Source organism: Amphibiibacter pelophylacis (assembly GCF_037688875.1).
Taxonomy (GTDB): Bacteria; Pseudomonadota; Gammaproteobacteria; order Burkholderiales; family Burkholderiaceae_C; genus Amphibiibacter; species Amphibiibacter pelophylacis.
This window is the reverse complement of record NZ_JAWDIE010000020.1, coordinates 1-56,229: the sequence shown is the minus strand read 5'-3', so window position 1 is coordinate 56,229 and position 56,229 is coordinate 1. Positions and strand designations below refer to the sequence as shown.

The following is a 56,229-nucleotide window of genomic DNA, read 5'->3' as shown; positions in this document are numbered from 1 at the left end:
GCTGGACGCGGGCGTGCATCAGCGCCATGGCGCACATGGGGCAGGGCTCCAGCGTGACATAAAGCGTGCTGCCCGGCAGGCGGTAATTGGCGGCGGCACGGGCAGCGGCGCGCAGGGCCTGCATTTCGGCGTGGGCGCTGGGGTCGTGCAGACCGATGGGGTGGTTGTGCCCCAGCCCCAGCATCTGCCCGTCCCGCACCAGCACCGCGCCCACGGGAACTTCGCCGGCCTGTGCGGCCACGCGGGCCTGATCCAGCGCCAGACGCATCCAGACGGCATCTTGAGCATCGGGGGCGGCCCCCCGGGCCTTGGGATCAGGAAGAGTCTGGGCGGTCATAGCGGCAAATTGGGCGGGGCTGCGGCGGCTTATCGCGCCATCGCGGTCGGCGGACCTGGCGCACCATCGCAGCACTTCGTGGAGGTTTGCTCATGATACGTTCGCTCTGGATCGCCAAGACCGGCATGGAAGCCCAGCAGATGCAGCTGGATGCCGTGTCACACAACCTGGCCAACTCGTCGACCACGGGCTTCAAGCGCTCGCATGTCGAGTTTGAAGACCTGATTTACCAGAACCTGCGCCAGGTCGGATCGCCCAATGGTGACGAGGGCCAGCTGCCCACGGGGCTGCAGCTGGGCCTGGGCGTGCGCCCGGTGGCCACGGCGCGCAATTTCGAGCAGGGCGGCCTGCAGCAGACCACCAACGAGCTGGACATGGCCATCAACGGCCGGGGCTTTTTCCAGATCGAGCTGCCCGACGGCACCACCGCCTACACGCGCAACGGCCACTTCAAGCTGGATTCGCAAGGCCAGATCGTGGACAACAACGGCCTGCGCCTGCAGCCCGGCTTCACGGTGCCGGCCGATACGATCAAGGTGAGCATTTCATCGCGCGGCGAGGTCTCGGCGACCTTGCCCGGCCAGGCGACGCCGCAGGTGCTGGGTCAGATCCAGCTGGCCAACTTTGTCAACGCCGCCGGTCTGGAGCCCAAGGGCGACAACCTCTTCACCCAGACCGCCGCCTCGGGCGAGCCCGTGGTGGCCGAGCCCGGTACCCAGAACATGGGCCTGGTCAACCAGGGCTATGTCGAGAACAGCAACGTCAACGTGGTGGAAGAGCTGGTGACCATGATCCAGACCCAGCGTGCTTACGAGCTCAATGCCAAAGCCATCACCACCTCGGACCAGATGCTGGCCAAGCTGGCGCAGCTGTGAGGATGACGGCGATGTCTGCATGGCGACGCTCCGGGGCGCTGGCCTTGCTGGGTCTTCTGGGCCTTGGCGGCTGCACGACCGTGCTGCCGCCGCAGGCCGCCGTGCAGTTTCCGCAGCCGACCAACCTGATCCGCCCGGCCACCTCGCCCGAGGCGCCCGGCGCTCCGCCGTCGATGCTGGCCCGCGCCGGGCAGTATGCGGACGCCGCCGGACGCATGGTCACCGGCCTGCCGCCCCCGGCGCCCGATGCCGTCAACCCGGCGCTGACGGGTGCGCCCGCGTCCACGCTGCCCCTGCCGCAGCAGGCCATGCCCACGCGCGGTGCCATTTTCAATGCGGCCACCAACCGGCCGTTTTTCGAGGATTTCCGCGCCCGCCAAGTGGGCGATATCCTCACTGTGCGCATCGTGGAGAAAGTCAGCGCCACGCAGTCGTCAGACATGAAATCCAACCGCAGCGGCGAAGGCCAGGTGCAGATCGGCACGGGCAGCGGCGCGCTGCCCAGCCTGTTCAGCCGCATCCTGGGCCGCCTGAGCGGCGGGGTGTCGGGCAGCAATTCGGCAACCGGAGCGGGTTCGACCCAGACCGCGCAGGCGTTTGACGGTTCGATCACCGCGCAGGTGACCTCGGTGCTGCCCAACGGCCTGCTGGAAATTTCCGGCGAGAAGCAGATCGGCGTCAACCGCAACGTGGAAGTGCTGCGCTTTTTCGGCCAGGTCGATCCGCGCACCATCGAGCCCGGCAACGTGGTGCCCAGCACCCGCGTGGCCAATGTGCGACTGGAGCAGGTCGGCCAGGGGCCGGTCGGCGACGCCCAGGTGCGCGGCTGGATGTCGCGGATTTTCTCCAGCATTTCGCCCTTCTGAGGGTTCTTCATGGATTCAGGATTTTTTCGCCCTCACACCGCCAGAGCTTCTGCAGCGCTGCTGTCGCTGGCGATGACTCTGGCGGCGCTGGCCCCGGCCACTGCGCTGGCCCAGGCGCAGGTGCGCGTCAAGGACGTTGCGCAGGTGCAGGGCGTGCGCATGAACCAGCTGGTGGGTTACGGCCTGGTCGTCGGGCTGGACGGCACGGGCGACCAGACGCAGCAGGCGCCGTTCACCGCGCAGGGCATGAGCAGCATGCTGCAGCAGCTGGGCGTGTCGCTGCCGCCGGGCATCACGCTGCAGGTGAAAAACGTCGCGGCTGTGCTGGTCACGGCGCAGCTGCCGCCCTTTGCCCAGCCCGGCCAGCCGCTGGATGTGACGGTGTCCTCGATCGGCAACGCCAAAAGCCTGCGCGGCGGCACGCTGATCGCCACGCCGCTCAAGGGTCTGGACGGTCAGGTTTATGCCATGGCCCAGGGCCAGCTCATTGTAGGCGGCGCGGGGGCGTCGGCGGCGGGCTCCAAGGTGCAGATCAACCACCTGTCGGGCGGACGGATCCCCGCTGGCGCGACGGTCGAGCGCGCGGTCAGCAGCGATTTTGCGGCCAACGGCCAGATCCAGCTGGATATTTCGTCGAGTGATTTCGCCACCGCGCGCGCGGTCGAGTCGGCCATCAACCAGGCCAAGGGCGGCGGTGTGGCGCAGGCCATCGACGGGCGTGTTGTGCAGGTGCGTGTGCCCCTGGAGCCCGGGCGGCGCATTGCCTTCCTGGCCGACATCGAAAACCTGCCGCTGCGCCTGGCGGCCCCGGCGGCCAAGGTGGTCATCAATGCGCGCACGGGTTCGGTGGTGCTCAACCAGAGCGTCACCCTGGGCCCGGCCGCCGTGGCGCACGGCAACCTGTCGGTGACCATCGATTCCACGCCGCAGGTCAGCCAGCCCAATGCGCTGGCAGGGGGCCAGACCACAGTGACCGAAAAAGCCAATATTGCCGTGACCCAGGGCGGCGGTTCGCTGATCTCCGTCCCGGCCGGGGCCAAACTCAGCGAAGTCATCAAGGCGCTCAACAGCCTGGGCGCCACGCCCATGGACCTCATGGCCATCCTGCAGGGCCTGAAAGAGGCGGGCTCGCTCAATGCCGAAATCGAGGTGATCTGATGGATGCCGCCGCCGCACTCAACCAGGCTGTCCTGACGGATGGCCGCTCGCTGGACGCGCTCAAAACCCAGAGCAGCAAAGACCCCAAGGCCGCCATCCGCGTGGCCGCGAAGCAGTTCGAGGCCCTCTTCATGCAGGAGGTGCTCAAGAGCATGCGCCAGGCCACGCTGTCATCCGGGATGATGGAAAACAGCGCCACGCAGATGGGCCGCGACATGCTGGACACCCAGTACGCGGCGACGCTGTCGGGCCGCCCCGGGGGCCTGGGCGATCTGATCGCGCAGCAGCTGGAGCGTCAGCTAGACACGGCCAAGCCGGGCGGGCACACGCTCACGCCCATCAGCCAGTCGCCGCAGTCGCGCTACACCGGGCCCAGCACCGCGCAGTTTGTCGCGCAGATGGGCCAGATCGCCATCAACCCGCTGCTGGCCGCCGCGCAGGGCCGCAGCAGCCCACCCGCCGCCCCCGGCGCGGTCGAGGGCGATGCCGCGCTGCGCGAGGCCCAGGGCGGGCGCAGCAGCACCGCGCAGGAGTTCGTGCGCGAGCACCGCGCCGCCGCCGAAGCTGCCGCCGCGCAGACCGGCATTCCCGCCAGCTTCCTGATCGGCCAGGCCGCGCACGAATCGGGCTGGGGCCGCCGCCAGATCCTCAATGCCGATGGCACGTCGTCCAACAACCTCTTTGGCATCAAGGCCGGACGCGGCTGGACGGGCCCGACCACCGACATCGTCACCACCGAATATGAGAACGGCGTGCCACGCAAGCTGGTGCAGCGCTTCCGCGCCTACGCCAGCACCGCCGAATCCTTCGCCGACTACGCCCGCCTGATGCTGGGCAACCCGCGCTACGCCGGGGTGGTCGCGGGCTCGGAAACGCCGGGCGAGTTTGCGCGCGGCCTGCAGGCCGCCGGTTACGCCACCGACCCGGCCTACGCCAGCAAGCTGGAGCGCGTGATCCGTACCGCGCAGCGTCTGCAGGATTCCTGACGCCGCTCAAGTTCGCCGTGCGGCGGCCGAAATAACACGGGACGTGCGCCTGTCGCACCCCTTTTGCGGAGATCGAAACCCATGGCTGTGTCCACCCTGATCAGCACCGGCCTGTCCGGCCTGCAGACCAACCGGCTTGCGCTGGACGTGGTTGGCCACAACGTCGCCAACGAACTCACGCCCGGTTATTCCTGGCAGGACGCCACGCGCGTCACCTCCATGTACCAGAACCTCGGCTCGGGCTATGTCGGCACCGGCGTTCAGGTGCAGACCGTCGTGCGCGCTTTTGATGGTTTCCTGAACCAGCAGTCGCTGCGTTCGGCGGCCATCGCCAAGCGCGAGGACGCCCGCAGCACGCAGATGCAGCGCCTGGAAACCTCCTTCCCGCTGGGCGCCAGCAACCTGGGCGCCGCCGCCGAAGGTTTCCTCAACAGCATGACGGACGTGGCGAACAGCCCGGCCGACCCGTCGGCGCGCCAGGTCGCCATGAGCAGCCTGCAGGAGTTCGGCAACCGCCTGGCGTCGGTCAACGACCAGTTCACCGCGCTGCAGGACGGCATCACCGAACAGGTGAAGAACTCGCTCACGCAGGTCAACACGCTGGCCTCGCAGCTGGCGCGGGTCAACCAGACCATCATGGCCGCGCCCAACCCCAGCCAGACGCCCAACGACCTGCTGGACCAGCGCGACCAGCTGGTGCGCCAGATCAACGACATGGTCAAGGTCAGCACCGTGTACGACACGCGCGGCGCGGTCAGCCTGTTTGTCGGATCGGGCCAAAGCCTGGTCACGCCCGATTCCTCGCGCGAGATGACGCTGGGCCGCGACCCTTACGACCCGTCGCGCGTTCAGGTCGGCATCATCAACGGCGGCGTGCGCCAGACGATTCCGTCCGACTACCTGGGCGGCGGCAGCCTGGCCGGTCTGCTGTCCTTCCAGGACAAGGATTTGATGACCGCGCGTGCGCAGGTGGGCCAGGTGGCCGCCGTGTTCGCCAAGGCCGTCAACACCCAGCAGGCGCTGGGCGTGGACGCCAACGGCCAGCCCGGCAAGGATCTGGTGCTGGGCGTGGACAACGCGCCTGTGGCGCTGCCCAGCCGCTTCAACACGGCAGCAGGCACCACGGTGGCCGTGAAAATCACCGATGCTTACCAGCTTCAGCCCACCGATTACCGCGTCGCCACCTCGACCACGGCGGGGCAGTACGAGGTGACGCGCCTGTCCGACGGCAGCCGCCAGACCCTGACGGCTGCGGCCGGCAAGCTGACTTTCGAAGGGCTGGAAGTCACCGTGGGCGGCACAGCGCCCAATGCGGGCGACAGCTTCCTGGTCCAGGCCGCCAGCCGCATCCCGGGCCAGGTGCGCACGCCCAGCCTGAACGGCAGCCTGCTGGCCGCCGCCGCGCCCATCACCGTGGCCACCGACAACGCCAACCTGGGCACGCTGGCGCTGACCGGCGTGCAGTCCAGTGGCACTGCGGCGGCGGCGGTGTGGACGTTTTCCACCACCGGCGCGACCACGCCGGGTGCGCAGGGGCGGTTCACGTCCAGCACCGGCGGCAGCGCCGACTGGGTGCCTGGCCAGCCCGTCAAGGTGGGCAATGTCATCGTCCAGTTCGATGGCGTGCCTGAGAACAACGACAAAATCAATCTGGCACCGACGGCCGCAGGCCAGGTCAACAATGCCAACGCGCAGGCCTTTGTCGATCTGCGCACCGCGAACGTGCTGGGCCGCGACGCCACCGGCCAGGGCGGCGTCAGCATCAGCGATGGTTACGCGCGGGCACTGTCCCGCGTGGGCTCGCAGGCGGCGCAGGCCAAGACCAGCGCCCAGGTGTCGGCCAGCACCGCCCGAAGCGCCGAAACCGCGCGCACCAATTTTTCCGGGGTCAACATGGATGAGGAAGCCGCCAAGCTGCTGACTTTCCAGCAGAGCTACCAGGCTTCGGCCAAGGTGCTGCAGGTGGCGCAGAACGTGATGGACACGCTGCTGTCGCTGACCAGCCCCTGAGCCTTGAACTGACACAAAGGAGAGCGCCATGCGCATCGCTACATCCAACCGCATCGCCATGGGCCTGGACACCATCCAGCAGCGCGCCGCCGAGAAAGACGAGGCCTTCCAGCGCATGACCACCTTCAAGAAGGTGACCCGGGGCAGCGACGACCCGACCCTGGCGGCGGTGTCCGAGCGCGCCCGCGTGGCCTACACCCGGGTCGATACCGACCAGCGCTCGCTGCGGACCTCGCAGGGCCGGGTGGAAATGGCCGAAGGCGTCATGGGCAACGCCAGCGAGGTGCTGCAGACGGTGCGCGAAAAAATCGTGGCGGCGGGCAACGGCAGCCTGCCCAAAGAGGCCCGCGCTGCGCTGGCCACCGAGATCGGCGCCATGCGCGGCCAGCTGCTCTCGCTGGCCAACACACGCACGGCCAACGGCGAGTATCTGTTCGCGGGCCAGAGCAGCACTGGCGAGCCCTTTGCCGACGGCACCACTGGCGCGGTTTTCAACGGCGTGGCCGGGCAGATGGTGGGCCAGGCGGGCGATGTCAGCGTTCCGCTGAGTTACGACGGCAGCCAGGTCTGGCAGGGGGCGGCCGGGGCGGGCAGCGGCACCGACGTGTTCAAGGCGCTGCAGGACACCGTGGACCTGCTGACCGCCGATCCGGCGCCCGCCGATTACAGCCAGCAGATCGGCAACCGGCTCAAGGCGGTGGACGACAGCATGACCAATATGGCGCGCTGGCGCACGCAGATGGGCGCCGACCTGAACCGCATGGACGACGTCAACCAGCGCATGGAAGACCAGAAACTGCGCGCCAAAACCGACCAGTCCAAGGCCGAAGACATCGACGAAGCCACGGCAATTTCGGATTTCACGCAAAAACAGGCCGGGTATGATGCAGCCATCAAAGCCTACGGCACCGTGCAGCAGATGTCCCTGTTTGATTACGTCAAGTCCTGATTCGAGGGGGTTGATTTCGGGCAGGGCGGCTGAACTGGCCCCGGTTTTCACTTTTGCCTGAATCGACCCCATGAGCTCTTTCAAGCCCAAATCCCCTGATTTCCGCCAGGACCTGCTGGGCCGCGTGGCGCTGGCCCTGGCGCCGCAGTTTGATCTGGATCGCCGCACCACCGCTGTGCGTCTGGCCGTTATGCCCTGGTCCGACGGTGACCCGGCCAGTGCCGCGCAGGACATGCGCGAACTGCTGGAGATTGTCCAGGGCGTCTGGGGCGGATCGGGTCTGCCGGTGTCGCTGGAAGTGCGCCACCCCGCCTGGCTGGACGCGCTGCTGGACGGTCCGGGCCAGAGCGGCGTCATCACCGAAGTGCCCGCTTTTCTGCTGGCCGACGAAGCCGTCGCGCGGCGTGTCCAGGCCCATCACGCGCGCGGGGGCCAGATCGCCCTGCAGGGCCGTCCTCAGACCGAGAGCCTGCCCGCCGACCTGCTGCCCTGTCTGTCCTGGTCGGTGATCGGCCTGGAGGACGATCGCCGCACCGGCGAGTGGCTGCAGCCCGCGCGCGCGGGCGATGGCGCGTCGATGCGCTCGCTGCCCACCGTGCAGGCCCAGGTCGGGCTGGAGAGTGACGTCGAAGCCGCCTTCCGCCGGGGCGTGCTGGCCGTGACCGGCTGGCCGTTTGGCGATGACATCCAGTATCTGGACGACAGCCGCGTGCAGAACTCCGCCCGCGTGGTGATGGATCTGATCGGCCGCATGGACCGGGGCGAAGACCCGCCCCAGCTCGAAGCCGCGCTGCGCAGCGACGCGCCGCTGGCTTTCCGGCTGCTGCGCTTTCTCAATTCACCCGCCTTCGGGCTGCGCTCCACGGTCGAATCGCTGCAGCAGGCCATCCAGCTGCTGGGCTATCACCGTCTGCGCCGCTGGCTCAGCCTGATGCTGGCCTCCTGCGGGAACGAACCGGCGGCGCGCGTGGCGCTGTTTGCGGCCATGCGCCGCGGGCTGTTCATGGAAAACCTGGCGCTGTCGGCGGGACAGGACGAAGCGGCGTCCGAGCTGTTCATGGCCGGGCAGTTCTCGCTGCTGGACCGCGTGCTGCACCAGCCGCTGGCCAGCCTGCTGGCTCTTCTGCCGCTGCGCGCGGCGGTGCGCGACATGCTTTTGAGCGGCAGCGGCCCGCTGTCGTCCTTCCGCGATCTGGCGCTGGCCGTCGAGCAGCCGGCGCGCTCGGCCATCGTGTCGGCGGCGGATGCGCTGATGCTTTCGCCGCAGCAGCTCAACGCCGCCTTTCTGCACGCGCAGCGCGAGGCGACGCGCCTGAACGTGATGCCGGACTGAGCCATGCCGACGACGGGGCCTGACAAGGCGGCGGCTGCGCCGGCAGCGGATATTCCGGGCGACATGGCGCAGACCCGCGCCATTCTGGATTCGGTGTTTGTCGGCATCGTCACCGTCAACAGCGGCGGCATCGAGTGGATGAACGGCTCGGCGCAGCGCATGTTTGGCGGTGATCTGTCGCGCTTTGCCGGTCAGCCCATCAGCGTGGTCGCCACGCCCGACCCTTTTCACCCGCTGCGCCGCGAGCCGCAGTGGTTCGAGCTGGGACCGGGCCAGAACGAAACCTTTGAATGCCGCCTGAAGGCACTCGATGGCCGCGAGTTCTGGGTTGTTGCCAACATCGTGGCCACGCGCGAGGGCGATGTGCGCAAGCTGACCGTGGCCTTCCTGGACATCGACAGCCGCCGTCTGGCCGAGCAGAGCATCGCGCAGGCGCGCAGCTCGCTGCAGCGCATGGTCGAAACCGCGCCCATGGCCATCGCCCTGTTTGACGCGCGCCGCTTCGGCCTGCTGCAGCACAACCGCATGGCGGCGCTGCTGCTGGGCCGCATGCTGCCCGGCAGCGGGCTGACCTTCCGCGAAGACGATGCCGTGGTACTCGACGGTCGCCAGCCCGGCGCCGAGCTGGGCCCCGACATCCTGCGCTGTCTGCAGCAGGCGCAGAACGGCTCGGACGGCGTCTGGGCCGAACTGCAGCGCGGCCAGCCCCCGCGCCACCGCGTCTGGGACGCGCGCTTCGTGCTCATCCCGAAGGCCGATGGCCTGCACGACCAGATCCTGCTGGTGGCCAGCGATGTCACCCAGCAGCGCATCGCCGAACAGGCCCGGCTGGACGCCGCGATTGGCCAGCGCGAGATGCTGGTCAAAGAGGTCCACCACCGCATCAAGAACAACCTGCAGGGCGTGGCCGGGCTGCTGCAGCAGAGCGCGCAGGCCAACCCCGCCGCAGCCGCTGCGCTGTCCGAGGCCGCGGGCCAGGTCCACGCCATCGCCCAGGTCCACGGCCTGCAGGTGGGCGGCGAGGGGCCGCTGCGGCTGTGGGACGTGATCCAGTCCATCGCCGGATCGGTTCAGCGCATGTTCGGCCGCGACATCGTCTGCACGCTGCTGGAGCCTTCCGCCAGCGATTTCATGCTGCCTGAGAACGAATCCATCCCGGTGGCGCTGGTGCTCAACGAGCTGTTCACCAACGCGATCAAGCACAGCCCCGCCAGTCAGCCGGTTCACTGCCACCTGGACGCCTGGCCGCCGACGGGCCAGGCCGAAACCGGCGCCGGTCTGCGCCTGGCCATCGTCAACACCGGCCAGCTGCGCACCGGGTTTGATCTGCACAGCGTCCGCACCGGGGTGTCGGGGCTGTCGCTGGTCCGCGCCCTGCTGCCCGGGCGCGGCGCCGAGCTGTCCCTCACGGATGCCGATGCAGCCCACGTCAGCGCGACGCTGCTGCTGTCGGCGCCGTGCGTGTATCGCGTGAGTGGGGCAGAAAGCCCGAGATCGAGGCCATGATGCCCGAAGCGGTTTTGAGGGGGCTTGCAAAATCCGCTTCGCGCCCGGGGATCACGACCAAGCCGGCGGTTTTCGACAATTATTTCTCGGCCGCACCCTGCGGCTTCAGCCCCTGGGCAGCCAGCCAGGCCAGGGTGCGGCTCCAGCCGTCGCGGGCGGCGCCTTCGCGGTAGCTGGGGCGGTAGTCGGCGTGGAAGGCGTGCGGCGCGTCGGGATAGATCACGAACTGCGAGGCGCGGGCGGCGGCGCTGCCCTGGCCCAGCGCGGCGATCATGCGCTCGACGGTGTCCTGCGGGATGCCGGTGTCGGCGCCGCCATAAAGGCCCAGCACCGGGCCGCTGATCTTGTCCACCACATCAATCGGGTGCCTGGGCTGCAGCGCGCTGGTCGGCCCGACCAGGCGGCCGTACCAGGCGATGCCCGCGCGCACGGCCGGGTTGTGCGCGGCATAGAGCCAGGTCTGGCGCCCGCCCCAGCAAAAGCCGGTCACGGCAAGCTGTTTCGCGTCGCCGCCGTTGGCCGCCGCCCAGCGCGCTGCCGCGTCCAGATCGGACATGACCTGCGCATCGGGCACCTGGTTGATGATGTCCGCTAGCAGCTTCCCGATGTCGGCGATGGCCATTGGATCGCCCTGGCGCACGAAGGGGTCGATGGCGACGGCCATATAGCCCGCGCGAGCGAAGCGGCGGCACACGTCCTGGATGTACTCGTGCAGGCCGAAAATCTCCGGCAGGACGAGCACGGTGGCGAAGGCGCTGCCGCTGGCGGGCGCGGCGCGGTAGCCGGGAATGCTGCGGTCTGCGGCAGGAATCTCGACCTTGCCGGCGACCAGGCCGGTGGCAGGCGTGGTCTGCAGGGTTTGCGCCATCAGCGGCAGGGCGGCCAGGGCGTATCCGGCCCCAACGGCGCCCATGGCCATTTTCAGGGTCTGGCGGCGCGCGCTGTCATGGGTCTGGTCGAGGCTGTCGGCCTGGGGCGGGGTGGGGATCATGCGGGTCTCCTTGGGGCTTGAATGGACGGGGTGGAAGGGTCAAAGAAATCGAGGGGCGCTGGCGTCAGACCGATCCGGCGTAGCCGCACTGGCGCCAGGCGTCGAACACAGTGACGGCGACGGCGTTGCTCAGGTTCAGGCTGCGCTGCCCGGCACGCAAGGGCAGACGCACGCGCTGCGCGGGCGGGAACTGATCGCGCACGGCATCGGGCAGCCCGGCGGTTTCGCAGCCGAACACCAGCCAGTCGCCCGGCTGGAAACTGCACTGGCCCAGCGGCTGCGCGCCGCGCGTGGTCAGGGCAAAACAGCGCGCCGGGTCAGGCTGGCCGGTGACCAGAAAAGCCTCCCACGAGGCGTGGCGCTGCACGGCGGCGGTCTCGTGGTAATCGAGCCCGGCCCGGCGCAGCAGCTTATCGTCCATGTCAAAACCCAGCGGCTCGATCAGGTGCAGCGTGCAGCCGGTGTTGGCCGCCAGGCGGATGACGTTGCCGGTGTTGGGCGGGATTTCCGGGTGGACAAGGACGATGTGGAACATGCGGTGGGCAGGAGGGTGCGGACACTGGCGCACAGTCAGGGAACGTTGTAACGCCAAAGGTATCATGACTGTTCAGGCGGCCCGAGCGCCGTTCCCCCATAGACCCCAGCTCTGCAGGAGTAATCGAATGAACCCCTTGCGCATGCCCGCCCTGAGATCCCGACACCGCGCCCCGGCCATCGCGCTGTCTTTGGCCCTGGGGCTTTTGTCTGCCGCCGCTCCGGCGCTGGCCCATGGCGACGCGGCCGCGCCCGCACTGGGCGTGGTCAACCTGAACAGCAGCGCCACGCGCCAGGTGGATAATGATCTGCTGACCATCAATCTGCAGGCGCGCAGCCAGGGCGTGGACGCCCGTCAGGTGCAGGACCAGCTGCGCAGCGCGCTGGACGCCGCGCTGAAAACCGCCCGGCCCAAGGCGAAGGCGGGCGAGCTGGACGTGCAAAGCGGCGGGTTTTCGCTCTCGCCGCGCTACAGCAACCAGGGCGTGATCAGCGGCTGGCAGGGCCAGGCGACGCTGCAGATCAGCGGCACCGACCAGGCCGGCATCGCCCGTCTGGCGGGCGAAATCAGCACCATGACGGTCGCAGGCGTGCAGCAGGCCGTGTCGCGAGCCACACGCGAGCGGCTGGAGGCCGAAGTCACCACCGAGGCGCTGCGCCGCTTCCAGGCCCGCGCCCGCCAGGTCAGCAAGGACATGGGCTACGGCGGCTACGAGGTGCGCGAGCTGAACGTCTCCAGCGCCGAAGGCGGCGAGCGCCCGCCCATGGCGCCCATGATGATGCGCGCCGCCGCCATGGAAAAATCCGCCGATGTGCCGGTGGAAATGGGCCGCAGCGACGTCAGCATCAACGTGTCGGGCTCGGTGCAGATGACCCGCTAAATCAGATCAAACCAGGGATACACCATGAGCCAGATTCCAGTGAGCGCTGACGTCCAGTGCCTGAGCCCCGCCGGGCTGCACCGCATGCGCTATGTGTCCTGGGGGCCGCAGGATGCGCCCGACGTGCTGCTGTGCGTCCATGGCCTGACGCGCCAGGGCCGCGATTTCGACACCCTGGCGCAGCACATGGTGGCGTCTGCCGCGGCGGCGGGGCGGCCGCTGCGCGTGGTCTGCCCGGATGTGGTCGGGCGCGGCCTGTCCGACTGGCTGCCCGCCGCGCTGCAGGGCGCGGCCTATCAGGTGCCGCAGTACGCCGCCGACATGATCACCCTGATCGCCCGCCTGCGCGGCGAGGGCCTGCAGCGTCTGCACTGGGTGGGCACGTCGATGGGCGGGCTGATCGGTATGGGGGTGGCCGGGCTGCCGGACAGTCCGGTGGCGTCGCTGCTGCTCAACGATGTGGGGCCGGTGCTGGAAGTGGCCGCGCTGCGCCGCATCGGTACCTATGTGGGCACGCCGGTGCAGTGGCCGACCTTTGAGGCCGCCAGTGACGGCCTGTGGGCTGTTTCGGCCGGATTTGGTCCGCACACGCGCGAGCAGCAGCTCACCCTGAGCCGTCCGCAGCTGCGCCAGACCCACGACGCGCCCGATGCGCCCTGGGTGTCGCGCTACGACCCGGCCATCGCGGCGGCGTTCAGAAACATGGGCGACGAGCAGGTGGCGGCGGGCGAAGCCGCGCTGTGGCGCAGCTACGACGCCATCCGCTGCCCCACGCTGGTGCTGCGCGGGGCCGAATCGGATCTGCTCTCCGCCGAAACCCTGCAGGCCATGACCCAGCGCGGCCCGCGCGCCCAGACCGCGACGGTGGACGGCGTGGGCCACGCCCCCACCCTGGTCCAGCCCGAGCAGATGGCGGTGGTGGAACGGTTTGTGCTTGGGCAGATGGGAATAGAACAGGGCTGATAAACCAGCGGGTCAAAATTTAGCCAACACTCTGGCGAATCTCCGGGAGCCCTGATGCCGACGATCAGTATGTTTTACGGTATTTTCATCCGCATGTATTTTGCGCCGGGTGAACATCCACCCGCCCATTTTCATGTGTACTACGCTGAGTACAAGGCCACTGTGAATATTCACACCTGCGAAATCATGGATGGCGAATTACCCCGCAAACAGTCAAGGCTTGTTCTTGCTTGGGCGGAACTACATCAGGATGAGCTTCTTCGGAACTGGCGCCTGGTCATGGCGGGGCAAGAGCCGTTCATGGTGCAGCCGCTGGCCTGAGCCCTGGAAAGGATTTTTTATGTTGCCTCCCAGACTGATTCACGTTCAGGCACTTGATCACCACCGTCTGGCTGTCCGGTTTGCCAATGGCGATGCTGGCGAGCTGGATCTGCAGCCTTACCTCGATTTTGGTGTTTTTAGCCGCCTGCGTGATCCAGCGGTTTTTGCCCAAGCCAAAATAGGGTTTGATACCGTCGAGTGGCCTTGCGGGGTCGATCTTGATCCACTCTTTGTTTACGAGAAGGCCAGAATGACCGTGATGGCCAAATCCGGGTGATCGTCGCGTCTTTTTCTGAATGTCCATGAACGCTTCCGATTCGAGCCAGCACGCGGGTGAGGCCCCTGCCGCCTCTGCCGGCGTCCTCAACCTGCCCGAAACGCGCTTTGCCCTGACCGCGGGCGATACGCCCGAGGCGGCGCTGGAGCGGGCGCGACAGCTCGCCGGGCCGCTGCTGGCGGGGCAGGTGCTGGATACGGGCGAGGACAGCTGGCAGCACGCCTGCGGGGTCTCCGACATCCTGCACAGCATGGGCGCCAGCGATGCCATGCGCGCCGCCGCCTATCTGGTCTACGTGGCGCCGCTGTGGCAGCAGCCGCAGGAGCTCATCACCCGCCACTTTGGCGCCTCCTGGTCCGACATGGTGATGTCCACGATCCGCCTGATCCAGATCCAGCGCCAGGCGCGCGTGCTGGGCACCGAGGGCGATCTGGACGCCAGCCGCAGCGGGCAGGGCGGCCCGGCCGGGCAGATCGAGCGCGTGCGCAAGATGCTGCTGGCCTTCTCGCAGGATCTGCGCGTGGTGCTGCTGCGCCTGGCATCGCGGCTGCAGACGCTGCGCTATTTCGCCAGCCAGAAAATCCCCTGCCCGCAGGCGCTGGCGCGCGAATCGCAGGAGGTGTTCGCGCCGCTGGCCAACCGCCTGGGCATCTGGCAGATCAAGTGGGAGCTGGAGGATCTGTCCTTCCGCTTCCTGAACCCGCAGGATTACCACGCCATTGCCCGCCAGCTGGATGAGAAACGGGTCCAGCGCGAGGCCGATGTGGTGCAGATGGTGCAGCGCCTGCAGGACGTGCTGGGCCAGGCCGGGGTGGTGGCGCAGGTGGCCGGGCGGCCCAAACACATCTACAGCATCTGGAAGAAGATGCAGGGCAAGCGCCTGGATTTCGGCCAGGTTTACGACGTGCGCGCCTTTCGCGTCATCGTGGCCGACGTGCCCGCCTGCTACGCGGCGCTGGCCGCGCTGCAGTCGGCGTTTGAATCGCTGCCCGCGCAGTTCAAGGACTACATCGCCCGGCCCAAGCCCAACGGCTACCAGTCGCTGCACCTGGTGCTGCGCTGCGGTCAGGGCCGCCCCATGGAAGTGCAGGTGCGCACCGTGGGCATGCACGATCACGCCGAGTTCGGCGTCGCCGCGCACTGGGCCTACAAGGAGGCGGGCACCAAAGGTTACGCGGGCGTGGTGGCGGCCGGCGAGTTCGAGGACCGCGTGGCGCAGGCGCGCAAATCGGTGCTGGGCCAGCTGCTGGCCTGGGAGCGCGATCTGGCCAGCGCGCCGGGCGCGGCTGCCGCTGACGCCGGGGCGGAATCGTCCGAGGGGGGGCGCGTCTATGTCTTCACGCCCGATGCGCGCCTGGTCGAGCTGTCACGCGGCTCGACCCCCGTCGATTTTGCTTACGCCGTGCACACCGAGCTGGGCCACCGCTGCCGGGGTGCGCGCGTGGATGGCGTCATGGTCGCGCTGACCACGCCGCTGCGCCAGGGCCAGACGGTGGAGATCGTCGCCGCGAAAGAGGGCGGACCTTCGCGCGACTGGCTCAACCCCGAGGCGGCCTACCTGGGCAGCGCCCGGGCGCGGGCCAAGGTGCGCGCCTGGTTTAACCTGCAAAACCAGCAGCAGACGCAGGCGCGCGGCCGCGAGGTGCTTGAAAAGCTGCTGCAGCGCGAAGGCCGCACGGCCATCAACCTGGAGCAGCTCGCGGCTGGGCTGGGTTTCCGATCGGCGGAGAAGCTCTTCGAGGTCATCGGCAAGGACGAGCTGTCCATCCAGCAGGTGGCGCAGTTCCTGCGCCCCAGCCCCGTGCCGCCCCCGGCCTCGCAGGAACTGCCGCCCGAAGGCGCGGTGCAGGACTGGGCGCCGCGCCGCGCCGCCGCGCCAAGGCGCCGCAGCGGGGCGCGGGGCGACGTGCTGGTGGTGGGCATCGACTCGATGCTGACCACGCTGGCGGGCTGCTGCCACCCGGCGCCGCCCGACGCCATCAGCGGCTTCGTGACGCGCGGCCAGGGTGTCGCCGTGCACCGCAGCAGCTGCCGCAACCTGCAGCAGATGGTGCAGCGCTCGTCCGAGCGCGTCATCGAGGTGCAGTGGGACGAGCGCGCGCTGGCCGCGCCAGAACCCGGATCGACAGCCACGTCCGGCCGCGCCTTCGCCGTCCAGCTCTGCGTACTGGCCCGCGAACGGGCCCAGCTGATGCGCGATGTGGTCGATTTCCTGACCCGCCAGCGCGTCCACGTCACCCAGATCACCAGCCGCCGCGAGCGCCAGAACCCGCAGGACGTGCGCCTGCACCTGATGGTCGAAACCCGCGACACCCGCGCGCTGCAGGCCACGCTCAAAGCGCTGGCGCAGATCGACGGGGTGCGGCACGCCAGCCGCTTGTGAAGGTCTGATTGGATCGTCTGATCGTGGGTGAAGCTCTGATATGGTCTGGGCTTGCATTCAAAATCAGGAGACTTCGATGGCAGCACCGCAATTCACCCGCCGGGCTTTGTTCTGTTCTGTTCAGGCGGCCGCTCTGGCTGCTGCGCTGGTGGCGGCTTTTGCGGCCAGCCCGGCCCGTGCGGCGGGTTTTGATCCGGCCAAGGTCCAGCCCGAGGCGCCGGGTGTGGCCGCGCGCCTGCCTGATCCCCCCGTGCGCTATGACACGCCGGGCTTCGAGCCGGGCCAGACCGGCTTCACCAGCTACGCGCGGCTGACGCGCTTTGTCGAGGATCTGGCCGCGCAGTCGCCCAATGTGCAGCTGGAATCGGCCGGGGTGTCGCAGGAGGGCCGCAACCTGCACCTGCTGACGCTGGCGCAGGGCAGGCGCATCAACCCCGCGCTGCCCACGGTGCTGATGGTGGCCACCCAGCATGGCAACGAGCCCGCGCCAGCCGAGGCGGCGCTGGTGCTGGCGCAGCAGCTGGCCGCGAACCCGGACGGCATCCTGTCGCGCATCAACGTGCTGCTGGTGCCGCTGGCCAACCCCGATGGCTACGAGCGCTTCCAGCGCGCCACCGCCAGCGGTCTGGACATGAACCGCGACCACCTGCTGCTGCGCACCCCGGAAGCCGCCGCGCTGGCCGGGATCGCCCGGCGCTACGCGCCGCAGGTGGTGCTGGACCTGCACGAGTTCACCGTGGGCGGCCGCTGGGTGGACAAGTTTGGCGTGGTCCAGAAAAACGATGCGCTGCTGCAGAGCGCCAGCGTGGGCAACCTGGATCCGGCCCTGCGCGCTTTCGCCGAAAACCAGGTGCTGGCGCCCGCCCTGGCCGCGCTGGATCGGGCCGGGCTGACGGCCGCGCCGTATCACACGGCCAGCGATGATGCGCAGGACAAGGTCGTGTCCATGGGCGGCGTCCAGCCCGACACCGGCCGCAACGTCTACGGCTTGCGCAACAGCGTCAGCATCCTGCTGGAGACGCGCGGTGTGGGCATCGGCCGCGCGCACTTCCTGCGCCGCGTTTACACGCAGGTGACGCTGGCGCGCAGCGTGCTGGATTCGGCGGCGCGCCAGAGCAGCGCGCTGCTGGCCGCCGTGGCTGCTGCCGGACGCAGCGCAACGGCCAGCGCCTGCACGGGCGATCTGGTCGTCAGCGCCACGCACACGCCCCAGCCGCGCGATCTGGTCTATCTGGACGCCACCACCGGCGCCGACCGCACACTCAGCCTGGACTGGCGCGCCGCCGATCCGCTCAAGGTGCTGGCCACACGCCCGCGTCCCTGCGGCTATGTGCTGTCGGCCGACCAGACCCTGGCCGCGCAGACGCTGCAGCGCCTGGGCGTCACGGTGCAGCGCGTGCTGCAGCCCGCCGAAGTGGCGGGCGAGCGTTATCGCATTACGGCGGAGGACGAGGGTCAGCGCCAGGACGCGCGCGGTGCGATTGCGGCCAGCCAGGCCATCCGCAAGCTCAAGGTGGCGCTGGAGCCTGGCACGCAGTCCGTGCCTGCGGGCAGCTATTACGTTCCCCTGGCCCAGCCGATGTCTGGCCTGGTCAGCGCTGCGCTGGAGCCCGACAGCCAGAACAGCTACGTCGCCAACCGTCTGATTCCGCTCGACACCACCGCCCCGGACAGCCTGCGCCGCCTGACCCGTCCGCTCACGTCCGGGTTGCGCTGACGCGAGGCAGTCGCGTTCTGCGCGCCCTGGCGCATTTCTTCGCCCACAGGTGTAGCCAGAGGCTGGGGCGCTTGCACCAATCCGGTGCAGCGCCCGCTTCTGGTGCGTCGCCGCCAGGCCGGGCAGGGCGTCCTGCGGGCAAGAGACCACGCTGGATGCTGGCACAGCTCTTGCTTGAAAGGGAGATATCCCCCAACAGGAGCTCCCATGAAGCGCGTCACCGCCATCATCAAACCCTTCAAGCTGGACGAGGTCCGGCTGGCGCTGGCCGATGTCGGCGTCCAGGGCCTGACTGTGTCTGAAGTCAAGGGCTTTGGCCGACAGAAGGGCCACACCGAGATGTACCGGGGCGCCGAGTACGTCGTCGATTTCCTGCCCAAGGTGCAGGTGGACGTGGTCATCGCCGCCAGCGACCTGGAGCGCGTCATCGAGGCCATCGAAAAGGCCGCGCGCACCGGCAAGATCGGCGACGGCAAAATTTTTGTCACGCCAGTCGACGAGGTCGTGCGCATCCGCACGGGCGAAAGCGGCCACGCCGCGCTGTGACGCGCCGCCCCGGCCATTCCCTCTGAAGCATTCTTCCCATAACACCCCAAAAACCATGAAAACACTCCTCAAAACTCTGGGCCTGGGCGCGCTGGCGCTGGCCTCGTCGGCGGCCCTGGCGGCCGAGCCGGCCGTGAACAAGGGCGACGTCGCCTGGATGATGGTCTCGACCCTGCTGGTCCTGCTGATGGTGGTGCCGGGCCTGGCGCTGTTTTACGGCGGCCTGGTGCGCAGCAAGAACATGCTGTCGGTGCTGATGCAGGTCACCATGGTTTTCGCGCTGATCGCCGTGCTGTGGGCGGCTTACGGTTACAGCCTGGCCTTTGGCGGCGAGGGCCTGATCATCGGCAACCTGAGCAAGGTCTTCCTGCTGGGCATCACGCCCGATTCGCTGGCCGACACCTTCACGGCGGACGCGAAAATCCCCGAGCTGATTTTTGTCGCCTTCCAGCTGACCTTTGCAGGGATTTCGTGCGCGCTGATCGTGGGCTCCTTCGCCGAGCGCATGAAATTCAGCGCGGTGCTGCTGTTCTCGGTGCTGTGGTTCACTTTCAGCTACCTGCCCATCGCGCACATGGTCTGGGGCGCGGGCGGCTATCTGCTGGGGCAGGGCGCCATCGACTTTGCGGGCGGCACGGTGGTCCACATCAACGCGGCGGTGGCGGGCCTTGTGGGCGCCTACATGGTCGGCAAGCGCCTGGGCTATGGCCGCGAAGCCATGGCGCCGCACAACCTGACCTTCACCATGGTCGGCGCTTCGCTGCTGTGGGTGGGCTGGTTTGGTTTCAACGCCGGTTCCAATCTGGAGGCGAACGGCGGCGCAACACTGGCCTTCCTGAACACGCTGCTGGCCACGGCGGGCGCCATTCTGGCCTGGTCGCTGGGCGAGCACATCCACAAGGGCAAAGCGTCGATGCTGGGTGCGGCGTCGGGTATGGTCTCGGGCCTGGTCGCCATCACCCCGGCCTGCGGTTCGGTCGGGCCCATGGGCGCCATCGTGCTGGGGGTCATCGCCGGCTTCGCCTGCCTGTGGGGCGTGACGGGTCTCAAGCGCCTGCTGGGTGCCGATGACACGCTGGACGTGTTTGGCGTGCACGGCGTGGGCGGCATCGTGGGCGCCGTGCTGGTGGGCGTGTTCGCCAGCCCCGCGCTGGGCGGCACGGGCAAGGCCGATTACGACATGATGCACCAGCTGTGGGTGCAGATCGAAGGCGTGCTGATCACGCTGGCCTGGTCGGGCCTCGTGGCCTGGCTGTCCTTCACCGCCGTGCGCGCCATCACCGGTCTGCGCGTCACCGAAGAGCAGGAGCGCGAAGGCCTGGACATTAACTCGCACGGCGAGTCGGCTTACAACCGCTGATTCCTCGTCATCAAAAACCCCGCCGTGGCGCAGGCCCGGCGGGGTTTTTTGCGTCAGGCGCCCAGGCACCGTCTGAAATCGCAGCCAGAAATGATCCGGAATACGATTCTGGAAATGATAAAAGCCCCCAAATCTTTCGACTTGGGGGCTTGCATCTTGGTGCCCAGGAGAGGACTCGAACCTCCACGGAGTTACCCGCTAGTACCTGAAACTAGTGCGTCTACCAATTCCGCCACCTGGGCTTATAATCCTTGTCTGGCGTTCAAATGTTTTGTTCGCCGTTCAAAGAAGACAGGACTATAGCACCAAATTGGCTAAAAAAACAAAAAACCAGGCAAACAAGTCGGACATTCAGCCTGAAACCTCCTCCGGAAAGCGAAACGGCCCCGCAGCGGCCGGTCGCAGCGACGAATACGTCGGCGTGGTGATGGGTCACCGCGACGGTTTTGGCTTTGTCGTTCCCGAATCCTCGCGGCAGGGCCAGTCCATGGCCACGCGCAGCGCGCACTGGCTGGACGAGCCTGCCAGCTTCGGCAACATTGGCAGCCACGACACCGACATCGTGCTGAGCAGCGACCAGATGCGCACCGTCATGCACCGCGACGTGGTGCGCGTGCGCATCACCGGTCAGGACCGGCGTGGCCGGCCCGAAGGGCAGGTGGTCGAGATTCTGGCGCGCCAGCAGAAACGCCTGATCGGGCGTCTGGTGCGCGAACACGGCGTCTGGCTGGTCGCCCCCGAAGACCGGCGCTTCAGCCAGGACGTGCTGCTGCCCAGCGAAGCCGCCTGCGGCGAGGCGCGCGAAGGGCAGGTGGTGGAGGTCGAACTGACCGAGCAGCCCACCCTTTACACCCAGCCCAGCGGCCATGTGGTTGCGGTGCTGGGCGACATCGACGATCCGGGCATCGAGATCGACATGGCGGTGCGCAAGTTTGATCTGCCCTACGAATTCGACGCCGCCGTCATGGACGCCGCCGAAAAACTGCCGCCTGGCGTGCGTCCCGCCGACCGGCGCGGCCGCATTGATCTGACCGACGTGCCGCTGGTGACCATCGACGGCGAGGACGCGCGCGATTTCGACGATGCCGTCTACGCCCAGCCACACCCGGGCGACGCGCACACGCCGCCGGGCTGGCGCCTGATCGTGGCCATTGCCGACGTCAGCCACTATGTGAAGCCGCACGACGCCATCGACTCCGAGGCTGTCAACCGCGCCACCTCGGTTTACTTCCCGCGCCGCGTGATTCCCATGCTGCCCGAGAAGCTGTCCAACGGCCTGTGCTCGCTGGTGCCGCACCAGCCGCGTCTGGCGCTGGTCTGCGACATGGTGATTGACGGCGCTGGCGACATCGCCGCCTACCAGTTTTACCCGGCGGTGATCCGCTCGCACGAGCGCCTGACCTACACCACGGTCGCCGCCATGCTGACCAATTCGGCGGGGCCGGAAGCGCAGAAACACCGCGCGCTGCTGCCGCACCTGATCGACCTGCACGCCGTCTACCGCGTGCTGTTGCGCCGTCGCAACCAGCGCGGCGCGATGGAGTTCGAAACCGTCGAGACGCAGATGATCTGTGACGACGACGGCCGCATCCAGCGCATCGAGCCGCGCACGCGCAACGAGGCGCACCGCCTGATCGAAGAGGCCATGCTGGCCGCCAACGTCTGCGCGGCCGAGTTCATCGAGGACAGCGGTCACCCCGGCCTGTACCGTTCGCACGAGGGCCCGACGCCCGAGAAACGCGCCGCGCTGATCGCCTTCCTGCGCGCCATGGGCGTGGGCCTGAGTATCAGCGACGACCCGACCCCGGCCGAATTCCAGGCCATCGCCCGTGCCACCGCCGGGCGACCCGATGCGTTGCAGATCCAGACCATGCTGCTGCGTTCGATGCAGCAGGCGATCTATTCGCCCGTCAACAGCGGCCACTTTGGCCTGGCCTACGCCGCGTACACGCACTACACCAGCCCGATCCGGCGCTACCCCGATCTGCTGGTCCACCGCGTGATCAAGGCGCAGCTGCAGGACCGCAGTTACAACATCGTCACCGGCCGTCTGGTCGGCAAGCTGCCCGCCACGACGGCGATGCGCGTGCCGCGCAGCCAGCGCCCGGGCGCTCCGGCCGCTGCGCCCGTGGCCATGGACGCGCAGACGCAGGCGTGGGACGCCATGGGCGCGCACTGCAGCGCCTGCGAGCGCCGCGCCGACGAGGCGTCGCGCGACGTGCAGAACTGGCTCAAGTGCCGCTTCATGAGCGACTACCTGGGCCAGTCCTTCAGCGGCAAAGTCTCGGGCGTGACGGCGTTTGGCCTCTTCATCACCCTGAACGAGATGTACGTCGAGGGCCTGGTCCACATCAGCGAACTGGGCGGCGATTACTATCGTTTCGACGATGTGCGCCAGGAGCTGCGCGGCGAGCGCACGGGCATCCGCTACCGCCTGGGCGGCGCGGTTCAGGTGCAGGTGACGCGCGTGGATCTGGACGCGCGCAAGATCGATCTGCGCCTGCTGCGCGGCGACGAGGCGCTGACCGAGCCGCCCCAGCCCGTGCGCCCGGTGCGCCAGCGCGAGGCCCTGGCCGAACTGCCGCCCGCCGTCGCCACCAGCGTGGCGCTGCAGGCCGTTCAGGCGCAGGATCAGGCGACCAAGGCGCAGCGGCGCAAGCTGCAGGCCACCGGCTCTGCGGCCAAGGCCAAACCGGCAGCGGGCAAATCCGCCAAACCGGCCAAGGCCGCCAAAAAAGCCCCAGCGCCCAGCGCCCGCCCGGAGCGCGACGAGCCCGACGCGCCGGTGATCGAAGGCCGCAGCGGCCAGCCGCCCCGCATGGCCGCGCTGTTTTCGGCCAAAAAGGCGCGCTGAAATGAGTCTGGCGGCGGCGGACACGCCGTTTTTTCCCCACGTCACTGTCGCGGCCCTGATCGAACAGGAGGGCCGCTTTCTGCTGGTCGAGGAGCGCCAGAAAGGGCGGCTGGTGCTCAACAATCCGGCGGGCCACCTGGACCCGGGCGAATCGCTGGTCCAGGCCTGCGTGCGTGAGGTGCTGGAGGAAACCGCCCACGATTTCACCCCGACCGCGCTGGTGGGCGTTTACCTGTCGCGCTACATCGGCGATGACGCTCCGGCGATCGGCTCGCCGACTTTCGTGCGCTTCGCCTTTTGCGGCACCCTGGGCGCGCATCACCCGGACCGCGTGCTGGACAGCCCCATTACCCAGTGCCTGTGGCTCAGCCCCGACGAGATGCGCCAGCAGGCCGACCGCCTGCGCAGCCCCTCGGTCTGGCAGGGCGTTCAGGATTACCTCTGCGGCCGCCGCCTGCCGCTGGAGGCGCTGCATACGCATGCGTCGGTGTATGGGGGCGCAGGCACTGGCCTTCCCCGCGCATAAAATCCGCCTTCCTTCTTCTGACCTGCTGATCCCATGACCGAACTCGCCAAATCGTTCGAGCCCGCCGATATTGAAGCCCGCTGGGCCGCCGCCTGGGCGCAGTCGGGTGCTTTTGAGCCCACGCTGGACCCGGCGCGGGCCAGCTTCTGCATCCAGCTGCCGCCGCCCAATGTGACGGGCACGCTGCACATGGGCCACGCCTTCAACCAGACCGTGATGGATGCGCTGACCCGCATGCACCGCATGTCGGGTGACAACACGCTGTGGGTGCCCGGCACCGACCACGCGGGCATCGCCACGCAGATCGTGGTCGAGCGCCAGCTTCAGGCGCAGGGCATCAGCCGCCACGACATGGGCGCGACGCCGCCTGAAGCGCGCAAGAACTTCGTCGCCCGCGTCTGGGAGTGGAAGGCGCAGTCCGGCTCGACCATCACCACGCAGATGCGCCGCATGGGCGCCAGCGTGAGCTGGTCGCACGAATACTTCACCATGGACGAGTCGCTCTCGAAGGTTGTCACCGAGACCTTCGTGCGCCTCTTTGACGAAGGCCTGATCTACCGGGGCAAGCGACTGGTGAGCTGGGATCCGGTGCTGAAATCGGCTGTGTCCGATCTCGAGGTCGAAAGCGCCGAGGAAGACGGCTCGCTGTGGCACATCCGCTATCCCGTGGACGGGACGGACGAATCGCTGGTGGTGGCCACCACGCGCCCCGAAACCATGCTGGGCGACACCGCCGTCATGGTTCACCCCGAAGACGAGCGCTACACCCATCTGGTCGGCCGTCAGGTGCGCCTGCCCATCACCGGACGCCTGGTGCCGGTGATCAAAGACGATTACGTGGACAAGGATTTCGGCACCGGTGTGGTCAAGGTCACGCCCGCGCACGACCAGAACGACTATCAGGTCGGGTTGCGCCACAAGCTGCCCATGCTGACGATTTTCGATCTGGAAGCCCGCGTCACCGCCCACGAAACCCCGGACATTCCGGCGCAGTTCGTGGGCCAGGACCGATTTGCCGCCCGCAAGGCCATCGTCGCGCAGCTCGAAGCCGAAGGCCTGCTGGTCGAGGTGAAGAAGCACAAGCTCATGGTGCCGCGCTGCGCCCGCACTGGCCAGGTCGTCGAGCCCATGCTGACCGACCAGTGGTTTGTCGCCATGAGCCAGCCCAGCGCCAGCACGGGCCGCAGCATCGCCCAGGGCGCCATCGACGCCGTGGCCAGCGGCGGAGTCACTTTCGTGCCCGAGCAGTGGGTCAACACCTACAACCAGTGGATGAACAACATCCAGGACTGGTGCATCAGCCGCCAGCTCTGGTGGGGCCACCAGATTCCGGCCTGGTACGGCACGGGCGGCGAACTGTTTGTGGCCCGCAGCGAGGACGAGGCCCGCGCCCGCGCCAGCGCCGCCGGTTACAGCGGCGAGCTGGTGCGCGATCCGGACGTTCTGGACACCTGGTATTCCAGCGCGCTGGTGCCGTTCTCGACCATGGGCTGGCCCGAAAAAACGCCCGAGCAGGATCTCTTCCTGCCCTCCAGCGTGCTGGTGACGGGCTACGACATCATCTTTTTCTGGGTCGCCCGGATGATCATGATGACGAAGCACTTCACCGGCCAGGTACCGTTTCGGCACGTTTACATCCACGGTCTGGTGCTGGACGCGCAAGGCAAGAAGATGTCCAAATCCGAGGGCAATGTGCTGGATCCGGTCGATCTGATCGACGGCATCGCGCTGGCGCCGTTGCTGGACAAGCGCACCACCGGCCTGCGCAAGCCCGAAACCGCTCCCAAGGTGCGCAAGGCGACCGAGAAAGAATTCCCCGAAGGCATCCCGGCCTACGGCGCCGACGCGCTGCGCTTCACTTTCGCGGCCATGGCGACGCTGGGGCGCTCGATCAACTTCGACAGCAAGCGCTGCGAGGGCTACCGCAACTTCTGCAACAAGCTGTGGAACGCCACGCGCTTTGTGCTGATGAACTGCGAGGGCCAGGACTGCGGCCAGGCGCTGGGCGCGGACGAAGCCGCCGCGCTGCCGCTGTCCTTCGCCGACCGCTGGATCATCGGCGAGCTGCAGCGCACCGAGGCGCAGGTGGCGCAGGGCTTTGCGGCCTACCGTCTGGACGTGGTGGCCAATGCGCTCTACCAGTTCGTCTGGGACGAATATTGCGACTGGTATCTGGAACTGGCCAAGACGCAGCTGGCCGCCGCGCGCGATGCGGGCGATGGGGCGGCGCAGATCGCCACGCGGCGCACGCTGATCCGCGTGCTGGAAACCGTGCTGCGCCTGCTGCATCCGGTCACGCCCTTCATCACCGCCGAGCTGTGGCACAGCGTGGCGGCGCTGGCGGGCCGAAGCGCTGAAGAGATCGAGCGCGGTCTGGCGCTGGCGCCGTACCCGGTGGCGCAGCCCGAGCGCATCGACGCGGCCAGCGACCAGGCCATGACCTGGCTGAAGGCCTGGGTGGGGCAGGTGCGCTCGCTGCGCAGCGAGATGGGTCTGTCGCCCGCCCAGCGCGTGCCGCTGCGCTGGCACGCCAGCGATGCCACGCAGGCTGAGCTGCTGCGCCAGGCGCAGGCTCAGCTGGTGACGCTGGCCAAGCTCTCCGAGGGGATCGCTTACGAGGACAGCGCCGCTTTCGAGCGCGACTGTGCGCAGTCGGCGGTGGGCGTGTGCGGGCCGGTTCGGCTGTCGCTGCATGTCGAGATCGACGTGGCCGCCGAGCGCCTGCGCCTGAGCAAAGAGAGCGAGCGCCTGACGCAGGAGATCGCCAAAGCGCAGGCCAAGCTGGGCAACGAGGGCTTTGTCGCCCGTGCGCCCGAAGCGGTGGTGGCCCAGGAGCGCGAGCGTCTGGCCGGCTTTGAAGCCACGCTGGCGCGCGTGACCGAGCAGCTCGCGCGTCTGGCCTGATCGCCGTGCCCGGGTTCGAGCAGCTCGCCGGTTTCCTGCTGGCGGCTGTGCTGATCACGGCCTCGCCCGGGCCCGACAACCTGCTGGTGCTGGGCATGGGTCTGTCGCAGGGGCGGCGCCAGGGCATTGCTTTTGGCCTGGGTTGCGCCATGGGCTGCCTGTGGCACACGCTGCTGGCCGTCGCGGGCGTGAGCGTGCTGCTGGCCGCGTCGCCACTGGCGTTTGCCCTGCTGCAGCTGGCGGGCGGCGCTTACCTGATCTGGCTGGGTGTGCAGGCGCTGCGCAGCCGGGGCGGCGCGCGCGCCGCTGCCGACGTGGGCGCTGGCGCATCGCTGAACCGCCTGTTCTGGCGCGGCGTGCTGGCCAACGCCATCAACCCCAAGGTGGCGCTGTTTTTCCTGTCTTTCCTGCCGCAGTTCGTGGTCGGCGGTCACGGCGCCGTGCCCCTGCAGATGGCCGTGCTGGGCGCTGTTTTCACCGCGCAGGCTGCGCTGCTGTTTGGCCTGCTGGGCTATTTCGCCGGGCGCCTGGGCGGTGTGCTGGAGCGCTCACCCCGCATCGGCCTGTGGCTGGACCGCATCGCAGGCGGCGTCTTCATCGCCCTGGGATTGCGGCTGATGCTGATGGTCGCGCACTGATCCGGCCACAGCGCTTGGCCGGGAAGAGCGGCTTCAGCCCTCGTGCCAGTTCACCCCGAACGCCGCGCTGACCAGCACCAGGATGCCGAAGGCGATGCGGTACCACGCGAAAATGGTGAAGGTGTTGGTCGAGACAAAGCGCAGCAGCCAGCGCACGCAGACCATGGCACTCAGGAAGGCGAAGAGGGTGCCGATCAGGAAGACGGGCAGATCAGAGATGTGCAGGATGTCGCGGTTCTTGAGCAGCGAATAGGCGCCCGCCGCCAGCAGCGTGGGGATGCCCAGGAAGAAGCTGAACTCGGTTGCGGCCGCGCGCGACAGGCCCATCCACATGCCGCCGATGATGGTCGAGCCCGAGCGGCTGGTGCCCGGGATCAGCGCCAGGCACTGCAGGCAGCCGACTTTCAGGGCGTCCAGCGGCGTCATGTCGTCCACCGACTGGATGCGCGCGGCGGCGTCACCGCCCCGGTTTTTCTGGCGCCGCTCGACCGCCAGAATGATCAGGCCACCGATGATGAAGGCCGAGGCCACGGACACCGGGTTGAACAGGTATTCCTTGACCAGCTTGCCCACCACCAGACCGATGACGGCAGCGGGAATGAAGGCGATGACGATGTTCAGCGTCAGCCGCCGCGCCTTGGGCTCATAACTCAGGCCCGAGATGGTCGAGGTGATGCGTTCCTTGTAGACCCACATCACCGCCAGGATGGCGCCGGTCTGGATGGCGATCTCGAAGACCTTGGCCATTTCGCCCGTGAAACCGATGATGTGTCCGGCCAGGATCAGGTGTCCGGTGGACGAGATCGGCAGGAATTCGGTCAGCCCCTCGACGATGCCCATCACCGCCGCCTTGATCCACAGGACCATGTCCATATCGTTCACTCCTGGCCCAGCGGGGCCGTACTGGCTGTCAAAGGCGGCGATGTTATCACCTGATTTTCGTGCAGCGGCAGGTGGCGGCTGAACTGCTGGGCCAGGAAGCCCTCGGCGCGCTCCAGCATGAAATAGCGGAAGGCCTCGGCGGCGGGCGAGAGCAGCCGCGCCTGCGGATGCACCACATTCCAGCCCCGGATCACCGGGCCGCCCTGGACGTCCAGCAGGCGGATCAGGCCGTTGTCCAGCTCCAGGCCCAGCGTGTGCAGCGAGAGAAAACTCAGGCCCATCCCGGCCATCACGGCCTGCTTGATGGTCTCGTTGCTGGACATTTCCATCACCACGCGCGGCTCGAAGTGACGCTTTTCGAAAAACGCTTCCATGGCCGCGCGCGTGCCCGAACCCGGCTCACGCAGGATGAAGCCGTGCTGGCGCAGCCAGTCCAGCGGCAGATGCTGCTCGCGCGCCAGCGGGTGGTCGGGCGGGGCGACGAAGACGTGAGGCTGCGCCGCGAAGGGTTCGGCGCGGCAGGAGAACTCGGTCGGCGGGCGGCCCATGATGGCGATGTCGACCTCGCCGTCGTGCAGCATTTTGGCCAGCTGGGTGCGGTTGCCGACCTCCAGCTTCATGTCCACGCCCTCGTGCTCGCGACGGAATTCGGCCAGCAGGCGCGGTACGAAGTATTTGGCCGTGCTGACCATGCCGATGGTCAGCGTGCCGATTTCGATGTGCTGCAGCCGTGCGGCGGTGTCCTGCGCGTCTTTCAGGGTGGCCAGGATCTTGCGCGCGTGCACCAGCATGTACTCGCCCGCCGTGGTCAGCGAGACCTGGCGGCCCTTGCGGTCGAACAGCGGCAGGCCGACGTGGCCTTCCAGCTCCTTGACCTGCATGGTGATGGCGGGCGGCGTCAGGTGCAGGGCATCGGCCGCGCGGGCAAAGCTGAGGTGGCGGGCCACTTCGTTGAAGACCCGCAGCTGGCGGAAGGTGGCGTTTTTCATGCGGCGCTCCTTGAGGTTCAGAAAATCATAAACTGAAATGCCATAAAAACTCAATTGTGCTGAGTTGTTTCCCCGCATACAGTGCCTCCATCCCGAATCATTCACTGAAAGCGAGACAACCATGGACCAATCTTCACGTTACGCTGATCTGAGCCTGAAAGAATCCGACCTGATCGCCGGGGGCCATCACATTCTGGTCGCCTACACCATGCGTCCCAAGGCCGGTTACGGCTACCTGTCGGCGGCGGCGCACTTCGCGGCCGAATCGTCCACAGGGACCAACGTCGAGGTCTCGACCACCGACGAGTTCACCAAAGGCGTGGACGCGCTCGTCTACCAGATCGACGAGGCGCGCGGCGAAATGCGCATCGCCTACCCGCTGGACCTGTTCGACCGCAACATCACCGACGGCCGCATGATGATGGTCAGCTTCCTGACCCTGGCCATCGGCAACAACCAGGGCATGGGTGACATCGAGTGCGCCAAGATGATTGACTTCTGGGTGCCGCCCCGCGCCATCCAGCTGTTCGACGGCCCGGCCAAAGACATCTCCGACCTGTGGCGCATCCTGGGCCGCCCGGTCAAGGACGGCGGCTATATCGCCGGAACCATCATCAAACCCAAGCTGGGCCTGCGCCCCGAGCCCTTCGCGCGCGCCGCCTACGAATTCTGGCTGGGCGGCGATTTCATCAAGAACGACGAGCCCCAGGGCAACCAGACTTTCGCGCCGATGAAGAAGGTCATCCCGCTGGTCTACGACGCCATGAAGCGCGCCATGGACGAAACCGGCCAGGCCAAGCTGTTCTCGGCCAACATCACCGCCGACGACCACTACGAAATGATTGCCCGGGGCGAGTACATCCTTGAGCAGTTCGGCCCCGACGCCGACAAGGTCGCCTTCCTGGTCGACGGCTATGTCGGCGGCCCCGGCATGATCACCACGGCGCGCCGCTGCTTCTCCAGCCAGTACCTGCACTACCACCGCGCAGGCCACGGCGCCGTGACCAGCCCCAGCAGCAAGCGGGGCTACACCGCCTACGTGCTGGCCAAAATGTCGCGTCTGCAGGGCGCATCGGGCATCCACGTCGGGACCATGGGTTACGGCAAGATGGAAGGCGAGAAGGACGACCGCGCCATCGCCTACATCATCGAGCGTGACAGCTACCAGGGCCCGGTCTACCACCAGGAGTGGTATGGCATGAAGCCCACGACGCCCATCATCTCGGGCGGCATGAACGCGCTGCGCCTGCCGGGCTTCTTCCAGAACCTGGGCCACGGCAACGTGATCAACACGGCGGGGGGCGGCTCTTACGGCCACATCGACAGCCCGGCGGCCGGTGCGCTGTCGCTGCGCCAGGCTTACGAGTGCTGGAAGGCCGGCGCCGACCCCATCGAATGGGCCCGCGAGCACCGCGAATTCGCCCGCGCCTTTGAATCCTTCCCGGGCGATGCCGACGCGCTCTTCCCGGGCTGGCGCGACAAGCTGGCGGGTCACCGCTGAGCAGGGGGCGGCGATGAATGCGCCTGTGACCGATTCCGCCGTGTCTGCGGCGACATCCGTGCCAACGGCCTCGCTGGCGCAGCGCCTGGACGCCGAGCCCTGGTACCGCCCCCAGGGCGACGAGCTGGCGCAGTTCTCGGCCGCAGCGGCAGCCGGGCTGCCGGTGATGCTCAAGGGCCCGACGGGCTGCGGCAAATCGCGCCTGGTCGAGCACATGGCCTGGCGCCTGGGCCGCCCGCTGGTCACCGTGGCCTGCAACGAGGACATGACCGCCGCCGACCTGGTCGGCCGCTTCCTGCTCGATGCCACCGGCACGCGCTGGCAGGACGGCCCGCTGGCGCAGGCGGCGCGTCTGGGCGCGGTCTGCTATCTGGACGAAGTGGTCGAAGCGCGTGCCGACACCACCGTCGTCATCCACGCCCTGACCGACCACCGCCGCAGCCTGCCCATGGACAAAAAGGGCGAGCTGTTGCAGGCGCATCCCGATTTCCTGCTGGTGATCTCCTTCAACCCGGGCTACCAGAACCTCAGCAAGGAACTGAAACCTTCGACGCGCCAGCGCTTTGTCGCGCTGGACCTGGATTACCCCGACGCGGCCACCGAGGCCGCCATCGTCAGCGGCGAAACCGGCCTGGATGCCGATCGCGCTGCGCGTCTGGTGCAGATCGCGCAGGCCAGCCGCCGCCTGCGCGGCCAGGGCCTGCGCGAAGGCATGTCCACGCGCCTGCTGGTTTACGCCGCGCGCCTGCTGCTGCAGGGCCTGCCCTGGGCCAGCGCCTGCCGCACCGCGCTGGTGCAGCCGGTCAGCGACGACGCCACGCTGCAGCAGGCTCTGCTCGACACCGTGATGGCGCTGGGCGAGCCCGCTTCAGCCTCCTGACCGGCCATGAACGCGCTGCCCCCCGCGGCCGTGCAGGGCGCTGATTGTCAGGCTGACGCCTGGCAGCTTCTGGACTGCGCGCTGCCCGAGCTCAAAACCGCCTGGCCCAGCCTGTGGCCTGATCTGCGCCGCTGGCTGGATGACGGCACGTCGCGTCTGGGCGCCGAAGTGGCCCGTGCGCGGCTGGACCAGGTGCTGGCCGAAGCCGGGCGCCTGGGCCGGCTGGGGCGCGGCGCGGCGCCGCTGCTGGCCGCGCTGCAGGGCTGGCCGCAGGCGCTCGATGCGCTGGCGGACGAGGCGGACGCAGACGCTGATGCCGTCTGGACCGCCTGGCACGATCTGGTGCGCGACTGGCAGCGCTCGCCCAACGCGGCCGCGCTGGCGACGCTGCTGGCGCATCTGCCGGACACGGCGCGCACCTGTGCGGGATCGCCGCCGCGCCTGACGGGCTGGTGGACGCTGCTGCGCCGCCTGGCGCACGAGACCAGTGTGTCCATTCACGGCCACCACCGCACGCACGCCAGCCCCTGTCTGGACGAAGCCATCGCGCTGGGCGCCGATCTGCTGGCCGTCTGGCCGCTGGACGCCCTCACGCAGTGGCTCGATTGGGGCCTGCGCCTGCACAGCGGCCATCCGCCCCGTTTGCGCGATTATTTTGCCGCGCGCAGCCCCGACAGCCTGGCGCTGCTGGCCCGCCTTCGCCCGGGCACGGCGCTGGAAACCCTGCAGCCGCGCCTCGATGCCAACGCCCGCGCCCTGTGGGGCAGCGCGCCGCTGCTGGCGCCGGTGCGCACCTGGGGACGCCAGGCGCCGATGGGCTTCGTCGCCTGCTGGCAGGGCGACACGCTGCTGCTGCCCGACGTGCTGGACGTGCGCGACGGCGTCCCGGCCCACACCCGCTACCTGCTGCGCATGGCTCACGCCCTGGGCCACCGCCGCCACAGCACGCCGCTGGCGGCCGGGCAGCACAGCCTGCTGCAGCGCCTGGCCATTGGCGTGTTTGAAGACGCGCGCATCGACACCCTGCTGCTGCGCGATCTGCCGGGCTGGCAGCCGCTGCTGCGCCAGCTCCACCCGCTGCCCACGCCGCAGGCCGCGGCCCAGGGCTGGCCGGCGCGGCTGCTGCAGCTCTCGGCAGCGCTGATGGGCTGGTGGCCGGAACCTGCTTCTGACGGTGAAACGGCTGGGCCGCTCACGCAGGCCTGCGCCGCTTTCCGCCAGGTGCTGGCGGACGGGAAAGGCGAGGGCAGCACCGCGCAGATGGCGCGTCTGGCCGTGGACTGGCTGGTGGCCTGCCAGCGCCAGAATCCTGCGCAAAGTCCGGCCGGCGCGGCCTTGCCCGGTGCGGGCTGGCTGGACGAGGTCTCGCTGGTCGCCGTCGATTACCGCGACGACAACCGCCTGCTCTGGCCCATTCTGGACGACGATAACGCCGCCGATGCCGATCAGGCCCGCAGCGCACCGCCCGACGCCCCGCGCCTGCCGCCGCGCCTTTACCCCGAATGGGACGAGGCGCTGGGCTGCGACAAGCCCGACTGGGTCAGCGTCCACGAGGCGCTGCTGCACAGCGCCAGCCCGGTGGCGCTGGACGCGCTGCTGGCCGGGCAGGGCGCGCTGCGCGAGCGTCTGGCGCGGCAGTGGGCGCGGGTCTGGCCGCACGGGCGCGGGCGTGTGCGCCGTCTGGCGCGCGGCAGCGAGCTGGATCTCGATCTGGCCCTGCAGGCCGCCACCGACTGGCGCTGCGGCCTGCTGCCCGACGAGCGCATCGAGCAGCATCACCGCCCCGACAGCCGCGACCTGAGCGTGCTTATCCTGCTTGATCTGTCAGCCTCGCTGGCCGATCCGCTGGCGCCGGGCGAAGGGCAGGTGGCGGGCGGCCTGAATGGCGCCATTGCGCTGCCGCACCGTCTGGCGCTGAGCCAGCTCGCCGTGGCGCTGCTGCTGGACACGCTGGGCGACGCCGTGCCCGTGGCGGTCGCGGGCTTTCATTCCAACGGCCGCCATGCGGTGCATTACTGGCACATCAAGGGCTTCGACGAGCCCGCCGCCGGGGCGCCTCGACAGCGCCTGGCCGCACTGCAGCCCGCCTGGTCCACGCGCCTGGGCCCCGCACTGCGCCATGCGGGCGCGAGCCTGTTGCACCAGCGCACCGCCGCGCGCCTGCTGCTGGTCCTGACCGATGGCGAACCCGCCGACATCGATGTACCGCCCGGCGCGCCCGACCTGCTGCGCGACAGCCAGCGCGTCGTCCAGCAGCTGCGCAGCCAGGGGTTGACGGTCTACGGCATCGGGCTGGAAGGCGCGCCGGCCAGCGCCGATCCGGACCGCATCGCCTACATGCCCGCCATTTTTGGCGCGCAGCATAGCGCGCTGGCCCACCCGGGCGACTTGCCCGAAGCGCTGGGGCAGGCCGTGTGGCGGCTGGGTACGGGGCGCTGAAGCGCAGCGCTCTTGGCTCGGGAGACGGTATGCCGGGAATTAGAATGCCCGCATGAACGAAACCCATCTCTCCACAGACCACCCCGCCCAAAAGGCATTCCCCGCTGCGCCTGGCCCGGAGGATTTGTACCGTGCCGTCATCGGCCCGCGCGCTGTGCTGCACTATCTGCCGCGTTTTCTGGATTTCGATGCGCGCGGCAAGTCCGGCCTGGGCTGGCACTGGCCCGCGTTTTTCATCACCTTTTACTGGCTGGCCTACCGGCGCATGGGGCTGAACGCCTTCATCTATTTCGTACTGCCCTATGTGGTCATGCTGGCGCTGCCGCTATCGGTGATGCTGCTGGGCTTTTTCAGCGAGACGCTGGCCGGCGCCGGGCTGATCGTGGGCTGGGTCGGCTTCACGCTGGCGCTTTTCGTGGTGCCGCCGCTGTACGGTGATGCGCTGTACTACCGCCACTGCCGCGCCAAAATCGCCAAGGCGCAGCGGCTGTTCAGCGATCCGCAGCAGCAGCTGGACTGGCTGCGCCGCAAGGGCGGGACCAGCGCGGTGCTGCTGGTGCTGGTCGGGATTGTCTTTGTGGCCGTGATGGCGGCAGTGGCGATACCGGCCTACCAGAGCTACACCGAGCGCGCCCGCCAGGCGATGCAGCCCCTGCCTGCACCTGCGTCAGGGCCTTCGGTCGGCATCTGAGCGTGCTTCAGCCCTGCGCGCCCGCCTGGCGCTGCAGTGAGTGTGAACAGCGGCGCGCAGAAATGTTCGAAGGCGTTTGTAAACCCCTGCGGCCCCCACCAGGTGGCCAGTACCGAGGGCATTGCAAACGCGTCATAAATGATCTGCGGCGCAAAGGGCAGGGTGCGCGAGGTGCTGAGCGTGGTGGATTCGGTCATGTCGCGCTTTCGGTCAGAGGGTATTTCGCCAGCACGTCAGTCCAGATGCAGGGCCATGAAGAGGCTGTGCGGGTTTTCCAGGTAACTGCCAAACGGCCCGCATTCGCTGAAGCCTGCGCGGCGATAGAGCTGCTGGGCGGGCCAGAAATCGGGGTGCGTTCCGGTTTCGAGATTCAGCAGGCGATAACCCCGCGATCGCGCGGTGGCCAGAATATGCGCCAGCAGCGCCTGGCCTGCGCCCCGGCCGCGATACTTCGCCGGCGTGCGCATGGATTTGATTTCGCCGTGCGTGGCCGACAGCTCTTTGAGCGCACCGCAGCCCAGCAAAACCTGATCTTCCCACGCCGTCCAGAAGGTGATGTCGGGGGATTTCAGCCGGTTCACATCCAGCGCAAAAACCTGTTCGGGTGGACTCAGTTCGTGCATATGCGCCAGATGCTCGCGCAGCAGGGCGTGAATTTCGGGGCGGGAGAGGTCGTCGGTTTCGATGATCATTGTGCCGTGAAACAGAGGTGTTTTTTCATCTGGAACATGTGACGCCGATTTACTCCGGACGTTGAATCAGGACATAGTCGCCAGGCATCAAAGAAATCAACGCTTTTTCCAGCGCAGGAATAAGCTCAAGCAGACAGGATAGTTCGTTGGAGACAGCGTCCAGAACCAGAACTGCCACTGGAAGAGCAGACTGCTTCTGCTGATAAGGCAGATTCTTGTCTACGGTAATAAATGCGTCGAACCGGGTCGCCGCCAGCGCCAGGAGCTGGCCATTTTTAATGCCAGACCAGCCTTCCTGGGTGACCGTCGAAACCTGATGAAGCGGCAGTGCCCGGCGCAGACGCGCAGGCACGCATTCATCCAGTAGCAGACGCATCAATGAACCAAGCTGGCGCTGGCCGCATCCAGCACAGCGATGGCCTGCTCCCGCGAAACAGCGGGAAAGTCTTCGAGGAAATCTTCCAGCGACGACGAGCCCTTGAGGTAATCGAACAGATTCTTCACCGGGACGCGCGTGCCAGTGAAACACAAAGTGCCGTGCATGATTTCTGGGTCTCGCCTGACAGGAACTGCGGTCATGCAAACCTCCTTGGAGTGAGTGACTCGGTTAACGCAGATGGAGGATATCCGCATCCAGACATTCTATTGAGAATTGCTCCTGAGTGCGGAGTCATCGCACCGGGTCATTACCCACACGCCCCAAACCCACCACATCCCCCACGAGGATGATCGCGGGTGGTTTGACGCCAGCGGCCAGCGCCAGGCCGGGCAGGGTGGCCAGAGTGCCTGGGGTGCAGCGCTCACCGGGCAGGCTGGCGCTCTCAACAATGGCGGCGGGGTGCGTGGGCGGCAGGCCGTGGGCGATGAGCTGGCGGCACAGCTCGGGCAGGGCGCCGACGCCCATGTAGATGACGACGGTCTGACCGGGGCGAACGAGGGCGGGCCAGTCCAGATCGAGGTGCGGGGGGTGGCCGCTTTCGCTGCTGTGGCGCAGGTGGCCGGTGGCCAGCACCAGCATCTGGGCGTGGTCGCGGTGCGTCAGCGCCATGCCGGTCGAGGCGGCGGCGGTCTGCGCCGCGCTGATGCCGGGGATGACCTCGTAGGGGATCCCGGCGGCAGCCAGCGCCTGGACCTCTTCGCCGCCCCGTCCGAAAATGTAAGGATCACCCCCTTTGAGCCGCAGCAGCGGCTGGCCGCGCTGCGCGAGGCGGACCATCAGGGTGCAGATGTCGTCCTGCGGCAGGCTGTGGCGCGAGGCGCGCTTGCCGACGAACACGCGCTGCGCCGATTGGGGCAGAAGGTCCAGCACCTGCTCGCTGACCAGCGCGTCGTAGAGCACGGTCTGCGCCTGCGTGATGGCGCGGGCGGCCTTGACGGTGAGCAGGTCGGGGTCGCCCGGACCCGCGCCCGCCAGCGTCACGCGGCCCGGCTGGCCGCCCGGGTTTGCGGGGGCAGGGGGCAGGGAATCAATCAGGGCGTCAACAGCATTCATCGGTGCGATTGTAAAACCGCACGCCGCGCCCATCGCGCAGCAGGGCCGGGCGAAAAAAAAGCAGGCCCGCAGGCCTGCTTTCCGTGGGCCGCAGGCTACCTGGCCTGCTGGGGCAACCTGGCCGGGCTTATTTGCCGGTCTGGTTGCCGATGATGCCGCCGATGGCCGCGCCGCCCAGCACGCCGCCGGTGCTGCCGCCGGTCAGGACCGAACCGGCCACGCCGCCGACTGCGGCGCCGATGGCGGAGTTCTTCTGGGTGCGGGTCATGTTTTCGCAGCCGCTCAGCATCGCCAGGCTCAGAGCGACGGCGCCAGCGGTGGCCAGAGTGCGGGTCAGGGTGTATTTCATGTCAGTTCCTTGGGGGTGGGATAAAAAAACGGGATCAAAGCCAGACACCGGCTTCGAGTCACCGCGATTCTGGCGGTTCCCTCAAATCAGGCCAGGACGTAAGCCAATTCGGCCCCTGCGCCGGGCTTTTCGGGGGTTTCGGGCTGGATCGTGACGCCTTGCGCCAGCGCGGCGCCCTGGTCCAGATCCAGTGTCAGTTCGATCAGGCGCTGGTCGCGGCACAGCGTCCAGCGCGTGGTCCGGACGGGGCCGCTGCCCGCGCAGTGCAGGCGGGCCAGCCAGTCGGCCACGTCACCCGTCTGCGCGACGCGCCAGCCGTCGATGGCGATGATTTCGTCGTGCACCGACAGGGTGGCGGCGTGCGCGGCCCCGCCGTCGAGCACGGCAGCGATGCGCACGCGGCCCGCATCCAGCTTGAGGCGCAGGCCCAGCGCGGCGGGGCTCAGCAGCGCCCTGGCCTGCGCGTCGGTCACGTCGGGAGTGGCGTTCAGCAGCGACCAGATGCTGGCCTGTGGCGGCGGCGGCATCTTCAGGCCCAGCGGCGCCAGCAGCTCGGTCAGGGGCAGCTCGTCCGTGCCGTGCAGCCAGGGCTGGATGCGCGCGCGCAGGTCGTGCCCGGTCAGCGCCAGCATTCCGGCGTGGATGTCGTCCTCGGTGATCGGCCGCGACAGGCCATCAAAGCCCGGCGCCTGGCCACCGCGCTGCCACAGCCAGCGCATGAGATCGTCCAGCGTCACCGCGCCGCCCGGTGCGGGCGTCTGGCGCAGCAGGGCGTCGAGCGCCAGGCCGACCAGCGCGCCTTTGGCATAGTAGCTGACGGTGCTGTTGGGCGTGTGCTCGTCGGGGCGGTAGTAGCGGATCCAGGCGTCGTGCGAGGCCTGCGCCACCGACTGCACGCGCCGCCCGGGGCTGTTCCACACGCCCTGCAGCGTCTTGGCCAGCAGCGCGCGGTGTTGCGCGGGCGAGATCAGCCCGGCGCGCAGCAGCAGCAGGTCGTCGTAATAGGAGGTCAGGCCTTCGAAGAACCACAGCATCTGCGTGAGGTTCTCGCGCTGATCGTCGATGGGGTGCAGATCGAGCGGCTTGAGCCGCTTGACGCTCCAGGTGTGGAAGTACTCGTGGCTGATCAGGCCCAGCAGCTGCACATAACCTTCGCGGGTGGCGCGGCCTTCTTCCTGCGCCTCGGTGTGGGTGGGCAGATCGGCGCGGCGGGCGATCAGCGCGGTGCTGTTGATGTGCTCCAGCCCGCCGTAGCCGTTCTCGACCGCGCTGAGCATGAAGACGTAGCGCGAAAACGGCGGCGCGCTGCCCTCCGGGTGCCACAGCGCCATTTCGGCTTCGCAGATGCGCTGCGTGTCGGCCAGAAGGCGCTCGCCGTCGAAATCCGGCCAGGCGCCGCTGACGGCGAACTCGTGTGGCACGCCGCGCACCTCGAAGTGGCCGCGCCAGAAGGGGGCGATCTCGAAAGGATGATCGGCCAGCAGCGTGTAACTGTCGGCCCGCCAGGCGTTGCCAGGGCCATCCACATCATCCAGACCCGTCGCGACTTCCCATCCTTGCGGAATATCCTGAAGGCTGATCTGGTGTGGCGCGTCCTGCTGCCCCTGCACGCGCAGGCACAGGCTGGTCGGGTTGAAGAAGACCCGCGTGCTGTCCGCCATGGCCGTGCGCACCGAGGCGTCGAAGGCGTAGACCTCGTGCGCCAGCGTGATCGCCTGCCCGACCTGCGCGGGGGGCACGGTCAGCCGCCAGGCGCTCTTGCCGTCGGGCTGCAGCGTTGCGCCAGACAGCGTGCCGGGCGCGCCATCCAGCACGCGCAGGCCGCTGAGGTGGCGGGCGAACTCGCGCACCAGGTAGCTGCCCGCGATCCAGACCGGCAGCTCCAGCCGCGTCTCGGTGGCCTGCGGCGTGAAGGTGGTGTGAACCTGCAGGCGGTGCCGGGCGTGGTCGTGCAGGCTGACGCGGTAGTCGATCATGATGCGGCGGCAGCCACCAGACGCTGCTCGATCTGTTCAGTGGGGATGGCGCCGGGCACGCGCGTGCCGTCGGCGAAAAAGAGCGCGGGCGTTCCGGTAATGCCCTGCTCGCGAGCGAAGGCCAGGTTGCGATCCAGCGCTTTGGTGTCACACGCAGCGGGTGCAGCAGCAGGTGTTTTCTGCTTCAGCATCCAGTCGTTCCAGGCGGCGGAGGCGTCCTTGCTGCACCAGATGGCGTGGCTCTTGGTCACTGAATCGTCGCCCAGGATGGGGATGAGGAAGGTGTAGATGGTGACGTTGTCGACCTTGGCCAGGTTGTTTTCCAGGATGTGGCAGTAGCGGCAGTTGGGGTCGGCGAAGACGGCCAGCTTGCGCTCGCCCTTGCCGCGTACGGTGACGACGGCGTCCTTGAGCGGCAGCTGGTCGAAAGGCACGCGCGACAGCTCCTGCAGGCGGTTCTGGGTCAGGTTCTGGCGCTGGCCAAGGTCAACGATTTCGCCCTGCAGGATGTAGCGGCCGGTGGCGTCGCTGTAAAACACCTCTTTGCCCGCCTGGATTTCGTACAGGCCGGGCAGGGGTGTGGGGCGGATCTCGCCGGTCTGGCCCAGCTGCGGCAGGCCCTTGGCCAGGGCTTCGCGCAGCGATTTCTGCGCGGCTTCGTCCAGCGGCGCGGCGCCAGCAGGGGTGGCTTGGGCGGCGGTGGCGGCTTTTTCGGGCGAAGAAGCGGGTGCGGCGGTGTCCGCCGTGCGGTTGCACGCCGACAGCGCCATCAGCAGGGGCAGGGTGGCCAGCGCCAGACGGCGGCGTTGAATGGAGGTCATGAATCAGTCCGGTAATGCTCCCGAATGCGCAAGATCGGGGAGTAGGAAACGGGAATAGGGAGAAGATGGGGAAAAGGGAGAAAAAGAGTAAGCGGTGTCAGCCCTGCAGCGCCTGGCGCACCAGCCACGTTTTGAGCGGCGTCAACGCGTTGACCGCGTCCAGCCCGAGGTTGCGCAGCGGCGCGGCTAGGGGATGCGGCTGGGCGAAGGCCTGCCACAACGCGTCGCAGGTGCGCGCCATGCGCGTGACCGGGCCGTGGCGCTGGCGGGCGTAGCGCGCAAGAACGGACAGATCGTCGCTGCCGCGCCAGGGGCTGTCCTTGCGGGCCTGGGCCAGCACCTCGGCCAGCACGCGCACGTCGGCAAGGCCCAGGTTGAGTCCCTGACCGGCCAGCGGGTGAATGGCGTGGGCCGCGTCGCCCGCCAGCACCCAGCTGCTGCCTGGCGCAAAAGCGCCATAAAGGGCGCTGTCGTGCGCCAGACGCAGCGGCCACAGCGCGGCGGTGGCTGTCATGGACAGCTCGCCCGCCAGGCCGCCCGTCGCTTCGTTCAGAGCCTGGGCGATGGCCTGCGGGCCTTGCTGCTGCAGGGCGGCGGCGCGCTCGTGCGGCAGCGACCAGACCAAGCCGTAGCCCCCGTCACGCGGCAGCAGGGCCAGCACCTCACCGTGGCGGAACCACTGCCAGGCCTGGCCGCCATTCGCTAGCGCGCTGTGAACATGCCCGGCCAGCGCGCTGTGTCCATAAGGGTGCTGGCGCAGGCTGAACAGGCCGTGCCCGGCGGCACGGTGACCGCGTTCGCGCGTGGGGCTGTCGCGGCCCTCGCACAGCACGGTCAGGCCGGGTGCGGCGGCGGGCGCTTCCTCAAACGGCGCCAGCGTGACCAGCGGGGCGAAACGCGCCGCCTGGCGCAGCATGTCCAGCAGCGGCGCAGCATCGACGATCCAGCCCAGCGCGGGCTGCTTCGCCTGCCACGCGGAAAATTCCAGCACCCCGCCCTGATCGCCCTGGACGCGCATGGCCTGAATGGGCGTGACCGCTGCTGCGGGGAGCTGATCCCAGACATTGAGCGCCGCCAGCAGCTCTTTCGAGGCGCCATTCAAAGCCCAGGCACGCAGGTCGCTGGCCGCTGTGTCTGTGGGCCCGGCGATCACGCGCGAGGCCAGGCCCTGGTGCGCCAGCGAGAGCGCCAGCGCCAGCCCGGCCGCGCCATCGCCCCGGATGTGGATGGAGGTGTTCATGCCGGAATTATCGCCCGCCCGCCTGCGGGTGGTGCGTCGCAGGGCTGAACCTCCACCAGACAGTCGTAAAAAGCGGCCGCAGCGCCAAGATCCGTGAGGCGCTGGTGCGTCAGTTCGTTCACGTTGCTGCCTGCCAGGCCCAGTTTGCGCCACCACACGCCCAGGCCGTGGACCACGCCGGGCCGGGCGTGATCGTCCACGGCGGCGCGGCAGACGTAATCGCCCCGGTCGTTGAAGACGCGCACGGTGTCGCCGTGGGCGATGCCGCGCGCGGTGGCGTCCTGCGGGTGCATTTCAAGCAGCGGCTCGCGTTCGGTGGCGCGCAGGCTGTCCACGTTGACGAAGGTGGAGTTCATGAAATGACGCGCCGGGGGCGAGATCATGGCCAGCGGATAGCGCGCCGCCAGCGCCGGGTCAGCCTCCGGGCTTTCGTAATTGTCCAGGTGCGTCGGCACGGCCAGACCCAGATCGGGACGGGCACCCAGCTCGGCGCGGCCCGACGGCGTGCCAAAACCGCCCTGCGCGAAGGGCGTGGGCGCAGCGCCGACGCTGGCGTGCGGCGAGGTGACCCAGCCTTGCTGCTGCAGCGTCTGCATGTCGATCGCATCGCCAAAGGCCTGCGCGATCAGATCGGAATCGCTGGCGGCCAGTTCGGGCTCGGTCCAGCCCAAGGCGCGGGCCAGGTCGCGGAAAATCTGCGCATTTGGGCGGCATTGCCCCAGCGGCGCCAGCGCCGCGCGGTTGAGCAGCACGTCGGTGTGGCCGTAGCTTTTGTGGATGTCGTCGTGCTCCAGCTGGGTCGTGGCAGGCAGGATGAAATCGGCGTAATCGGCGGTGTCGGTCCGGAAATGCTCCAGCACCACGGTGAAAAGGTCTTCGCGCGACAGGCCCGCGATCACCTGGCCCGAATCGGGCGCCACGGCGGCCGGGTTGCTGTTGTAGACGACCAGCGCTTCGACACGCGGCCCGAAAGCGTCGCCGCCCGGGTGCAGCAGGGCGTCGCCCAGCGCGCTCATATTGATCACCCGCGTGGGCCGCGCGCCGCGCAGGTGGCGTCCGCCAAAACGCGCATCCAGCGCGGGGAACTGGCCGGAGCTGCTCATCAGCAGGCCGCCGCCGCGCTCGCGCCAGGCGCCGGTCAGGCAGGGCAGCGCCAGGATCAGCCGCGTGGCGTTGCCGCCGCCGCGCACGCGCTGCATGCCGTAGTTCAGGCGGATGGCGGCCGGGCGCGTGCTGGCCCAGGCGTCGGCCAGATCGCGGATCTCGGCCTCGCTCACGCCGCAGACCTGCGCGGCGCGTTCGACGCTCCAGCGGCCGACTTCGTCGCGCAGTTCGGGCCAGCCAGCGGTGTAGCGGTCCAGATAATCGTGATCCAGAGTGGGCGTTCCGGCGGCTTCGCGCTCCAGCAGCGCGTGCATCAGGCCCAGCGCCAGCGCGCCGTCGGTGCCGGGGCGCAGGGCGATGTGCTGGTGGCAGCGCCGGGCGGTTTCGCTCTTGCGCGGGTCGACGCAGATCAGGCGCGCGCCCGCGCGTTTGGCCTCCTGGGCGCGGGTCCAGAAGTGGACGCTGGACGTGATCGGGTTGCTGCCCCAGATCAGGATCAGGCGGCTGTGTGCGAAATCCTGCACCGGCAGACCGGCTTTGAGGCCGTAAGTGGCGCTCAGCGCCGCGCCGCCCGCGCTGGCGCAGATGGTTCGGTCCAGCTCGCTGGCGCCCAGGCGGTGGAAGAATCGTTCGGCCATGCCTTCGCCCTGGACCAGGCCCATGGTGCCCGCGTAGCTGTAGGGCACGATGGCCAGCGGGTCGCGCTGCGCGATGGCGGACAGCCGCTGCGCGATGGCGGACAGCGCCTCGTCCCAGCTGACAGGTTCGAACTGGCCGGATCCTTTCGGACCGCAGCGCCGCAGCGGGGTGAGCAGGCGCTGCGCGTGGTGGGTGCGCTCGGCGTAGCGCGACACCTTGGTGCACAGCGCGCCGTGGGTGTGCCGGTGATCGGGGTGGCCGCGCATCGCGACCACGCGCTCCTGGCCGTCCACCCAAGCCACATCGGCCAGCCAGGCGCAGGTGTCGGGGCAGTCGTGCGGGCAGGCGCCGGGAACAGTGCGCAGCAGGGGGAGATCGTGGCTCATGGCGAATCCTGAAGAAAAGCGGGGGTCAGAGGGCGCTCAGGTCAGGCGCCGGGCCGTGCCGCACCCAGTGCTCGAACTGATAGGGCCAGTCGGCGTCATCCGGCCCCGGCCTGCGCTGGGTGCACTCGAACGGCAGGCCGTCCAGCGGCGGGAAGAAGGCGTCGGCGGCCTCGAAAACATGGTCTATGCGCGTCAGCCACAGTTGCGTGGCGTGCGGCAGCGCCTGTCGGTAGATGTCGGCGCCGCCAATCACCCAGAGCTGCGACAGAGACAGGGCCCGGGCCAGCGCGATGGCCTCGGCCCAGCCTGGCAGCCAGGCGGTGGTGTGCGGGCGCTCGGGGCTGATCTGCGCCAGCGCCTGCTGCGGTGTGGCGGCCAGGCCCTCGGGCGCTGGCTTGTGTGACAGCACCAGGTTGTGGCGCTGGGGCAGGGGGCGGAACGCGGCGGGGAGAGAATCCCAGGTGCGCGCCCCCATCAGCACCCCTTGGCCGCGCGTGAGCTGGCGGAAGTGGCGCAGGTCGCCCGGCAGGTGGCAAAGCAGTGAATTATTCACACCGAGCCCGCCGGAACGGTCCAGGGCGGCCACTAGAATCAGTTCGACATCAGGCATTTTTACCGCATCAATTGGGACCGGAATGAAACAGACCCTGCTGGGCCTGTCACAACGCTCCAGCACATTCTTCGTCATCCAGATTGCACTGGGATTCATCGGATCCCTGGGATTGTACGTGGCCGGTCTGAACGGCGGCCCGATCAACGACTTCAACCGCTGGGCTTACCCGGTCTGCGCTGCATGGTGCGGCCTGGCGCTGGTGCTGGTCAGAATCCGGCCATCGGGCATGGCGATCTACCAGACCGTGACCATGGCCGTGGCGCTGGCCTTCATCTGCGGGCAGATCACTTTTCTGTCGCTGGCGCGTCCGCCCACTTTTGTCACCGAGCTGGCCGTGGTCTTCATGTGGATGCCGGTGGTGGGCACGGCGCTGTTCTACCTGCTGCAGCGCCGCCAGGCCATGGCGCTGTGGGCGGGGATGTACGTCTGGATGGTTCTGCTGGGCCTGGAGCAGATGCTGCTGAACGCGCGCGGGCTGGAACCGGCTGTCCGCGTGATGTGGATCAACGCCCTGTGGGTGCAGCCCATGATGTTCAGCATCGCGCTGGGCGTGGCGCTGTTCCACGAGCGCCGCGACGCCGACGTGCGCGTCTCGGATGCGCTGCGGCGAGCGGCCTACGTCGATCCGCTGACTGGCCTTTACAACCGGCGCTTTGCGCTGGAGCGCATGGAGAAGCTGCGCCGCCGCGACGACGCCCTGCTGTGCGTCTGGATTTTCGATCTGGACCACTTCAAGCGCCTGAACGACCGCTACGGCCACGGCATCGGCGACGAGGTGCTGCGCGACATGGGCCGTCTGGTGCGCGAATCGCTGCGCCACGACGATTTCGCCGTGCGCTGGGGTGGCGAGGAGTTCGTGGTGCTGATGCCGCACACGCCGCTTGCGGGCGCACAGGAGGCCGCCGAGCGCTTCCGCCTGGCCGTGCACAAGAACGAATGGTCGGGCGAGCGCCTGAGCGTCACCGTCAGCATCGGCGTCTCGCAAGGCAGCGCCAGCGAGAATCTCGACGCCCTGATCGCCCGCGCCGACAAGGCGCTTTACGCCGCCAAACTGGCCGGGCGCAACCGGACACGCGCCTGCGCCCGCGCCTTTGGCGATTGCTCCGACTGCGGCCTGGCCTGCCGCCAGACGCCGGGCGCCGCACCGCTGGCCGAAGGGCTGAGCACCGCGGGGGTCTGCGATCCTTCGGAAGACCTGCTGCGCCGCGTGGACAGCTATCTGGCCGCGCTGGCCCGCAATGGCCCCCGTGACCGTCCGCAGCAGGGCGAAGACGGCCGGGCTAAAATCGAAGGCTGATTCGTTTCAAGGATGTTGCGGCATGGCTTTCGCTCCTGATGCCCCGGCCAGCGCGGGTGGCCCGGTCACCGAGATGTACTGGCGCGAGCTGCGCGAGCGCGGCTACCGCAGCGATCCGGCCCAGCTGCGTGCCATCGCGGCCCTGGAGCGCTGCGCCAGCGACTGGGCCGCGTACCGGCAAAAGCGCAGCAACCGCCTGAAAAAGTGGCTCAACCACCCCGAGATTCCGCGCGGCGTCTATATGTATGGCGGCGTGGGGCGCGGCAAGAGCTTCCTCATGGACTGCTTCTTCGCGGCCGTGCCCATCCGGCGCAAGCAGCGCCTGCACTTTCACGAGTTCATGCGCGAAGTTCACCGCGAACTCGCCGGCCTGCAGGGCACCGCCGACCCGCTGGACGTGCTGGGCGCGCGCATGGCGCGGCGCTTCAAGCTGATCTGCTTTGACGAGTTTCACGTCTCGGACATCACCGACGCGATGATCCTGCACCGGCTGCTGGACGCGCTGTTTGCCAACGGCGTGGGCTTTGTCACCACGTCCAACTTCCGCCCGGACGATCTCTACCCCGATGGCCTGCACCGCGACCGCCTGCTGCCCGCCATCGCGCTGCTCAACCAGCGCCTGGAGGTGCTGGACGTGGACAACGGCACCGACTACCGCAGCACCGACGGCCCGCAGATGCCGACCTACCTGCACCCGCTGGACGCCGCCACCGACGCCGCCATGGCAGCCACATTCGCCCGCCTGGCCGAAGAGGGCGACGAGAACACCGCCATCCCGATCGGCAGCCGCACCCTGCAGGCCCGCCAGCGCGCGGGCGGCGTGGTGTGGTTTGATTTCCGCGAGCTGTGCCAGCAGCCGCGCTCGCAGAACGATTACCTCGAGCTGGCGGGCGCCTTCCACACCGTGCTGCTCAGCGGCGTGCCCGAAATGGACGAAACCCTGGCTGTGCCCGCCCGCCGCCTGACGCTGCTGGTCGACGTGCTCTACGACCGCCGCGTCAAGCTGATCCTGTCCGCCGCTGTTCCCGCCGAAGCGCTTTACACCAGAGGCACGCTGGCCCACGAGTTCGTGCGCACCGTGTCGCGCCTGCACGAAATGCAGACCGAAGCCTGGATGCAGCAGGAGCGCCGCACCGTCGATACGCGGCTGACGATAGGGCCGGTGGATGTGTGATTCCGGGGCAGCGGGGTTTGATGTTCCTGCGCCTGTCCGGCGAACATGGCCCGAAGAACCTGCAGCGTCTTCGCCAGCGTCGCCGATCCCGGTCTGACGGCGATCAGTACATCACCCGCGCCACCGCACTGGGCGCGTGTCCGGCCCGCTGGTAGCGCACGTAAAGCGTGCCGCTGGTGCCCGGGGCGCCGATGATCCAGCGCGGGCTGGCGGTGGTCTGGCTGAACAGGGGCTGGCGGAAATCGGGGTCGCGGGCGATGACGACCTGCGCGGGCTGAGCGGACTGGGCGGCCGTGGGCACATCAACCTGCAGGCTCAGGGTGCTGGACAGCCACCGCACCGAGGGCGCCGGATCGATGCCTTCGGGGGCTGCCGGGGCACAGCGCTCGGGCGGAGCGGCGACGAACTGCAGCGAGCGGCTCAGGCCCAGCAGGCCCAGATCATTGACGCTGATGACCGTGGCATACCAGGGGCCGGGCGGCAGATCGGCCGGGACGGCGTAGCTCTGGCCCTGGGCCACGCGCTGCACGCTGACGATCTGGTGCGCCTGCGGGTCGCGGCTGATGACGATCTGGCTGGCGGCAATGGGCGAGGGCGGGTTCGCGCTGTCGGGGGTGATGCGCCAGTCGCGGCCCGCGCAGACGGTATCCGGCAGCGTGACCTGCGGCGCAGCGGGCAGCCGGACCACCTGGGGCGCCCGCTGGGGTGCCATAGCCGCGCCCTGCAGGGCATCGACGGGCAGATCGCGCACGCGCTGGCCCTGGTCAACTGCAACACGGCCCTCCAGCACCTCGGCGCGGGTCGGGTAGGCACTGCCATCGGCGTGAACGCGGTAGCGCGTGCCGCGCACGCCAATCACGGCGGTGGGGGTTTCGACGGCGAGCGGCGTGGCGCGCAGCACCTTGGTGGCGAGCACCTCGATGCTGCCCTGCAGCAGGCGCAGCCCGCTGATGAAGAGACTGGGCGCGTCGGCCCGCGTGCTGGTGGGCAGCACACGGTTGGCCGTGACCTGGGTGCGGCTGCCGGGCTGGATCTCGACCAGCGAGCCATCGCCCAGGCGCAGCGTGGCCGTGGCCAGGGCGCCGGTGACCAGCTCCTGGCCGACCAGCAGCGCCTGGCCCGCGCTGACCGGCAGCTCGCCCGTTGCGGTGATGACGCGCACCGGCCCGCTGGCCGCGGTGACCATCGCGGGCTGGCTGCCGCTGCGCATCAGGCGGGCGGGAATCCACAGCGTCTGGCCGGGGCGCAGGCGGTGCGGGTCGGCCAGATGGTTGATGTGCGCCACTTCGGTCCACGCGCTGCTGGCGACCAGAAACTGCTGGCTGATGTGGCTGAGCGTGTCGCCCGAGGTGATGACAAAGCGCACGCCCGGCTCCCGGTGCGATGAGCCCCCCGGCCGCGGATCGGCCGCCTGGGCCCCGGCTGCGGCGCAGGCCAGCACCAGCGCGCAGGCGGTGCCCACGGCCCTGCGGCCCGGACGCCTGGGGCGGCGGAGAAAAGGCATCAAACGGGAGGAGCGGGGGGTGGTCATGGCGTGCGATCTGATTCAGGAAAAACGGGGGAATCAGTCCCCGGACGAGCTGGACCCGAGCTGATCCCGGACCAGGGCAAAGAGTTCACGGTAGGCCTTGCCGTGGCGCGGCGTGTGGCCTTTGCGGTCGGCGGTGCCCGGTGGCGCGGCGTCGGGCGTGGCGGCGGCCTGCTGGCGCGCCGAGCGGATCAGGCTGCGCAGGTGCTGAACGTCGGTGCCCGGATGCTCTTCCAGCCAGAGGGGCAGCGCGTTGTCATCGCGCAGCAGGCGCTCGCGCCACAGTTCGGCCTGGTGCAGGCGCAGGCTGTCGTGGGCCAGACCCAGCTCGAACTGCTCGACGCCGTGGCGCAGCGCCTCGATGTCGGCTTCGTCCAGCAGCGTCATCACCTTGCCGATGTACTGCAGCTGGCGGCGGCGGCCTTCGAAGGAGCGCGTGCGCGCCAGTTCGTCCAGCGCCCCCTGCAGGCGGTCGGGCACGGCCATCACCTTCAGGCGCGAGGCGGGCAGGGCCGCCAGCTTGCCGCCCAGCACCTGCAGATCCTGCGCCTGGCGTTTGCGGTCGGAACGGCTGGGGCGCTCTTCAAAAGGGAGGGGTGATGTGGGGTGTGGTGTCATGAACTGGGCTGCGGGCCGTGCGGGGTCAGGCTATGATGGCCCGCTGGATTTTATGCGACCTGGCCGCGTCTGCAGCCTCAGGGGTCCGCAGCAACTGCACGAAAGCCCGATTCATGAACGATTCACGCCCCGACAAGGCCCTGGTGTTCGCCCACAGCCGCGAACAGTTCGAAACCCTGGTGGACGAGGCCCTGGCCCTGGCGCTCAAAACCGGCGCCACTGCCGCCTCGGCTGGCATCTCCGAAGACATCGGCCTGTCGGTGTCGGTGCGCATGCGCGATCTGGAAAACGTCGAGCGCAACCACGACCGCTCCTTCGGCCTCACGGTGATGGTCGGCCAGAGCCAGGGTCACGCCAGCACCTCCGATTTCAGCCGCGAAGCCATCGCGCGCACGGTGCAGGCGGCGTACGACATCGCCCGCTTCACGGCCAGCGACGAGCACGCTGGTCTGCCCGAGCTGGCCGATCTGGCGCTGGACGCCACGCAGCATCGCGATCTGGATCTCTTCCACCCCTGGGCCATCGACGCTGACGACGCCGCGCAGATCGCCCTGCAGTGCGAAGCCGCTGCGCTGGATTTCGACAAACGCATCACGCAGTCCGAAGGTGCCAGCGTGTCGGCGCAGCAGTCGCACTTCGTGGCTGGCAACACGCTGGGCTTTCGCGGCGCCTATGCCTCTTCGCGGCACAGCGTTTCGGTGGCGCCCATTGCCGGCAAAGGCGCGCAGATGCAGCGCGATTACTGGTTTGATTCCATGCGCGATCCGGCCGATCTGGCCACGCCGGACAGCATTGGGCGCACCGCCGCGCAGCGCGCGCTGGCGCGCCTGGGCTCGCGCAAGGTCGCCACCTGCGAGGTGCCGGTGCTCTTCGATCCCATGCTGTCTGCGGGGCTGATCGGCTCTTTCGTGCACGCCGTCAGCGGCGGCGCGCTCTACCGCCAGGCGTCTTTCCTGCAGGACAGCCTGGGCCAGGCGGTGTTTGCCGACCACATTGATCTGCTGGAAGACCCGTTTGTGCCCAAAGGCAAGGCCAGCTCGCCCTTCGACAGCGAAGGCGTGCGTGTGTGCGCCCGCCAGGTCGTCGATGCGGGCGTGGTCCGGGGCTACTTCCTGGCCAGCTACTCGGCGCGCAAGCTGGGCATGGCCAACACCGGCCACGGCGGTGGCTCGCACAACCTGACGCTGCGCAGCCGCCTGACGCAGCCCGGCGACGATTTCGCCGCCATGCTGCGCAAAATGGATCGCGGCTTGGTCGTCACCGAACTGCTGGGGCAGGGCGTCAATGGCGTGACGGGCGATTATTCGCGCGGCGCCGCCGGTTTCTGGGTCGAAAAGGGCCAGATCGTCCACGCGGTCGAGGAAGTGACCATCGCGGGCAACCTGAAAGACATGTACCGCAACATCGTGGCCATCGGCGCTGATGCGTTCACCTACGGCGGCAAGACCAGTGGCTCCGTCCTGATCGGGGGCATGAAAGTCGCGGGGTCGGCATGAGCCGGCGGCGCGGTCCACCCCCGCCCGCCCCGCTGGAGGGCGATCCCGTCCTGCAGGTGGACGCCATGGATCTGGACGGCCAGGGCGTGGCGCGCGCGCCGGACGGGCGCGTGGTCTTCATCGAGGGCGCGCTGCCCGGCGAGCGCGTTCGCATGGTGGTGCAGCGGCGCAAGGAGCGCTGGGTGGCTGGCCCGATGACGGCGCTGGAGCAGCCCAGCCCCCTGCGCGTCACGCCGCCGTGTCCGCACTTCGGCCTGCACGCGGGCGCCTGCGGGGGCTGCAAGGTGCAGCACCTGGAGCCTTCGGCGCAGGTCGCCATCAAGCAGCGCGTGCTGGAAGACCAGCTGGAGCGCGTCGGCCGCGTCCGGCCGGATCGCATCCTGCCCGCCATCGCCGGGCCCTCGCTGGGCTACCGCGACCGCGCGCGCCTGACGGTGCGCTATGTCGAGAAGAAAGGTGACGTGCTGATCGGCTTTCACGAACGCGCCTCGCGCTATGTCGCCGACATGACGGCCTGCCGCGTGCTGCCGCCCACTGTCGAGTCGCTGCTGCGCCCCCTGCGCGCCCTGCTGATGGGCATGGACGCACGCAGCCAGATCCCGCAGATCGAGGTCGCCGTGGGTCGTTCGCGCCCGCGCGGACAGGACGCGGAGGGCCACTTCACAGCGCCGCTGGGCGACCAGCGCGTCACCGTGATCGCCCTGGTGCTGCGCGTGCTGCAGCCACTCTCCGAGGCCGACATCGCCCGGCTGCACGCTTTTGCCCAGCAGCACGCGGTGCAGTGGTGGCTGCAGCCCAAGGGGCCGGATTCCATCGCGCTGCTGGACGACGCTGGGGCCGCTGCGCCCGCCGGTGCCACCGACGCGCGCAGCGCCCAGCTCGCCTACGATCTGGACGAGTTTGACGTGCACATGCCGTTTCGTCCGACCGATTTCACCCAGGTCAACCCGCAGATCAACGCGGTGCTGGTGGGTCGCGCGCTGCGCCTGCTTCAGGTCGAACCGGGCAGCCGCGTGATCGACTGGTTCTGCGGGCTGGGTAACTTCTCGCTGCCGCTGGCGCGGCGCGTGGGCGCGTCAGGACAGGTGCTGGGCATTGAGGGCAGCGCCACGCTGGTGGACCGTGCCCGCGACAATGCGCGGCGCAATGGCCTGGATCACGCGCAGTTTGATGTCAGCAACCTCTTCGAGATGACCCCGCAGGCGCTCTACGCCCTGCAGCAGCGCCACGGCGTGGCCCAGCGCTGGCTGGTCGATCCGCCGCGCGACGGCGCTTACGCGCTGGTTCAGGCACTGGCCGCGCTGTGCGGCGCGCCGCTGCTCAAGAGCGGTCATGTGGTCCTGCAGCGCAGTCGCGGCGTGGAAGACCTGGTCGCTGATGCTGCTCCCGACAGCCCCGAAGCGCCCGAACTGGCCGATTTCACGCCGCCCCCCGGTTGGCAGCCGCCGCAGCGCATTGTTTACGTCAGCTGCAACCCCGCCACCCTGGCGCGCGACACCGACGTGCTGGTCCACGGCGCCGGGTATCGTCTGGTCAGCGCAGGGGTGATCAACATGTTCCCGCACACGGCGCATGTGGAGAGCATGGCGGTGTTTGAGCGGCCCGCCATGCCGTAAAATACCGCTTTCGTTCCGGGGTCAGCAGACCCCGTTTTTTATGCCTTCCCCTCAGACACCGAGACACTGACGACATGAACACCATTCCCCTGACGCGCCGTGGCGCCGAGCTGCTCAAGGCCGAGCTGCAGCGTCTGAAGTCGGTTGAACGCCCGGCGGTGATCCTGGCCATTGCCGAGGCCCGCGCGCAGGGCGATCTCTCCGAGAACGCAGAATACGAGGCCGCCAAAGACAAGCAGGGCTTCATCGAGGGCCGCATCCAGGAGGTCGAGGGCAAGCTGTCGGTGGCCCAGATCATTGATCCGGCGCAGCTCGACGCGGCGGGCAAGGTGGTGTTTGGCTCGACGGTCGATCTGGAAGACGAGGACAGCGGCAAGGCCGTCACCTACCAGATCGTCGGCGACGATGAGGCCGACATCAAGCAGGGCCTGATCTCGATCAGCTCGCCGATCGCGCGCGCGCTGATCGGCAAGGAGGCCGGCGACGTGGCCGTGGTCAAGGCCCCGGGCGGCGACCGCAGCTACGAAATCGTGGCCGTGCGCTACGCCTGAAAGGCCCACGGATGAGCGATACGCCTGAACTGCCCGCCAGCGCCCGCCGGGTGCAGGACTGGCTGGACGCCCAGGGCCCGGGCCACCGCGTGGTCCAGCTGGACGAGAGCGGCCGCACCGCGCAGGAGGCCGCTGACGCACTGGGTTGCCAGGTGGCGCAGATTGCCAAATCGCTGATTTTTGCGCTGAACTGGCCTGATCCGCTGCCCGCTGGCGCGCAGCCGCCCGCTGGGGTGGACCACCAGGCCGTGCTGATTCTGGCCAGTGGTGCCCACCGCGTGGACGAAACCCGTGTGGCGCAGGCGCTGGCCCAGGCCTGGTCCTGCCTCGGATTGACCCTGGGCAAAGCCAACGCGCGGCTGGTGCGCGATCTGACAGGCTATGCGATTGGCGGCATCCCGCCCGTAGCGCACGCGGTGCGGCTGCCGGTGGTGATGGACGAATCGCTGTTCCAGTGGCCTGAACTGTGGGCTGCAGCGGGCACGCCGCACACGGTGTTCAAATTGCAGGCCGACACCCTGCAGGCCTGGACGGGGGCTCTGGTGACCGCCGTGGCCACGACCGAGTCACCTTCGCCCTGACCGCCTTTTTGACCCTTCACCCCTGAGCGGAGAGACCCATGACCGCGACCGCTGCCACCGCTGATTTCCGCATTCCGCCGCCGCCCGAGAGCCGCCTGCCCGGCGTGGGCACCACGATTTTCACGGTGATGTCGGCGCTGGCGCAGGAGCAGGGCGCGGTCAACCTGGGCCAGGGCTTTCCGGATTTCGGCTGCGATCCGGCGCTGGTCGATGCCGTCGCCGATGCCATGCGCGCCGGGCACAACCAGTATCCGCCCATGACCGGCCTGCCTGCGCTGCGCCAGGCGGTGGCGCAGGTGATGCAGACCACGCAGGGCGTGGCCTACGACGCCGACCGCGAGATCACCATCACCGCCGGGGCGACGCAGGGCCTGTTCACGGCCATTCAGGCGCTGGTGCGTCCGGGCGACGAGGTCGTGGTGCTGGAGCCCGCTTACGACAGCTACCTGCCCGCGCTGGAGCTGGCCGGGGCCACGGTGCACCGCGTGCCGCTGACGCCCATGACTTTCCGGCCTGACTTTGACCGCATCGCGGCGGCGCTGTCACCGCGCACGCGCCTGGTGCTGGTCAACACGCCACACAACCCCAGCGGCACGGTCTGGTCGCGCGCCGACTGGCAGATGCTGGCCGACCTTCTGGCGCCCACCGACGCCTGGCTGCTGTCGGACGAGGTCTACGAGCACATGGTCTTCGACGGCCAGCGCCACGTCAGCGCGGCGGCATTGCCCGCCTTGCGGGCGCGCGCCGTTGTCGTCACCAGTTTTGGCAAGACGCTGCACGTCACCGGCTGGAAGGTCGGCGCGGTGCTGGCGCCGCCCGAGCTGATGGCCGAGTTCCGCAAGGTCCACCAGTTCAACGTGTTCACCGTCAACACGCCCATGCAGCACGGCCTGGCCGCCCACCTGGCGCAGCCGCAGCACTATCTGGGCCTGGCGGATTTTTACCAGGCCAAGCGCGATCATTTCCGCGCCGGGCTGGCCGCCACACGGCTGCGCCTGCTGCCCTGCGAGGGCACGTATTTCCAGTGCGTCGATTACAGCGCCGTGTCGTCGCTGGGCGAGATGGATTTCTGCCGCTGGCTGTGCACCGAGCTGGGCGTGGCGGCGATTCCGCTGTCGGCTTTTTACCGCGATGGCACCGAGCAGGGCGTGGTGCGCTTCTGCTTTGCCAAACAGACGACCACGCTGGACGCCGCGCTGCAGCGCCTGGCGCGGCTGTAAAGCGTTCAGATTTCAAAGGGGTTTCCATGGATCGCACCGTGTTTTTCATTTCGGACGGCACCGGCATCACGGCGGAAACCTTCGGGCAATCCATCCTGACGCAGTTTCCCGGCCAGTTCCGCGCCATGCGCCGCCCCTTTATCGACAGCCTGGCCAAGGCGCAGCAGGTGCTGCACGAGATCAACCAGTGCACCGCGCACGAGGGCAAGCGCCCGGTGGTATTCATGACGCTGGTCAATGACAACGTGCGCAGCGTGTTCGAAAGTCCCGACTGCAAGGGTCGGGTGATGGACATGTTCCACGCTTTTGTGGCGCCGCTGGAGGACGAGTTCGGCGTCAAATCCAACCACCGCGTCGGGCGTTTTTCTGATCCGGCCAAGAGCGCGCGCTACCACGACCGCATCGAGGCGATCAACTTTTCGCTGGCGCATGACGACGGCCAGAGCGCGCGCAACCTGGAGCAGGCCGACGTCATCCTCGTCGGCGTAAGCCGCAGCGGCAAGACGCCGACCTCGCTTTATCTGGCCATGCAGCATGGCATCAAGGCGGCCAATTACCCGCTGATCCCCGAGGATTTCGACCGCAAGGTGCTGCCCAAACCGCTGCTTCCCTGGCGCGAGAAGTGCTTCGGCCTGAGCATAGACCCGCAGCGCCTGAGCCAGATCCGCCACGAGCGCCGTCCAGGCAGCAACTACGCGTCGCTGATCGGCTGCCACCAGGAGGTCGAGGCCGCCGAGGCCATGATGCGCCGTGAAGGCATTACGTGGCTGTCCTCGACGCACAAGTCCATCGAAGAGATCGCCACGACCATCCTGTCGCAGATCAGGCCGGACCGGCTGCTGTTTTAAGCCTCAGCCGTCCAGCGGCCGCATGTTGACCGTGATGCTGGGCGGCACGGTACCGTCCACATCCTTGGGCAGCACGCGGGTGCGCTCGATGGCCGCGCGTGCTGCCGCATCCCATGCGCTGTTGCCGCTGGATCGCGACATGCTGATGCCGGTGATGCGTCCGTCGGGCGACAGCTTCAGGCTGAAGCTGGCCGTGGGGTTGCTGGTGACTTCGCTGGTGTCAAAGCGCACATTGGGCAAAATGCGCGCCCGCACGCGGCCCGCGTAACCCGGCGACGGGCCTTTGGACACTTTGGCTTCGCTCTCGGCCTCGCCGGCCTGCGCCATCATCCGGTCCAGCGCGGCTTTGCGCATTTTTTCGGCGGCGGCTTTCTCGGCCTTGGCTTTCGCAGCCGCCTCAGCTTTGGCCTTGGCAGCGGCTTCCGCTTTGGCCTCGGCTTGGGCTTGTGCGGCGGCGTCTGCCTTCGCCTTGGCCTGCGCTTTGGCCTCCGCCTTCGCCTGAGCCGCTGCTGCGGCTTTTTCGGCCTGCGCCGCTTTGGCGGCCTGAGCGGCTTGGGCGGCCGCTGCTTTGGCGGCCGCGGCGGCCTGGGCTTTTTGCGCGTCCTTGCGCGCCTGAGCCGCTGCAGCGCGGTCGGCGTCCCGCTGGCGGGCTTCTTCCTGAGCCGCCAGCTGCTGGGCTTTTTTCGCTGCAGCCTGTTCGGCCTGCTCGGCTTTTTTGGCCTGCTCCGCTTTCTGAGCCTTGAGGGCGGCGGTTTTTTCGGCGGCTGCGGCCTTGGCCTCCTGACGCTGCTTCTCTTGGCGCTGTTTCACCAGCGCCGCGTCCACTTCAGGATCGGGTTTGGGCTCGGGCTGGGCCTTGGGTGGTTTCGGAGCGGTTTTCGCTTCGGTCTGCACCGGGGGGGCGGCACTGTCCGCGGGCTGGCCTGCAGGCTGGGCCGCTGGGACGGCGGACCACAGTTCGGCGCTCAGGGGGGCCTCAGGTTTCATCACAAAGCGCCCGGCCAGCACCAGCAGCAGGATGACGGCGGCGTGCACGGCCACCGCCAGTCCCACAGAGCGGCGCAGCTTCGGGGGGCGGGGAGGCAGCTGCGGGGACTGCAGATCGGCGGGATCAGTGTCCATGCCTCAGCGCCCCGGCTGGACGGCCAGACCGATGCGCTGGATCTGCCCCTGGTGGAGCTGGCGCATGATGTCCATGACCTGCTCGTAGCGCACGCTCTTGTCCGCCGAAATCACGACGGGGGTGGATTTGTCCTCGGTGTCGTTCGCCTGAAGATCGCGCACGGCGTCCATCAATTCGGGCAGCGTGCCGTAAGCTGTGGCCTTGCGCCCATCCACGCGCAGGGCCAGATCGCCGTTGGCTTTCAGGATGACCTCAGCGACGTGCCCCGGCATGTTGCGCGCCTGTCCGGCGCTGGGCAGGTTGACCAGGCTGGGCGCGACCAGCGGTGCGCTGACCATGAAAATGATCAGCAGCACCAGCATCACGTCGATGAAGGGCACCATATTCATTTCGGCCACGGCGCGGCGACCCCGGCGGCCGCGGCTGGATCCGGTCACGGCGGGCATGGCTTAAATCTCCCGCTGGCCAGGGCGCCCGGCCATGCGCCGGGGGTCGAACAGCTCGCCCGCGCGCGGGTGCTCTTCGCCCGCCGACTGGGCGGGGGGGGCAGCGTCTCCTATAAACATCT

General features: G+C 68.5%; 51 protein-coding genes and 1 tRNA gene (1 of these 52 only partly in view). 32 read left to right on the top strand and 20 right to left on the bottom strand.

Translation table 11 applies throughout. The annotated features are described in order from the left end of the window. Positions 1-337, bottom strand: partial view of a tRNA adenosine(34) deaminase TadA gene (gene tadA / locus RV045_RS12085; protein WP_423236047.1) — the 5' portion only. The gene continues 239 nt to the left of window position 1, outside the view; 337 of the gene's 576 nt are visible here — the first part of the coding sequence; its start codon is at positions 335-337; the stop codon falls past the left edge of the window. Between the two features lie 92 nt (positions 338-429). Here tadA and flgG point away from each other — a divergent pair, with 92 nt between their 5' ends. The 8 genes from flgG to RV045_RS12045 all read left to right on the top strand — a co-directional run bounded on the left by flgG (position 430) and on the right by RV045_RS12045 (position 10,020). Then, entirely contained in the window at positions 430-1,212 is a 783-nt protein-coding gene (gene flgG, locus RV045_RS12080; RefSeq protein WP_423236046.1) for a flagellar basal-body rod protein FlgG, read from the top strand. An 11-nt stretch (positions 1,213-1,223) separates the two neighbouring features. Further along, a complete protein-coding gene (locus RV045_RS12075; RefSeq protein ID WP_423236045.1) occupies positions 1,224-2,078 on the top strand; it encodes a flagellar basal body L-ring protein FlgH in 855 nt (284 codons plus the stop codon). 9 nt (positions 2,079-2,087) lie between these two features. Continuing rightward, on the top strand, positions 2,088-3,236 hold the full coding sequence (locus tag RV045_RS12070; RefSeq protein ID WP_423236044.1) for a flagellar basal body P-ring protein FlgI: 1,149 nt from the start codon (positions 2,088-2,090) through the stop codon (positions 3,234-3,236). Beyond that, on the top strand, positions 3,236-4,222 hold the full coding sequence (flgJ, locus tag RV045_RS12065; RefSeq protein WP_423236043.1) for a flagellar assembly peptidoglycan hydrolase FlgJ: 987 nt from the start codon (positions 3,236-3,238) through the stop codon (positions 4,220-4,222). Before RV045_RS12070 ends, flgJ begins: the two co-directional genes overlap by 1 nt. Positions 4,223-4,303: 81 nt before the next feature. Further along, positions 4,304-6,232 (top strand): flagellar hook-associated protein FlgK, encoded by a 1,929-nt coding sequence (flgK, locus tag RV045_RS12060; RefSeq protein ID WP_423236042.1) that lies wholly within the window; start codon positions 4,304-4,306, stop codon positions 6,230-6,232. Positions 6,233-6,260: 28 nt separating this feature from the next. Then, on the top strand, positions 6,261-7,181 hold the full coding sequence (locus tag RV045_RS12055) for a flagellin N-terminal helical domain-containing protein (protein ID WP_423236041.1): 921 nt from the start codon (positions 6,261-6,263) through the stop codon (positions 7,179-7,181). A gap of 70 nt (positions 7,182-7,251) precedes the next feature. Next, complete coding sequence (locus tag RV045_RS12050) at positions 7,252-8,514, top strand: HDOD domain-containing protein (RefSeq protein ID WP_423236040.1); 1,263 nt, start codon at positions 7,252-7,254, stop codon at positions 8,512-8,514. Between the two features lie 3 nt (positions 8,515-8,517). Beyond that, positions 8,518-10,020, top strand: a complete 1,503-nt coding sequence (locus RV045_RS12045) for a sensor histidine kinase (protein WP_423236039.1) — start codon at positions 8,518-8,520, stop codon at positions 10,018-10,020. Between the two features lie 79 nt (positions 10,021-10,099). Here RV045_RS12045 and RV045_RS12040 read toward each other — a convergent pair whose 3' ends face one another. Then, positions 10,100-11,011, bottom strand: coding sequence for a dienelactone hydrolase family protein (locus tag RV045_RS12040; RefSeq protein WP_423236038.1), 912 nt, complete (start codon positions 11,009-11,011; stop codon positions 10,100-10,102). A gap of 64 nt (positions 11,012-11,075) precedes the next feature. Then, entirely contained in the window at positions 11,076-11,546 is a 471-nt protein-coding gene (locus tag RV045_RS12035) for a tRNA (cytidine(34)-2'-O)-methyltransferase (protein ID WP_423236037.1), read from the bottom strand. A gap of 127 nt (positions 11,547-11,673) precedes the next feature. Here RV045_RS12035 and RV045_RS12030 point away from each other — a divergent pair, with 127 nt between their 5' ends. The 8 genes from RV045_RS12030 (at position 11,674) to RV045_RS11995 (ending at position 19,993) form a co-directional block, all read left to right on the top strand. Then, positions 11,674-12,426, top strand: a complete 753-nt coding sequence (locus RV045_RS12030) for an SIMPL domain-containing protein (RefSeq protein ID WP_423236036.1) — start codon at positions 11,674-11,676, stop codon at positions 12,424-12,426. Positions 12,427-12,450: 24 nt separating this feature from the next. Then, on the top strand, positions 12,451-13,389 hold the full coding sequence (locus tag RV045_RS12025; protein ID WP_423236035.1) for an alpha/beta fold hydrolase: 939 nt from the start codon (positions 12,451-12,453) through the stop codon (positions 13,387-13,389). A gap of 54 nt (positions 13,390-13,443) precedes the next feature. Then, a complete protein-coding gene (locus tag RV045_RS12020; protein ID WP_423236034.1) occupies positions 13,444-13,710 on the top strand; it encodes a DUF4160 domain-containing protein in 267 nt (88 codons plus the stop codon). Then, a complete protein-coding gene (locus tag RV045_RS12015; protein ID WP_423236033.1) occupies positions 13,640-13,987 on the top strand; it encodes a DUF2442 domain-containing protein in 348 nt (115 codons plus the stop codon). The genes RV045_RS12020 and RV045_RS12015 overlap by 71 nt, the downstream gene beginning before the upstream one ends. A gap of 19 nt (positions 13,988-14,006) precedes the next feature. After that, on the top strand, positions 14,007-16,370 hold the full coding sequence (locus RV045_RS12010) for a RelA/SpoT family protein (protein ID WP_423236032.1): 2,364 nt from the start codon (positions 14,007-14,009) through the stop codon (positions 16,368-16,370). Positions 16,371-16,446: 76 nt separating this feature from the next. After that, a complete protein-coding gene (locus RV045_RS12005; protein ID WP_423236031.1) occupies positions 16,447-18,087 on the top strand; it encodes a M14 family metallopeptidase in 1,641 nt (546 codons plus the stop codon). 207 nt (positions 18,088-18,294) lie between these two features. Next, a complete protein-coding gene (locus RV045_RS12000) occupies positions 18,295-18,633 on the top strand; it encodes a P-II family nitrogen regulator (protein WP_423236030.1) in 339 nt (112 codons plus the stop codon). Between the two features lie 55 nt (positions 18,634-18,688). Continuing rightward, a complete protein-coding gene (locus tag RV045_RS11995) occupies positions 18,689-19,993 on the top strand; it encodes an ammonium transporter (RefSeq protein ID WP_423236029.1) in 1,305 nt (434 codons plus the stop codon). A gap of 157 nt (positions 19,994-20,150) precedes the next feature. Here the strand turns inward: RV045_RS11995 and RV045_RS11990 are convergent. Further along, positions 20,151-20,235 (bottom strand) — tRNA-Leu (locus RV045_RS11990). Between the two features lie 185 nt (positions 20,236-20,420). Between RV045_RS11990 and rnr the strand changes: the two genes are divergently transcribed. From rnr to RV045_RS11970, 4 genes are read left to right on the top strand one after another with little or no spacing between them, the layout of a single operon-like run. Continuing rightward, positions 20,421-22,847 carry a ribonuclease R gene (gene rnr / locus RV045_RS11985; RefSeq protein ID WP_423236053.1) on the top strand — a complete coding sequence of 809 codons (2,427 nt, stop codon included), beginning with the start codon at positions 20,421-20,423 and terminating at the stop codon, positions 22,845-22,847. Between the two features lies 1 nt (position 22,848). Then, positions 22,849-23,373: an NUDIX hydrolase gene (locus RV045_RS11980; protein ID WP_423236028.1), complete on the top strand. Its 525-nt coding sequence runs from the start codon at positions 22,849-22,851 to the stop codon at positions 23,371-23,373. A gap of 33 nt (positions 23,374-23,406) precedes the next feature. Beyond that, a complete protein-coding gene (locus tag RV045_RS11975) occupies positions 23,407-26,277 on the top strand; it encodes a valine--tRNA ligase (RefSeq protein ID WP_423236027.1) in 2,871 nt (956 codons plus the stop codon). A 5-nt stretch (positions 26,278-26,282) separates the two neighbouring features. Next, on the top strand, positions 26,283-26,915 hold the full coding sequence (locus RV045_RS11970; RefSeq protein WP_423236026.1) for a LysE family translocator: 633 nt from the start codon (positions 26,283-26,285) through the stop codon (positions 26,913-26,915). Between the two features lie 33 nt (positions 26,916-26,948). Here RV045_RS11970 and RV045_RS11965 read toward each other — a convergent pair whose 3' ends face one another. Further along, a complete protein-coding gene (locus RV045_RS11965; RefSeq protein ID WP_423236025.1) occupies positions 26,949-27,788 on the bottom strand; it encodes an undecaprenyl-diphosphate phosphatase in 840 nt (279 codons plus the stop codon). 5 nt (positions 27,789-27,793) lie between these two features. Beyond that, positions 27,794-28,786: a LysR family transcriptional regulator gene (locus tag RV045_RS11960; protein ID WP_423236024.1), complete on the bottom strand. Its 993-nt coding sequence runs from the start codon at positions 28,784-28,786 to the stop codon at positions 27,794-27,796. 121 nt (positions 28,787-28,907) lie between these two features. On the opposite strand from RV045_RS11960, the gene RV045_RS11955 reads away from it, so the two are divergent. The 4 genes from RV045_RS11955 to RV045_RS11940 are packed head-to-tail and all read left to right on the top strand — an operon-like array spanning position 28,908 to position 34,297. Further along, on the top strand, positions 28,908-30,287 hold the full coding sequence (locus RV045_RS11955; RefSeq protein ID WP_423236023.1) for a ribulose-bisphosphate carboxylase: 1,380 nt from the start codon (positions 28,908-28,910) through the stop codon (positions 30,285-30,287). Between the two features lie 13 nt (positions 30,288-30,300). Next, positions 30,301-31,167 (top strand): CbbQ/NirQ/NorQ/GpvN family protein, encoded by an 867-nt coding sequence (locus RV045_RS11950; RefSeq protein ID WP_423236022.1) that lies wholly within the window; start codon positions 30,301-30,303, stop codon positions 31,165-31,167. A gap of 6 nt (positions 31,168-31,173) precedes the next feature. After that, positions 31,174-33,606: a nitric oxide reductase activation protein NorD gene (locus RV045_RS11945; RefSeq protein WP_423236021.1), complete on the top strand. Its 2,433-nt coding sequence runs from the start codon at positions 31,174-31,176 to the stop codon at positions 33,604-33,606. Between the two features lie 52 nt (positions 33,607-33,658). Continuing rightward, on the top strand, positions 33,659-34,297 hold the full coding sequence (locus RV045_RS11940) for a DUF2628 domain-containing protein (protein WP_423236020.1): 639 nt from the start codon (positions 33,659-33,661) through the stop codon (positions 34,295-34,297). 233 nt (positions 34,298-34,530) lie between these two features. On the opposite strand, the gene RV045_RS11935 is transcribed toward RV045_RS11940, so the two are convergent. The 10 genes from RV045_RS11935 to RV045_RS11890 form a co-directional block, all read right to left on the bottom strand. After that, positions 34,531-34,989 (bottom strand): GNAT family N-acetyltransferase, encoded by a 459-nt coding sequence (locus RV045_RS11935; RefSeq protein ID WP_423236019.1) that lies wholly within the window; start codon positions 34,987-34,989, stop codon positions 34,531-34,533. 49 nt (positions 34,990-35,038) lie between these two features. Next, entirely contained in the window at positions 35,039-35,341 is a 303-nt protein-coding gene (locus tag RV045_RS11930) for a hypothetical protein (RefSeq protein WP_423236018.1), read from the bottom strand. 23 nt (positions 35,342-35,364) lie between these two features. Continuing rightward, positions 35,365-35,568, bottom strand: coding sequence for a DUF433 domain-containing protein (locus RV045_RS11925; protein ID WP_423236017.1), 204 nt, complete (start codon positions 35,566-35,568; stop codon positions 35,365-35,367). Between the two features lie 91 nt (positions 35,569-35,659). Further along, the gene (gene cobA / locus RV045_RS11920; RefSeq protein ID WP_423236016.1) at positions 35,660-36,481 is read right to left on the bottom strand and encodes a uroporphyrinogen-III C-methyltransferase; all 822 of its coding nucleotides are present in this window, start codon (positions 36,479-36,481) and stop codon (positions 35,660-35,662) included. A 127-nt stretch (positions 36,482-36,608) separates the two neighbouring features. Beyond that, positions 36,609-36,830, bottom strand: a complete 222-nt coding sequence (locus RV045_RS11915; protein WP_423236015.1) for a glycine zipper 2TM domain-containing protein — start codon at positions 36,828-36,830, stop codon at positions 36,609-36,611. A gap of 86 nt (positions 36,831-36,916) precedes the next feature. Then, positions 36,917-38,806: a M61 family metallopeptidase gene (locus RV045_RS11910; RefSeq protein WP_423236014.1), complete on the bottom strand. Its 1,890-nt coding sequence runs from the start codon at positions 38,804-38,806 to the stop codon at positions 36,917-36,919. After that, positions 38,803-39,627, bottom strand: a complete 825-nt coding sequence (locus RV045_RS11905) for a DsbC family protein (RefSeq protein ID WP_423236013.1) — start codon at positions 39,625-39,627, stop codon at positions 38,803-38,805. The genes RV045_RS11910 and RV045_RS11905 overlap by 4 nt, the downstream gene beginning before the upstream one ends. A 97-nt stretch (positions 39,628-39,724) precedes the next feature. After that, positions 39,725-40,867, bottom strand: coding sequence for an FAD-dependent monooxygenase (locus RV045_RS11900; RefSeq protein WP_423236012.1), 1,143 nt, complete (start codon positions 40,865-40,867; stop codon positions 39,725-39,727). Further along, entirely contained in the window at positions 40,864-42,996 is a 2,133-nt protein-coding gene (locus RV045_RS11895) for a molybdopterin-containing oxidoreductase family protein (protein ID WP_423236011.1), read from the bottom strand. Before RV045_RS11895 ends, RV045_RS11900 begins: the two co-directional genes overlap by 4 nt. A 25-nt stretch (positions 42,997-43,021) precedes the next feature. Next, positions 43,022-43,606 carry a dihydrofolate reductase gene (locus RV045_RS11890; RefSeq protein WP_423236010.1) on the bottom strand — a complete coding sequence of 195 codons (585 nt, stop codon included), beginning with the start codon at positions 43,604-43,606 and terminating at the stop codon, positions 43,022-43,024. Between the two features lie 25 nt (positions 43,607-43,631). Between RV045_RS11890 and RV045_RS11885 the strand changes: the two genes are divergently transcribed. Then, a complete protein-coding gene (locus tag RV045_RS11885) occupies positions 43,632-44,906 on the top strand; it encodes a GGDEF domain-containing protein (protein WP_423236009.1) in 1,275 nt (424 codons plus the stop codon). A gap of 22 nt (positions 44,907-44,928) precedes the next feature. Beyond that, complete coding sequence (zapE, locus tag RV045_RS11880) at positions 44,929-46,080, top strand: cell division protein ZapE (RefSeq protein ID WP_423236008.1); 1,152 nt, start codon at positions 44,929-44,931, stop codon at positions 46,078-46,080. A 103-nt stretch (positions 46,081-46,183) separates the two neighbouring features. Here zapE and RV045_RS11875 read toward each other — a convergent pair whose 3' ends face one another. Both RV045_RS11875 and yjgA read right to left on the bottom strand, forming a co-directional pair. After that, entirely contained in the window at positions 46,184-47,542 is a 1,359-nt protein-coding gene (locus tag RV045_RS11875; RefSeq protein ID WP_423236007.1) for a FecR family protein, read from the bottom strand. Positions 47,543-47,644: 102 nt separating this feature from the next. Further along, positions 47,645-48,226, bottom strand: a complete 582-nt coding sequence (gene yjgA, locus RV045_RS11870; protein ID WP_423236006.1) for a ribosome biogenesis factor YjgA — start codon at positions 48,224-48,226, stop codon at positions 47,645-47,647. A 113-nt stretch (positions 48,227-48,339) separates the two neighbouring features. Here yjgA and pmbA point away from each other — a divergent pair, with 113 nt between their 5' ends. The 6 genes from pmbA (at position 48,340) to ppsR (ending at position 54,538) form a co-directional block, all read left to right on the top strand. Further along, positions 48,340-49,722 (top strand): metalloprotease PmbA, encoded by a 1,383-nt coding sequence (gene pmbA / locus RV045_RS11865; protein WP_423236005.1) that lies wholly within the window; start codon positions 48,340-48,342, stop codon positions 49,720-49,722. Then, positions 49,719-51,338 carry a 23S rRNA (uracil(1939)-C(5))-methyltransferase RlmD gene (gene rlmD, locus RV045_RS11860; RefSeq protein WP_423236004.1) on the top strand — a complete coding sequence of 540 codons (1,620 nt, stop codon included), beginning with the start codon at positions 49,719-49,721 and terminating at the stop codon, positions 51,336-51,338. Before pmbA ends, rlmD begins: the two co-directional genes overlap by 4 nt. 74 nt (positions 51,339-51,412) lie before the next feature. Next, positions 51,413-51,889 (top strand): transcription elongation factor GreA, encoded by a 477-nt coding sequence (greA, locus tag RV045_RS11855; RefSeq protein ID WP_423236003.1) that lies wholly within the window; start codon positions 51,413-51,415, stop codon positions 51,887-51,889. Positions 51,890-51,900: 11 nt separating this feature from the next. After that, the gene (locus tag RV045_RS11850) at positions 51,901-52,470 is read left to right on the top strand and encodes a YbaK/EbsC family protein (protein WP_423236002.1); all 570 of its coding nucleotides are present in this window, start codon (positions 51,901-51,903) and stop codon (positions 52,468-52,470) included. Positions 52,471-52,508: 38 nt separating this feature from the next. Further along, the gene (locus RV045_RS11845; protein ID WP_423236001.1) at positions 52,509-53,690 is read left to right on the top strand and encodes a pyridoxal phosphate-dependent aminotransferase; all 1,182 of its coding nucleotides are present in this window, start codon (positions 52,509-52,511) and stop codon (positions 53,688-53,690) included. Between the two features lie 26 nt (positions 53,691-53,716). Beyond that, complete coding sequence (gene ppsR / locus RV045_RS11840) at positions 53,717-54,538, top strand: posphoenolpyruvate synthetase regulatory kinase/phosphorylase PpsR (protein ID WP_423236000.1); 822 nt, start codon at positions 53,717-53,719, stop codon at positions 54,536-54,538. Between the two features lie 3 nt (positions 54,539-54,541). Here the strand turns inward: ppsR and tolA are convergent, their stop codons facing one another. Then, complete coding sequence (gene tolA, locus RV045_RS11835; RefSeq protein WP_423235999.1) at positions 54,542-55,660, bottom strand: cell envelope integrity protein TolA; 1,119 nt, start codon at positions 55,658-55,660, stop codon at positions 54,542-54,544. 3 nt (positions 55,661-55,663) lie between these two features. Further along, positions 55,664-56,107: a biopolymer transporter ExbD gene (locus RV045_RS11830; RefSeq protein ID WP_423235998.1), complete on the bottom strand. Its 444-nt coding sequence runs from the start codon at positions 56,105-56,107 to the stop codon at positions 55,664-55,666. Positions 56,108-56,229 lie beyond the last annotated feature (122 nt).

Coding starts and splice junctions, on each gene's coding strand:
- flgG (WP_423236046.1), top strand. CDS start 430: ATGATACGTTCGCTCTGGATCGCCAAGACCGGCATGGAAGCCCAGCAG.
- RV045_RS12075 (WP_423236045.1), top strand. CDS start 1,224: ATGTCTGCATGGCGACGCTCCGGGGCGCTGGCCTTGCTGGGTCTTCTG.
- RV045_RS12070 (WP_423236044.1), top strand. CDS start 2,088: ATGGATTCAGGATTTTTTCGCCCTCACACCGCCAGAGCTTCTGCAGCG.
- flgJ (WP_423236043.1), top strand. CDS start 3,236: ATGGATGCCGCCGCCGCACTCAACCAGGCTGTCCTGACGGATGGCCGC.
- flgK (WP_423236042.1), top strand. CDS start 4,304: ATGGCTGTGTCCACCCTGATCAGCACCGGCCTGTCCGGCCTGCAGACC.
- RV045_RS12055 (WP_423236041.1), top strand. CDS start 6,261: ATGCGCATCGCTACATCCAACCGCATCGCCATGGGCCTGGACACCATC.
- RV045_RS12050 (WP_423236040.1), top strand. CDS start 7,252: ATGAGCTCTTTCAAGCCCAAATCCCCTGATTTCCGCCAGGACCTGCTG.
- RV045_RS12045 (WP_423236039.1), top strand. CDS start 8,518: ATGCCGACGACGGGGCCTGACAAGGCGGCGGCTGCGCCGGCAGCGGAT.
- RV045_RS12040 (WP_423236038.1), bottom strand. CDS start 11,011: ATGATCCCCACCCCGCCCCAGGCCGACAGCCTCGACCAGACCCATGAC.
- RV045_RS12035 (WP_423236037.1), bottom strand. CDS start 11,546: ATGTTCCACATCGTCCTTGTCCACCCGGAAATCCCGCCCAACACCGGC.
- RV045_RS12030 (WP_423236036.1), top strand. CDS start 11,674: ATGAACCCCTTGCGCATGCCCGCCCTGAGATCCCGACACCGCGCCCCG.
- RV045_RS12025 (WP_423236035.1), top strand. CDS start 12,451: ATGAGCCAGATTCCAGTGAGCGCTGACGTCCAGTGCCTGAGCCCCGCC.
- RV045_RS12020 (WP_423236034.1), top strand. CDS start 13,444: ATGCCGACGATCAGTATGTTTTACGGTATTTTCATCCGCATGTATTTT.
- RV045_RS12015 (WP_423236033.1), top strand. CDS start 13,640: ATGAGCTTCTTCGGAACTGGCGCCTGGTCATGGCGGGGCAAGAGCCGT.
- RV045_RS12010 (WP_423236032.1), top strand. CDS start 14,007: ATGTCCATGAACGCTTCCGATTCGAGCCAGCACGCGGGTGAGGCCCCT.
- RV045_RS12005 (WP_423236031.1), top strand. CDS start 16,447: ATGGCAGCACCGCAATTCACCCGCCGGGCTTTGTTCTGTTCTGTTCAG.
- RV045_RS12000 (WP_423236030.1), top strand. CDS start 18,295: ATGAAGCGCGTCACCGCCATCATCAAACCCTTCAAGCTGGACGAGGTC.
- RV045_RS11995 (WP_423236029.1), top strand. CDS start 18,689: ATGAAAACACTCCTCAAAACTCTGGGCCTGGGCGCGCTGGCGCTGGCC.
- rnr (WP_423236053.1), top strand. CDS start 20,421: ATGGGTCACCGCGACGGTTTTGGCTTTGTCGTTCCCGAATCCTCGCGG.
- RV045_RS11980 (WP_423236028.1), top strand. CDS start 22,849: ATGAGTCTGGCGGCGGCGGACACGCCGTTTTTTCCCCACGTCACTGTC.
- RV045_RS11975 (WP_423236027.1), top strand. CDS start 23,407: ATGACCGAACTCGCCAAATCGTTCGAGCCCGCCGATATTGAAGCCCGC.
- RV045_RS11965 (WP_423236025.1), bottom strand. CDS start 27,788: ATGGACATGGTCCTGTGGATCAAGGCGGCGGTGATGGGCATCGTCGAG.
- RV045_RS11960 (WP_423236024.1), bottom strand. CDS start 28,786: ATGAAAAACGCCACCTTCCGCCAGCTGCGGGTCTTCAACGAAGTGGCC.
- RV045_RS11955 (WP_423236023.1), top strand. CDS start 28,908: ATGGACCAATCTTCACGTTACGCTGATCTGAGCCTGAAAGAATCCGAC.
- RV045_RS11950 (WP_423236022.1), top strand. CDS start 30,301: ATGAATGCGCCTGTGACCGATTCCGCCGTGTCTGCGGCGACATCCGTG.
- RV045_RS11945 (WP_423236021.1), top strand. CDS start 31,174: ATGAACGCGCTGCCCCCCGCGGCCGTGCAGGGCGCTGATTGTCAGGCT.
- RV045_RS11940 (WP_423236020.1), top strand. CDS start 33,659: ATGAACGAAACCCATCTCTCCACAGACCACCCCGCCCAAAAGGCATTC.
- RV045_RS11935 (WP_423236019.1), bottom strand. CDS start 34,989: ATGATCATCGAAACCGACGACCTCTCCCGCCCCGAAATTCACGCCCTG.
- RV045_RS11925 (WP_423236017.1), bottom strand. CDS start 35,568: ATGACCGCAGTTCCTGTCAGGCGAGACCCAGAAATCATGCACGGCACT.
- cobA (WP_423236016.1), bottom strand. CDS start 36,481: ATGAATGCTGTTGACGCCCTGATTGATTCCCTGCCCCCTGCCCCCGCA.
- RV045_RS11915 (WP_423236015.1), bottom strand. CDS start 36,830: ATGAAATACACCCTGACCCGCACTCTGGCCACCGCTGGCGCCGTCGCT.
- RV045_RS11910 (WP_423236014.1), bottom strand. CDS start 38,806: ATGATCGACTACCGCGTCAGCCTGCACGACCACGCCCGGCACCGCCTG.
- RV045_RS11905 (WP_423236013.1), bottom strand. CDS start 39,627: ATGACCTCCATTCAACGCCGCCGTCTGGCGCTGGCCACCCTGCCCCTG.
- RV045_RS11900 (WP_423236012.1), bottom strand. CDS start 40,867: ATGAACACCTCCATCCACATCCGGGGCGATGGCGCGGCCGGGCTGGCG.
- RV045_RS11895 (WP_423236011.1), bottom strand. CDS start 42,996: ATGAGCCACGATCTCCCCCTGCTGCGCACTGTTCCCGGCGCCTGCCCG.
- RV045_RS11890 (WP_423236010.1), bottom strand. CDS start 43,606: ATGCCTGATGTCGAACTGATTCTAGTGGCCGCCCTGGACCGTTCCGGC.
- RV045_RS11885 (WP_423236009.1), top strand. CDS start 43,632: ATGAAACAGACCCTGCTGGGCCTGTCACAACGCTCCAGCACATTCTTC.
- zapE (WP_423236008.1), top strand. CDS start 44,929: ATGGCTTTCGCTCCTGATGCCCCGGCCAGCGCGGGTGGCCCGGTCACC.
- yjgA (WP_423236006.1), bottom strand. CDS start 48,226: ATGACACCACACCCCACATCACCCCTCCCTTTTGAAGAGCGCCCCAGC.
- pmbA (WP_423236005.1), top strand. CDS start 48,340: ATGAACGATTCACGCCCCGACAAGGCCCTGGTGTTCGCCCACAGCCGC.
- rlmD (WP_423236004.1), top strand. CDS start 49,719: ATGAGCCGGCGGCGCGGTCCACCCCCGCCCGCCCCGCTGGAGGGCGAT.
- greA (WP_423236003.1), top strand. CDS start 51,413: ATGAACACCATTCCCCTGACGCGCCGTGGCGCCGAGCTGCTCAAGGCC.
- RV045_RS11850 (WP_423236002.1), top strand. CDS start 51,901: ATGAGCGATACGCCTGAACTGCCCGCCAGCGCCCGCCGGGTGCAGGAC.
- RV045_RS11845 (WP_423236001.1), top strand. CDS start 52,509: ATGACCGCGACCGCTGCCACCGCTGATTTCCGCATTCCGCCGCCGCCC.
- ppsR (WP_423236000.1), top strand. CDS start 53,717: ATGGATCGCACCGTGTTTTTCATTTCGGACGGCACCGGCATCACGGCG.
- tolA (WP_423235999.1), bottom strand. CDS start 55,660: ATGGACACTGATCCCGCCGATCTGCAGTCCCCGCAGCTGCCTCCCCGC.
- RV045_RS11830 (WP_423235998.1), bottom strand. CDS start 56,107: ATGCCCGCCGTGACCGGATCCAGCCGCGGCCGCCGGGGTCGCCGCGCC.